Source organism: Janthinobacterium woesei (assembly GCF_051380875.1).
Lineage (GTDB): Bacteria > Pseudomonadota > Gammaproteobacteria > Burkholderiales > Burkholderiaceae_D > Janthinobacterium.
In genome coordinates this window covers 57,313-113,999 of the sequence record NZ_JBNYXW010000009.1, presented here as the reverse complement: position 1 = coordinate 113,999, position 56,687 = coordinate 57,313, and the positions used below count along the sequence as shown (strand labels likewise).

The following is a 56,687-nucleotide window of genomic DNA, read 5'->3' as shown; positions in this document are numbered from 1 at the left end:
ATCGAAGCTGGCCACGCCGTCATCGAGGCTGTAGCCGATGGCGCCGCAGCGCAGCGTGCCCCACAGGGGCAGGCCGCCCGATTTTTGCGTCGCATGCACGCTGCCACCCTCACCCACGGGACCGATGGCCAGCAAGGTGGGCGCCACGGGCGGGCCGAATTCCGCGTCGATGCCGAAATGGCCGCAATCGAGCAGCACGCGGTAGCGCTGCTGGGGCTGGGCTTCGATGGCTATTTTTTGCGACAGAAAACGGAAACGGCTGCTGGCACCCGCATGCGCGGCCACCGACGCGCAGAGGCCTGGCACGCCATCCTGCGAAAAAGCGGCCACGATCTTGCCCTTGTGGCGGTCGAAGGCATAGGCGAAGGCGGTGCTGGTCCAGCCCAGGTCGACGATGGCCACGCCGCAGAACAACGTGGGCGTAGACAGGGCCACGTAATGCCAGCGCTTGTGGTGGAACAAGCGCCAGATGGCGCCGCGCGCGTGCGGCGGCGCCAGCGCGGCCCAGTCAAACGCGGCAAGCTGGCCAGAGTAGCGGCCAAAGCGGGGCATGCCGTCGGCATCGAGCAGTTCGGCGGGGGCCAGTGGCAGCGTCATGCGGCCCTCCTTGCGGCCAGGCCCGCATCCTGCAGGGCGCCTGCCAGCCGCGCGCCGAATGGCTCTGGCTGCGTTTGCGAAAGCTCAATCGCGGGACAGGCATGCCAGAGGGCCAGGCGCGTCACGGCGCCGGCCACGTCCTGCACCAGGCGCTCACTGAGGCGTACGCCCTCTTCCAGCGCCAGCGACTTGATCTCGAAGCGCCCTTGCGCGCGGTGCGCCTTGGCGTCCAGGCGCCCCACCAGCGCGCCGCGGCGCAAGATCGGCAAGGTGAAATAGCCATGGCGGCGCTTCTCGGCCGGCGTGTAGCATTCGAGCCGGTAGTCAAAGCCGAACAGCTCCAGCGCACGGCGCCGGTCCCAGACGACGGGGTCGAATGGCGACAAAATCGTCGTCAGGGTGGGCGCCAGCTTGCCATCAGCGGCGCTGCGCGCCAACTCCCCGTGGTCGGCATGCACATACACGCCATCGTCCCAGCCGGCGACCGTGCAGCGCAGCAGCGCGCCTTCGTCCACCAGCGCTTGCAGATCGCGTGCCAGGCTGGCGCGCGATTGCCTGGTGCGGAAATAATCGCTGATCCAGCTGGCCCGCGCCAGCCCCAGCGCCTTCACGCTGGCCAGCAGCAAACGGCGCCGCACCTGCGCTTCAGGCGGCAGCTGGCTGTCATCCCAGCTTGGCAGCACGCGTTCGGCCAGGTCGTAATAGCGCTGGAAATTGTGGCGTTTGGCGATCATCAGCACGCCCGATGTGAACAAGACTTCCAACGAACGCTTTTCCGGCTTCCAGCTCCACCAGCCACCCGACTTGCCGTCCGTGCGCTCAAAATCAAACGAGCGCGCGGCGCCGTTGGCGCGGATATGTTCGAGTACAAAGGCCACGGCCTGGCCCTGCTCGGCCATCCATTTCGCCGAGTATTTCCAGCCCATGGCAGCCGGATCGAGCATGCGGTGGCGGTACAGGCCATAGTCTTCGATGGGCACGAAGCTGGCCTCGTGCGCCCAGTACTCAAACAGCGCGCCATCAGACAGCAACTGCTCCAGCCACGCCTGCGGATAATCGCCCAGCCGGCTCCACAGCACCAGGTAGGGGCTGCGCGCCACCACGTGGATGGTGTCGATCTGCAGCACGCCCATCTGGCGGATGGCGGCCAGCACATCAGCCTTGACAGCTTTCTTGCGGCGTGCCTGCAACAAGCCCTGCGCGGCCAGGTGCAGCGCGCGGGCGGCCGCCATGGAAAGCGCCAGCGTCGGCGTCGGCGTCGGCGTCGGCAGGGATAACGGTGTGGCGGACAGTGTCGGCAAGGTCGGTTCTTCCTTAAGCAAGGGGAGTAACGCGTGGTTGACAGGCATCTCAGGAAGATACCGCATTCTCAGCGTGCTCCGCGTATTTTATCCCCTGAATTTTATTCATGCCGTCACGCATTTTCATTCGTTTTCAATCCTATTGCGCACCAGGACCGTACAAAAAAAGGCGCTACAGGTTTCTATCATTACAACTGCATCGGACCACTTGACATGCCTCATGCGCTTCTATAACTTAGATGAAATATTGCCTTATGGCAATTAAATACCTCCCCCAGTCTTTCTCAAGTGTACCTACATTCTGTCCTTGCGGCCATCCTGCGGCAAGGTCATTCAGTGACTGTAAAACACGCGCAGCGCCGGTGACCGGGTAGGTCGATTTGACGGGTCTTACATTAATCAAGAATAACAAGGAAGATATCATGCGTAAAACCCTGCTGCGGCAGCGGCCGCAACGGTCCAGTTTGTCCCGCTTGTCAAGACAATGCCTGCCGCTGGCCCTGGCCCTCGCCCTGTCGGCATGTGGCGGTGGTGGCGACAACGCTGCCACGCCCGCCACGGCGCAGAGCCTGCTGGCGGAAAGCTCCGCTGAAAGCGCGCTCACGCCCGTCGCCGCCACGGCCAGCTCGGCGGAACGGGGCGACCTGTCGGCCAGCGCGGCCATCGACCGCAACGACAGCACGCGCTGGGGCAGCGGCTTTACCGACAATGAATACCTGACGCTCGATTTCGGCACCTCGCAAACCATCACGCGCGTGCACATCGCCTGGGAAAACGCACACGCCAGCGCCTACCTGCTGCAGGTATCGGACGACAATACGCACTGGACCACCATCCAGAGCGTCGACAACAGCACGGGCGGCATCGAAGACATCACGGGCTTTTCGGCACAGGGCCGCTACCTGCGCATGCAGGGCGTGAAGCGCTCGGGCCAGTATGGCTATTCCATCCTTGAAATCCAGGCTTTTTCGGGCACGCCCGTCCTGCCACCCATGACGCCGCCCGTCACCGAACCGCCTCCCGTCACGAGCGACCCGGGCCAGCCCGGCGTGGCCATCAAGCCCGTGGCCGCCACCTCGTCGCCCGTGGAAAACCCCGGCATGTCGGCCGCCATGGCGATCGACGGCAAGACGGGTACGCGCTGGGCCAGCACGTTCGACGACGGCGCCTGGATCCAGTTCGACTTCGGCGCGAAAACGCCCGTCGGCTACATGAAGCTGCTGTGGGAAAACGCGTATGGCAAGCAGTACGCGCTGCAAGTGTCCGATGATGGCCAGAACTGGTCGCAAGTGCGCTACGTGAGCAATGGCAACGGCGGCAGCGAGGAATTCTTCAACCTGGGCGTGAATGCCCGCTACATCCGCCTGCAGGGCGTGGCACGCGCCACGCAATATGGCTATTCGCTGCTGGAAGTGGAATTCAAGGCACCGGGCAGCGACAACAGTTTGCCCGCAAGCACCACCTCGGCGCTGAAATTTCCCGCCAACGGTACCGGCTGGACACCCTTGCCCGCAGCCGCGCAGCCGCTGGAAACGCTGCAATTCACGCTCGCCGACGGCACCCTGGTGACGCGCTTCGGCGCACGCGGCCTGGCGCGCCACGGCCGCGAACGGGGCGAAGACTGGAATGAAATCGGCTATGGCCCGAACGAAACGGTCGATCCCGTCACGGGCCTGCCGCTCGACAAGGGGCCCGGCAACTACCTGACCTTCGTGCCGCAATACTTCAAGAACCGCACCTGGGGCGTGGAAATCATCGACAACAGCCGCGTGCGCGGCGTGCTCAAGCCCACCCTGATCGTCAACCAGTACACCACCGTGGACTTCCTCTCCGGCGGCGTGGCCTTCTTCCGCGGCTTCGACCGCCCTGGCGTGACGGGCTATGGCTGGATGGCGCCCGGCGAACTGGTCGACAGCAACGTGCCCGTCTGCAAGCCGCTGGCCTACCCCGCCAACGACCGCCTGACGAACGCGAATGGCATCAATGGCGCCTGCACTCTGCTGATCAAGGACTACCCGGGCCACGCCGGCCTCGATGCCAGCGGCATGCCGAACGGCAGCAACGTCCAGGCGCGGGCGCTGGTGACGGGCGACATCATCGAAGTGTCACCGTCCATGTTTAGCACCAAAGAGGCCATGCTGGCCAAAGGCGACGATGGCGGCATCCGCTACTACTCGTATGAATGGACCTACGTGGTGGGCGCGGGCCTGCGGCCATGGTATGGCGTGCAGCCGCGCCTCAATTCCGTGCCGCTGCCGGAAGAAACGCTCTCGGGCGGCCTCGGCTCCGTGTCCTATAACTACTCGGACAATGCCCTGTTCATGTTCCAGCAGCCGCACAACAACATCGGCATGCAAAACATGCAGCGCTTCGTCGAAGGACGGCGCCTGGTGCACACCAACTTTACCACGGGCGAGCACAACGAAGGCGGCAACGACCGCTACGCCCCGGCCGTCAAGCTGCAGGGCCAGCGCTATGCCCAATCGGCCTGCATCGCCTGCCACGTCAACAATGGCCGCAGCCCCGCGCCCGTGGCGCTGAACCAGCGCCTCGACAGCATGGCCGTGCGCGTGGCCAGCCTCGATGCGGCCGGACAGCAGGTGCCGCACCCGCAATACGGCACGGCCATCCAGATGAATGCCGTGTCGTCTTCCGGCGTGCCGCAAAACTGGGGTAACGGCGTCAACGTGGGCGGCTTCGAGACGCGCAAGACCAGCCTGGCAGATGGCACGGTGGTCGAATTGCGCAAGCCTGCCCTCGCCTTCGAAGGCCCCGTGCCGGCCATCGTCTCGCTGCGCGCAGCGCCGCCGATGATCGGCACGGGCTTGCTGGAAGCCGTGCCGGAGGCCGACATCCTGGCGCGCGCCCGCTCCACGCCGGACGCCGATGGCGTCAAGGGCCAGCCCAACTATGTGTACGACCCCGAAACGGGCGCCGTGCGCCTGGGCCGCTTCGGCTGGAAAGCGTCGAAGGCAACCCTGCGCCACCAGGCGGCCGAGGCGCTGCTGCTGGACATGGCAGTCACCTCTCCCGTGTACCGCAACCGCGCCTGCATGGCCGGACCGGTAGCCTGTGCGGCGGGCGGCGCGCAGGCCGGCATCTCGGAAGCGGACCTGCAGTCGATCACGCAGTACCTGGCGCTGGTAGCCGTGCCGGCGCAGCGCAGCATCGCCAGCGGATTCCCGAAAGGCGTAGCGCCGCTCGACGAGCTCAAGGTTGACGCACCGCAAATCAACGCGGGCGCGAAGCTGTTTCAGGGCATGCGCTGCGCTGCCTGCCACACGGCGGAGATGAAGACGGGTTCCGGCCACCTGTTTGCAGAACTGCGCGAGCAGACCATCCGCCCCTACACCGACTTGCTGCTGCATGACATGGGCCCCGAACTGGCCGACAAATTCAGCGAAGGCCAGGCGCAAGGCAGCATGTGGCGTACCGCCCCGCTGTGGGGCATCGGCTACACGGAAAAAGTCATGGGCAATAACGGCAAGGCCGGCTACCTGCATGATGGCCGCGCGCGCAGCCTGACGGAAGCGATTTTGTGGCACGGCGGCGAGGCCACGCGTGCCCGCCAGCGTTTCGAAAACCTGTCGAAGACGGACCGCGAAGCGCTGCTGGCCTTTTTGAAGTCGCTGTAGGCGCGTAGCTTCACCGCTGGCGGTGCTACCGTGGAAAAAACACGGTCACCGCCAGTCCCCGGCCCTGCAGGCCGGCGCCGAGGACAATCTGCGCGCCGTGCCGTTCGGCGATGCGGCGCACGATGGACAGTCCCAGTCCGCTGCCGGGCAAATGGGCGCAATCGAGACGCACGAGGCGCACAAAACGCTCGAACACGCGTTCGCGCATCTCCTCGGCTATTCCCGGGCCAGTATCGGCCACACGCACGAAACTGCGGCCATCTTCCCGGCCGCAGCCGACCACGATAGTTCCACCAGCAGGGGTGTAGCGCAGCGCATTCTCGACCAGATTGCGCAGCAACATATGCATGCTGTCCGCATGCAGGGCGCACGGCGCCGGCGCAATGTCCAGGCCCAGCGTGAGTTGATACTGCCGGCTCCATTGCTGCCACTGCACCGCCTGTTCCGCCAGCAGCGGCGCCAGGTCGCCCGGCGCCAGCGCGGTATCTGCCTGCGCCTGCGGATCGAGCTGGGCCAGCGCCAGCAACTGCTTGACCAGGCGGGTGGCGCGCTCCACGCTGGCACTGAGCGCGGCGATGAATTCCTCGCGCTCGGCCCCGCTGCGGGCGCGCTGCAGCACTTGCAGATTGGTCTTGATGGCGGCCAGCGGCGTGCGCAGTTCGTGCGCCGCATCGGCCGTGAAGCGCTGCTCGTTGTCCCGGCTATGCCGCACGCGCCCGAACAGGCGGTTAATTTCCAGCAGCAGCGGATGCAGCTCGGTGGGCGCGCCATGCAGATTGACATCAAACAGCTCATTCGGCGTGCGCGCCGAGACTTCCTCTGCGGACGCTTGCAGCACGCGAAACACGCGATGGATGCTCCACCAGATAGCCGCCGTCGCCAGCGCCACCAGCAACAGGCCAAACAGCGCGATGCGGTAAAAGAAACCGCGGCTGATATCGTCGCGGTGGCTGGTCGGCTCGGCCACCAGCAACTGCAAGCTGCGCGCCTCGTCCCACAGCGAATACAAACGCCAGCGCTGGCCGCCGATCGTGGTCCAGGACAGGCCGTCGGGCGCGCTGCGCGACAAGGCGATATCGGAGGCGGCGTCATTGCGGTACAGCACGCGCTGCTGCGCGTCGCGCACCTTGAACAGCAAATAATGGTGGGGATTCGGATGGCCGCGCAGGGGCAAGTCGATCGGCCCCGTCAAGCCGTGTTCGCGCACGTCCTTTTCCACCAGCGACAGCAGCAAATGCCCCGTCTCGATCAGCGACTGGTCGAACAGCTCCTGGCTTTCGCGGCGCGCTTCGACATACACGATGGCAGCGCTGCCCATCCACAAGGCCAGGGTCAGGCCCAGCAGCACCGTCAGCAAGGTGCGCCGCAGCGACCAGGTTTTCATGGCAGGGCCGCGCATGGCGCCGCCAGGCAAGCGCCCGTTTTCAAGCCAACTTCGGTGACAACAAGGTGCATGGGGTGAGCCTGATGAAGAGTTTGCATGATGCCGTCAGCTTGTTAAGAATCTCTTAAGAACTTCTGCGCAAGATCCAGAGCGAAATATTTTTTGGGAAGTCATGCTCACAATTGTAAATGATTCTCATTTTCTCAATGATTCCCATTACCCAAAAACAGATCAATCATTACTCAACCATCAGGAGTTTGCATGTCCAACAGCACCCGCCGCACCCACCTGCCGCGCCCCACCACCCTGGCCCTGGCGCTGGCCGCCCTGTCTTGCCTGCCCGCCCACGCCCAAGTGGCCGCGCCGGTCAGCATGCCGGAAGTGGTCGTTTCCGCCTCCGGTTTCGAGCAGGATATCAGGCAGGCACCGGCCTCGATTACCGTGCTGACGCGTGAAGAGCTGTCAAAAGAGCGCTTCGGCAACCTGACCCAGGCGCTGGAAAGCGTGCAAGGCATCGACGTAGGCGCGGCGGGCGACAAGACGGGTGGCATGAACATCAGCATCCGCGGCATGCCCAGCGACTACACCCTGGTCCTGATCGACGGGCGCCGCCAGAACGCGGCCGGCAACGTCACGCCGAACGGCTTCGGCGGCACGCAGACGAGCTTCATGCCACCGCTGGCGGCCATCGAGCGCATCGAGATCATTCGTGGCCCCATGTCGACACTGTACGGTTCGGACGCCATGGGCGGCGTGATCAACATCATCACGCGCAAGGTCGGCAAGCAGTGGATGGGTTCGGTCTCGGCGGACTACACCTTGCAGGAAGAATCGGATTTCGGCGACGTCAAGGCCGGCCGCTTCTACTTGAGCGGCCCGATTGCCACCGACCTGCTGGGCTTGTCCCTGCGCGGCAGCAAGCAGCGCCGCGACGCGGCCGACATCGGCTACACCAACGCGGCCGGTACGCAAATGCCCACAAGCATGGGCGCCAACCCCGTGCGTGCGGACGTTGAAAACGTTGGCGCGCGCCTGGCCTTCACGCCAAACCGTTTCCATACCGTCATCCTGGACGCCGACGCCGGCCGCCAGACCTACGACAATTCGCGCGGCCAGCTGGGCGCCCAGACCGTGCAAGGCGGCTACGGCCCCGAGCAAAAATACAAGCGCGACCAGTGGACCTTGTCGCACACGGGCCGCTTCGGCTTCGGCACCCTCGACAGCAGCTACATGGTGAACCAGACGGCAACCCTGGGCCGCACGATCCCGCCGGGCACGCCAAGCGCGGTGGCCGGCAGCGCGCGCACCCTGGAAGTGGAAAGCCAAGTCTTTGACACCAAGCTGGTCTTGCCATTGGGGAAACACATGGCCACCATCGGCGCACAATGGTGGAAAGCCGAGATGACGGACGGCGTGGCGCCGACGACATTCGAATTCACGCAAAAAGCCCTGTTCGTCGAAGACGAATGGCATGTGCTGGACAACGTCGCGCTGACCATCGGCGCCCGTTATGACGATCACAGCATCTTTGGCGGCCAGACCAGCCCGCGCGCCTATGGCGTCTGGAATGCCACGCCGAGCTGGACCGTCAAAGGCGGCGTCAGCAAGGGCTACAGGACGCCGCGCGTGGAACAATTGTCGCCAGGCATCAACGGCTTCGGCGGCCAGGGCACCATTCCCCTCGTTGGCAGCCCGAATTTGAAGCCGGAAACGAGCACCACGACGGAAATCGGCGCGTATTTCGACAACCTGGCCGGCTGGACCGCCAGCGGCACCTTGTTCAACAATGCATTCAAGGACAAGATCACCACGGGCACCGGCCTGCTCAACTGCGACTACCGTCCGTCGCCGAACCGTCCCGGCTGCGTCAGCTTCGGCAACTGGCCCAATGTCGATGCGTTTGGCCAATCGATCAACGTCGATGAGGCCGTCACGCGCGGCGTCGAGCTGAACACGCGCTTGCCGCTGGGCAAGGCGATTTCGGCCAGCGCCAACTACACCTACACCGAAAGCGAACAGAAAAGCGGCAGCAATGCCGGCATGCCATTGAGCGACACGCCCAAGCACGCCGTCAACGCGCGCCTGTCGTGGGATATCTCGCCGCAATGGAACAGCTGGCTGCGCGGCGAGTACCGCAGCGAGCGCTTCCGTGATCCTGGCACTTCGGCCGCCACGCGCGCCGCCAAGGCTGCGCTGGGCGACTACAAGGGCTATACCATGTTGCACCTGGGCACTAGTTATCAGTTGAGCAAGCGCGTCACCCTGAATGCGGCCGTATACAACCTGCTCAACAAGGACTTCATCGACTACCAGCCCTACCGCGCATCGTCGGCCCCGGCATTGACCTACGCCAGCCGCTACGTCAACAGCCTCGACGGACGCCGTTTGTGGCTGTCGGCCACCGTCGATTTCTGATGAGATAAACGAGACGCATCGTCAATGCCAACGGGCTGCCTCACGCAGCCCGTTTTTTTCATCCTGCCGTTTCAGCCTTGTCGATGCAATAACCAATCGCATGCACGGTACGGATCAACTCCCGTCCCAGCTTCTTGCGCAGGTGGTGGATGTGCACCTGCACGGCATTGCTTTCCACCTCGCCACCCCAGCTGTACAGGTTTTTCTCCAGCTGTTCGCGGCTCAGTACGCGCCCGCCGTGTTCCAGCAGCAATTGCAGGATGCGGAACTCCTTCAAGGTGAGCGTCACGCTCTGCCCCCCTTTCGTCACTTGCCGGTCGGCAATATCGAGCACCAGGTCGCCATGCACCAGGTTTTCGCGCACGCGCCCCGCAGCGCGCCGGCAGGCGCTGCGGATGCGCGCAGCCAGCTCATCGAGGTCAAACGGCTTGACGATGAAGTCGTCGGCGCCCGCGTCGAGGCCGGCGATGCGCTCGCCCACCTTGTCGCGCGCCGTGACGATCAGCACGGCGCCGCCATAGCCGTTGTCGCGCAAACCGCCCAGCGCGTCCATGCCGTCTTCGCCGGGCAAGCCCAGGTCGAGCAAGATGCAGGCATAGTCGTGCAGCCGTACGGCCGTGTGGGCGTGTTCGGCCGACATGACCCAGTCCACCGCATAGCCGGCTTGTTCCAGGCCAATCTGGGTGGCGCGGCCCAGTTGCGGGTCGTCTTCGGTCAGCAAGATGCGCATGGGTGGGGAGCCGGCTGGCCCGCTCAGTCCTTCTTCTTGATCAGGCCAGCCAGCGCGGCGAACGGGTTATGCGTGGCGGGTGCCAGATCGGCCGACAGCAGGCCGGCGCCGCGGTCCGCTTCCAGGTAGCGCGAGTGCTCATTGTCGTGGCAATACAGGCACAGCAGCTCCCAGTTGCTGCCGTCCGGCGGATTGTTGTCGTGGTTATGGTCACGGTGATGCACCGTCAGTTGCTGCACGTTGGCACGCGTAAATTCGCGCGTGCAGCGCCCGCACACCCACGGGTACATTTTCAGCGAGCGCTCGCGGTAGCCGCTCTCGCGCTGGTCGGCGGCGCGGCGCGCTTCGGCCACGATCTTGTCCAGTCTTGCCGCGTCGGGCTTTTTACTCTGCATGACAACTTTCGATAGGGGAAGAAGAAGTGTCCATTTTAATGAGGATGGCGGCGCAATTGTACTTTTTCTGCCACGTCCCTTGCCCACGCCGCCGCCACTTCGCCTTTTATTGACATGCGCAGTACCACAGGTGCTTGATTTATCGCAAAATAAGATCAGCGACAAACCGCGAACAGACGGCGGGGCGACGGCAACTGGCTCAGCGCAGGGCGGCCGATTTCGGCTACCATGCGCGCCACGCCACCCTCCCCGCGGCCGCCCCCCCTTTTTCCATGACCCTTGCCTGTAAGCGCCCGTGATAGCGACAACGAAACCCCTGCAACGCCTTGCCCGCAACATCTACCGCATCAGCCTGGTGCCCCTGTTCGCGCTGCTATTGTTGATCGTGATGTGGGGCGCCGTCATTTATCAGGTTGGCCAGGAGCAGGCCAACGCCATGCGCGACGCCGTGGCTGGCAGCCAGTCGCTGGCGCGCACCCTGGCCGACCATACCAGCTTCATCCTGCGCCAGACCGACCACGCGACGCAATTGTTCAAGCTCAAATATGAGGGATCGGATGGCGGCCTGCGCCTGAATGAATTCACGCGCCGCCAGGGGCTGCTCGACAGCGTGCTGCCGTCAAAGCTGGAACTGCCGATCGCCCTGCTCGACGCGCATGGCAAGGTGATCGACAGCGCCAACGCGTATCTGCCGGAAAAACTGGCGCACCAGGCGCTCTTCCGGGCGCTGGCCGCCAACCCGGCCGACACGGCCCTGGTCGATACGCCCATGCTCGATGCCGGCAGCAAGCACTGGACCATTCGCCTGGCGCGCCGCCTGAACGATGCTCAGGGCCGCTTCGCCGGCGCCATCATTATCCTGATCAACCCCAGCTATTTCGTCGACGATTACGACCGCCTGGACCTCGATGAACATGGCGCGCTGATGCTGGTGGCCCCCGACATCGGCCTGACAGTGGGGCGCATCGGCGAGCAACTGATCATCAGCGACCGCATCGACTTCCGCATGCCCGGCCCGCACCGGCATGCGCCCGAAGAACTGGTGATCGAACCACCCATCGATGCCATCGCGCGCATCTACAGCTACCGCGAGCTGCCGCGCTACCCGCTGCTGGCCGTGGTGGGCGTGAGCCGTGCCGTCGCCCTGGCCCGCTTCGAGCATCGCCGCCATCTGTATTTCGGCGCGCTGATCGCTGCCAGCCTGCTGATCGCCGGCTTTACGGCGCTGCTGACGCGCCAGAGCGCCCGATTGCGCCGCAGCATCCGCCAGGCCAAGGAAACGCAAGCCTTGCTGCGCGCGGCGCACCAGGGCAGCCTGGATGCCGTGCTGCTGCTGAAAGCCTGGCGTTCCGCGCCGGGCAAGCCGGTGGAAGACTTCATCTTTGCCGACATCAACGAGCGGGCCGCCGACATGCTGGGCAAGCCCCGCTCGGAACTGCTGGGCAAGCGCGCGCTGCCGCTGGTGCCGCTGCTGCCCGGCGAGCGCTTTTTCAAGCGTTTCATGCTGGTGATGGAAACGGGCCAGCCGCTGGAAGGTGAATTCGAACTGAGCCAGGCCTCGGGCGGCACGCGCTGGCTGCGCCACCAAGTGGTGCCGATCACCGACGGCGTGGCCGTCACCTCGCGCGACATCAGCGTGCGCAAACACGACGAACTGGCGCTGCAGGATAACCGCAGCTTCCTGCAGTCGCTGATCGAGAACTTGCCGGTGCTGGTCTACGTCAAGAGCGCGCGCCCCGACAATTTTGGCCAGATGGAGGTGTGGAACAAGGCCGCCGAAGACATCACCGGTTACCTGGCCGCCGACGTCATCGGCAAGACTGACTGCGTAGCGTTCCCGCCCGACTTCGGCCTGCACGACGCCGACGACGACCGCGCCATCCTGGCCCAGCGCGGCGTCATCGAGCATACTGACAAGCCGCTGCGTCTGCGTGACGGCAGCCTGCGCTACCTGCACGCCGTATCCGTGCCCGTCTTCGACGAGCGCCAGCAGGTCGAGCATATCCTGTGTATCGCCGAGGATATCTCGCGGCGCCGCCAGCAGGAACTGGAATTGCGCCAGAAACAGGCCGAATTGGCTGCCGTCACCGACGCCTCGCCACTGGGACTGGTGCGCCTGGACCGCCAGCGCCGCTGCACCTATGCCAACCGCACCTTCGAAGCGATCACGGGCCTGCCGCGCGCGGCCGCGCTGGGCGCCGGCTGGACCAGCGCGCTGCACCCGGACGATTATCCGCTGATGCACGCGGCGCTGGAGCAGCTCACGCGCAGCCATGCGCCGTTCCAGTCCACCCTGCGCTGCCTGCACCGCGACGGCAAGCTGGTATGGGTTTCCGTGAAGATCGCCCCCATCCTCGTCGACGGCCTGGTCGAAGGCTATGTGGGCAGCCTGGATGACATCACTACCTTGCGCGAATCGGAAGTGGCGCTGCTGGAAAGTGAAGCGCGCCTGCGCACCATCGCCGACACCGTGCCGGCCATGATTGCCTACATCGACGCCGACCAGGTGTACCGATTCCTGAACCTCGCCTACGAACGCGACTTCGGCCTGACGGGCCGGCATGCACTGGGCCTGAGCGTGCGCGACACCATGAACGAGGCACGCTACCGCGCGGTCGCGCCATATATCGAGCGCGTGCTGGCTGGCGAAACGCTGAGCTTCGAGGAAGAAGATGTAAAAGAAGGCATCGAGCGCTGCATGGAAGTGATCTACATCCCGCAAATAGGCGAAGACAAGCTGCAAGTGGCGGGCTTTCACGTGATGCGCCAGGATATCACCGCGCAAAATCGCGAAAAACAGCGCCTGCTGAAACTGGCCCAGGTCGACGCGCTGACGGGCTTGTCGAACCGCGCCGGCTTCCAGCAAAGACTCAGCGACGCCATGCATGCCAGCCGCCAGCAACAGCATTTGATGGCCGTCATGTACCTGGACATCGACCGTTTCAAGTCCGTCAACGACACGCATGGCCATGGCACGGGCGACGCCCTGCTGCGCGCCTTCGCCCAGCGCCTGACGCAGACCATGCGCGCCACCGACGTTGTCGCCCGCCTGGGCGGCGACGAGTTCACCATCATCATGGAACAGATCACCAAGCCAGACGACGCCGCCGTGCTGGCCGAAAAAATCGTCAGCGCCATGCAGCAGCCGTTCGAACTCGATGGCATCAGCGTGCGCATTTCCGCCAGCATCGGCCTGGCCTTCTACCGCGACGAAGACATTTCCCCCGCCGTGCTGCTGCAGCGCGCCGACATGCTCTTGTATCAAGCCAAGCAGGATGGCAAGAATACCTATCGCGCTGGCGTATTGACTACTTGATATAGCCCCTGGCGTATGGCGCCATTCCTGCTATATTGGCGCCTGTCTTCCCTACCATTGCCCCACCATGCGCCTGCTGCACACCTCCGACTGGCATCTGGGCCAGACCCTGCATAACTATGAGCGGGGCTATGAACACCAGCGCTTCCTCGACTGGCTGCTCGCCACCCTCGTGGCCGAACAGGTGGACGTGCTACTGGTGGCGGGCGATGTGTTCGACAACGCCAATCCATCGGCCGCCTCGCAAAAGCAGCTATATGTCTTCTTGCAGCAGGCGCGCGCGCGCCTGCCCGCGCTGCAACTGGTGATCATCGCCGGCAACCACGATTCGGCCGGCCGCCTGGAAGCGCCCGGCCCCCTGCTGGCCGCGCATGGCACGCACGTCATCGGCCATTTGCTGCGCGACGAGGCGGGCCATATCGACCTGGAACGCCTGCTGCTGCCGCTCACCGGCAGCGACGGGCAAGTGCAGGCCTGGTGCCTGGCCGTACCCTTCCTGCGGCCCGGCGACGTGCCGAAACTGCCCGCCGGCGATCCCCAGGACGCCTACCTGGGCGGCATCGCCCTGCTGTACCGCCAACTGACGGACCTGGCGCTGGCGCGCCGCCAGCCTGGCCAGGCCATCATCGCCATGGGCCACTGCCACATGGTGGGCGGCGAAATGTCGAACGACTCCGAACGGCGCATCGTCATCGGCGGCACGGAGATGCTGCCGTCGGGGATCTTTGATGCGGCCATCGCGTATGCGGCGCTGGGCCACCTGCACAAGGCGCAGGCCGTGGGCGGCCACGAGCATATCCGCTACTGCGGCAGCCCGATTCCCCTGTCGTTTGCCGAAGTGAACTACTGCCACCAGGTGCTGTGCCTCGACATCGATGGCGAAGCTTTGCAAGCTGTGCGCGCCATCGACGTGCCGCGCGCCGTGCCCCTGCTGCGCGTGCCGCCGCAACCAGCAGCGATCGACGAAGTGCTGGCGCAGCTGGCCGCCCTCGACGTGCCCGCTGCACCGACTGAAGCGCAGCCCTTCCTGGAAGTGCGCGTGCGCCTGGACGCGCCCGAACCGGGCCTGCGCACGCGCATCGAGACGGCGCTCGACGGCAAGCCCGTGCGCCTGGCCAAAATTGAAACGTCGAGCGCCGCACGCAGCAGCGCGCCGGAAAACATGACCCTCGATCAATTGAGCCAGCTGCAGCCCGACGACATCTTCCGCCGCCTGTACCAGCAAAAATACGCCAGGGAAGCGCCGCCCGAGCTCCTCTCGGCCCTGGCCGAACTGCTGTTGCCCGGCGCCTGACTGCTTTTTGAAAAACCATGAAAATCCTGAAAATCAGCGGTAAAAACCTGGCCTCGCTGGCCGGCGAATTTGAAGTCGACTTCGAACAGGAGCCGCTGGCGTCAAGCGGCCTGTTTGCCATCAGCGGCCCCACGGGCGCGGGCAAGAGCACCCTGCTCGACGCACTGTGCCTGGCCCTGTACGACGCCACGCCGCGCCTGTTGAAAGTGCTGGGACGGGGCAGCGCCCTGCCCGACGTGGGCAAGGAAACCGTCAACGCCCAGGATACGCGCACCCTGCTGCGCCGCGGCACGCCGGATGGTTACGCACAAGTCGATTTCGTCGGCAACGATGGTGCGAGCTACCGCGCGCGCTGGAGCGTGCGCCGCTCGCGCACCAGGGCCGAGGGCGCGCTGCAGGCCACCGCCATGAGCTTGCACCAGCTGCCCGCGCTGCAGCCCATCGGCGGCACCAAGACGGAAGTCAAGGAAGCAATCGAAAAGCGCATCGGCCTGTCGTTCGACCAGTTCACGCGTGCGGTGCTGCTGGCGCAGAACGAATTTTCCACCTTCCTCAAGACGGAAGACAATGAACGGGGCGAATTGCTGGAAACGCTGACGGGCAGCAGCATGTATACGGATATCTCCGTGCGCGCCTTCGAGCGGGCGAAGAAGGAAAAGCAGATCCTCGAACGCCTGGGCGAAAAGCTGGCCGACCAGCGCCCCCTGTCGCCGGAAGAACGGGCCGAAACGGAAGCGCTGGGCATTGCTGCCGAGGCTACCCTGCACAACATCGAGCTGCGCAAGGCCGTGCTGGAACAGCAGCAACGCTGGCACCAGGAGGCGCACAAGCTGCACATCCAGGTGGCGGCGGCGCAAGAGGCGCTGGGCAGCGCAGCGCTTGAGCGCGCGGCTGCCGAAGAGCGCCGCGCGGCGCTGGCACAGTGGGAATTGCTGCAGCCGGCGCACGCCCTGCAGGGCGACGTGACGCGCCTGGCAGCCGACATCGCCGCCACCGGCCCGGCGCTCGAAGCTTCGCGCCTGCATGCCGCGCAAGCCATCGCTGGCGAGACCCAGCAGGCGGCCGCCGTGCAGCAGGCGGCAGCCGCATTGCAGCAGCAGGAAGCGGCGCAGCGCGACGCCACCCCCCTGCTCGATCAGGCCAAGGCGCTCGACGCCGGCATTCAGGCGCACCTGCCTGCGCATCGCCAGGCAAAAGAGGCGGCGCTGGCAGCCGACCTGGCCAACGAGACGGCGCGCAGCGCCCTGCACGCGCTGCAGCAGCGCCAGCAAGCCTTGCACGCGGAGCAGGAAACGGCTCGCCAGTGGCTGGAATCGCAGCGGCACTGGCAGGCGCTGGCCGAATCCTGGCAGTTGTGGGACCAGTTGTTTGCCCAGGCTGGCCAGGCTGCCGCGCAAGCCGATGCTGCCGACGCCAGCGTGGCCCAATCGGCGCAGCTGGTGCGCCAGGCTGGCGAGGCGGCGCGCGCGGCGCAGGAGGCGCTGGCCACCGCCGACGCTACCCTGACGGCGCGCGATACGCAGCGGCGCGAGGCGACGGCCGCCGTGCAAGCCATCGATAGCCAGGGCCTGCAAGAACAGCGCGGCCAGCTGGAAGCGCATGCGCGCATCCTGGCGAGCGCCGAAAAAACCTGGGGCGAACTGGCGCGCCAGCAGCAGGCGCTGGCGCACTGGCAAGCCAAAGCGGTGCAGCTGGCGCAGGCCGCGCAGGCGGAAAGCGCCGCGCTGGCGGCGGAAACGGCCCACACGGCGCTGTTCGAGGCCGGCCTGGCGCAGGCGGAAGCATCGCTAAAAGGTGCCGAGGCGGCGTGCGCAGCCAGCGTGGAGCAACTGCGCGCCAATTTGCAGGACGATCAGCCGTGCCCCGTCTGCGGTGCGCTGGAACACCCGTACAGCCACGCCGACCATGCATTGCAGGCGATGCTGGCCAGCTTGCAGGATCAGGTACAAGCTTGCCGCGCGCAATCGCACGGTAATGTGGAGCGGCTGGCCGCGCACAAGGCGGCGCTGGCCGCGTATGCGCGCGAACAGGCGCAAACGGCGGCGGAACTGGTAGCCCTGCCGTCCGCCATCGCCGCCCTGGACGCGCAATGGCAGCCGCATGCCGCCATCCTGCAATTGCCCTCCGGCGAGCAGCGCACGGACTGGTTCACGCAGCAACTGGCCGCCAATGCGGCGCTCTTGCAGGCAATGGCGCAGCAGGAAACCGCGCTACGCGAGGCCGGCGCACGGCGTGACCAGGCGCAATCGGCGCATGAACTGGCGAGTGCCGGGCACGCGCGCTGGACGGCAGCCGTCTTTGACGCCCAGGCGCGGCTGGCGCAGTTGCAATCGCAGCAGGCGGCCCACGCCGACAAGGGCGAAACGGCGCGCGCCGCGCTCGATGATTTGCTGGCGCAGCTCGATGGTGCGTTTGCCGACACGGAAGGCGCCGAAGGCTGGAAAGACAGCTGGCGCGCCGGCCCGGCCGCCTTCCGCGCAGCGCGCCAGGTGGAAAGCGGGCAATGGCTGAAACAGCACGAGACGCAAGCGGGCCGCAGCCATGCGCTGGCGACGCTGGCGGCGCAGCTGGAAGCGGCCAACGCTGCGGCGCAGAAGGCGCAACAGCAGGCGCACACGGCGCACGCGGCATTTGCCACTCTCGACGCGCGCCTGACAACGCTGCAAACGCAGCGCACGGCGTTATGGGATGGCCAGGCCGTAGCGGATGTGGAACGCACGCTGGCGGCCAATATCGCAGCGGCAAAAGAGCGCCTGGCGCAGCAGCAGGCGGCCGCCCAGACTGCCAGCCAGGAGCGCGCCCGGCTCGATGAAGCCTGCGCACAGCTCTCGCAGCGCCTGGCCGCCCTGCAGCAGCAAGACATCACGGCAGCGGCCGCGCTGCAGGACTGGCTGCGCCAGTTCCAGCTTGCCCATCCCGGGCACGCGCCCGCCACTGCCGAAGATTTGCGCGCGCGCCTGGCCATCCCGCTCGACGCCATGCGCGCCGAACGGGCCGCCCTGCAACTAATCGAGGATCGCCATACGGCCGCCGTTTCCGTGCTGGCCGAGCGCCAGCAACAGCTTGCGCTACACCTGGAACAGCCGCCGGCCGATCTGGAAACGGACCTGGCCGCGCTACAGGCAGCGCTGGAATCGTTGGGCGCCGAGCGCCAGGCAGCCAACCAGGAAGCGACGCGCCTGCGGCTCGCCATCTTTCATGACGACGCCAAACGCCACAGCGCGCAGGCGATGCTGGCGCAGATCGAGGAACAGGCCAGCATCGAACGGCGCTGGGCCAGCCTGAATGACTTGATCGGTTCGGCCGACGGCAAGAAATTTCGCAACTACGCCCAGCAATTCACCCTCGAAGTGCTGCTCGGCTATGCCAACGCGCACCTGAACCACCTGGCGCGCCGCTACCAGCTCGAACGCATCGACAACCCGAACAATCCTTCGCTGGGCCTGATGGTGCGCGACCAGGACATGGGCGGCGAGCTGCGCTCCGTGCACTCGCTGTCGGGCGGCGAATCGTTCCTCGTCTCGCTGGCCCTGGCACTGGGCTTGGCCTCGCTGTCATCGAACCGCGTGCGCGTGGAGTCGCTGTTCATCGATGAAGGCTTCGGCAGCCTGGATACGGAAACCCTGCGCGTGGCCATGGACGCGCTCGACGGCTTGCAAGCCATGGGCCGCAAGGTGGGCGTGATCTCGCATGTGCAGGAAATGACGGAGCGCATCGCCACCAGGATACTCGTGCAGCCCGGTTCCGGCGGCAAGAGCGTGGTGACGGTGCGCTAACGGGTGGCTGGCTCCCGGCCCAGCGTGAGCAGATCCCAGCCCAGTTCGCGGCGGATTTGCTCGGGGTCGGGCGGCGGCCGGCGCTGCGCCAATTCCGCCTTCAACCATTTCCTGACCAATTCCTTGCCAGGCTGTGCCCGCTGTTCCTTGTCACGCTTGTCCATGGTGCTACCTCTTCGATGAATGCCAGACGGCCTTCGTAGTGTCTCAACGTAGTAGACGAGATTCAGTTGACTTCGGCGTGGCGCAGTTGCAACAACGTGTAACGATGGGCGCAGTGGGTTAAAATCGCGGCCTTCGCGTAGACACCGCCTACGCCCCGCAACAGTTCAAGGAAACCCATGAAAGCCGCCCGCAGCCTCACCTTCAAGTGCGAAAAATGTCACAAATCCGTGCAGGTCTACCTGCAAAAAGTCTCCGCCTGCTCGCATATCCAGCCCTACCAGGGCATTTGCGCGTGCGGCGAACTCAAGCGCCACGCCACGGGCCAGGCCGATGCCGTCAAGTCCTACCTGGCGTCGGCCGACGGTAGCTGGTCGCATCATCATTAATTGAATGGCGGGAATGGCCGCCCATCGCGCCATACCGCCCCGAGCGCCTGATACCCGGTCGGGCAGCGACGTATAATAGAAGACGGCCTGCGCAGGCGACCATGCCGCGCGCCCACCTTCTTTCGATTGCATCCCATGTCCGACACTTCTACAAATACCGCCCATCCGCAGATCCACTGGAGCGAAAACGGCGCCGAACAGTGCGCCCGCTGGCGCTCGGAAAGCGGCATGCCGCCACCGAAACGCGTCGTCATCGCCGACGACCGCACGACGGCCGATCAGGCCTACCGCCTGGCCTGCGAAGGCACGGCCATGCTCTGGCGCGGCGACTTCCAGAACGCGCGCCAGCTGCTGCAAGCGCTGGCGCGGCGCGCCGACCACAAGAATGACAAGCCCAGCAAAAAGGCCAACGCCGCCAAGCTGGCCAAACCTGAACCTTCCGCCACGGAAGCGTTCCACCTGCACCGCCAGGCCCAGTCGCAGCGCGCCCGTACGCTGGCCATGCTGCTGCTGCCATTCGATGCCGACTACACGATCCCGCTGCGCCGCGCGCCGGACGTGAAACTGGCCTGCAACGAAGCGTATGGCCGTGGCGAAGAACCGTTCGTCGCTTCCTTGCGCGAGCTGCTGGGCCTGATCGGCGCGCATGAATGGCGCCGCACGGGCGTGGAACTGCCGGCCCTGGGCCAGCGCATCCACCCGCATTACGGCGTGTTCGCGCCGATCCGCAGCGAATATGTGGGCCTGGTGGCCGACGCGCCCCTGCCCGCGCGCGCCAGCCTGGCCTTCGATATCGGCACCGGCACGGGCGTGCTGGCCGCCGTGCTGGCGCAGCGCGGCGTCAAGCGCATCATCGCCACCGACCAGGACCCGCGCGCCCTGTCCTGCGCGCGCGAAAACCTGGCCCGCCTCGATGTGCTCGACAAGGTCGACGTCGTGCAGGCCGACCTGTTCCCCGCTGGCCGCGCGCCGCTGGTGGTGTGCAATCCACCGTGGCTGCCGGCGCGTCCCAGCTCGCCCATCGAATATGCCGTCTACGACCCGGACAGCCGCATGCTGCGCGGCTTCCTCGCCGGCCTGGCCGACCACCTGGAACCGGCCGGCGAAGGCTGGCTGATCCTGTCCGACCTGGCCGAGCACCTGGGCCTGCGCCCGCGTGCGCAATTGCTGGAATGGATCACGCAAGCGGGCTTGAAGGTCGTTGACCGCCTGGACGTGAAACCCACGCACCCGCGCGCACAGGACGCCAGCGACAGCCTGCACGCGGCCCGCTCAAAGGAAGTCACCTCGCTGTGGCGCCTGGCGGCAGCCTGATGCAGGGTTTGCTGCAAGCCCATTGCGCATTGCAGCAAACCGCGCTATAATTCGTCTGCGGGGTGGAGCAGTCTGGCAGCTCGTCGGGCTCATAACCCGAAGGTCACAGGTTCAAATCCTGTCCCCGCAACCAATACATAAAAGCCGCTGATTCTTGAAAAAGAGTCAGCGGCTTTTTCTATTGCGGCGCAACACACTCAAGCCCTGCCCAAGACCTGCATGCAAGCTAAATGCCATCCGCCATTACGCAACGCCACAAACTAGTATATAATTCTCCTGCGGGGTGGAGCAGTCTGGCAGCTCGTCGGGCTCATAACCCGAAGGTCACAGGTTCAAATCCTGTCCCCGCAACCAATACATAAAAACCGCTGATTCCTGCAAGGGACTCAGCGGTTTTTTCATTCCAGGCCACCCAGCGCAATTACACTGCGCCGGTCGCCCTGATCTGCCTGGCTGCGGCATGCAAACTGGCTGCCACGCGTTCCAGCTTGTCGGCCCCTGCCGTTTCGGTCAAGGCGGCAAACGCGCTGATATGAAAAGTGGCCACCATCGCCGGGGACACCTCCAACTCCAGCGCAGCCTTGCTCAACTCGGTCGACGCCTCGAGATAAGGGGCACTGCCCGCTTCGAACGCCTGCTTCGTTTCGAGCAATTCCTGCCCACCCTCCGCCCTGGCCAGGCAATCATCGACCTTTTGCTGGAAGGCCGGCAGCGTATCGCGCACCGGGCCCGGTTCAGGCGCTGGCTCGGGCGCCGGCTCCACTGGCGCAGGCGCCGCCTCGGCAGCTTCCTTGCTGCCATTAGTGGCCATGTCGCGCAAGGTGAGCCAGCGTTCGACGGCCAGAAAATCGGCAAATGGCTCTGCCACCTTCGGATTCATCAGCCAGACTTCGCCCGTGCGCCAGTCTATCCTGGCGCCGCGTTCATTTCTCGCCAACAAAATATCCTTGCCGCCGCCCACGTTTGACACGCGGCCGATGTCGAGCCAGTTCATCAATTCCGCCTGGCGCGACATCGCGTTCACCCGATGAAAGTAGCCCAACCATAAAAATCTGGCGATCAGGATAACCAGGGCACCGCCAACCATCCACATCATTTTTCGCTCCGCACCACATCGACAGCACACATTTTCTCACATGAAAGCTTACCCATAGGAAACTTCAAGTCTCTTGGCCTGAAGATGGCAATTCGCCACCTTGGCGCCAGTCGCATTTCCACAACGCCCATCGACGCCAGCAAGCCGTTCTGACGCCAGGAAAGACGTCATGGGGGCGGCAGGCGAATATTTCACAGCAAGCAAGGGCCGGTGATACAATTTTCCCGCTTCACGGGCAGCCGCCATTGCCCGTGCCCACAGAGACACCCAAGGAGAATGTGTGAAGGACCTCGCCCCCGCCCTGCCAGCCAATCCGGCCGACCAACCCGCCAATCCCTCGCGCCGGCGTATTTTCCAGGCTGCTTCCGCAGTCGGCCTGGCCGCCAGCCTGCCGGCGCTGGCCGACGCCGCGCCAGCCAAAAAGACCATCGCCAAGGGTTCGCTCGACGCGAAACTCAAGGCGCATGTCAAGAACGTGGTGGTGATCTACCTGGAAAACCGCAGCTTCAACAACCTGTTCGCCAACTTCCCCGGCACCAGCGCGCCCCTGTCCGCCGTCACGGCTGAACAGGCGCAGCAGATGGACCGCGACGGCAAGGTGCTGGCCACTCTGCCGAAAATCTGGGGCGGCCTGGTGCCGAACCAGCAGAATATCGGCGGCACCGACTACCTGATCAAGGAAGAGCAGATTTCGGGTCTGCCAAATGCGCCCTACAAATTGAGCGACGCGGCCGGCAAGCCGCTGCCCGAGAGCATCATCACGCGCGACCTGGTGCACCGCTTCTATAACAACCAGATGCAGATCAACGGCGGCAAGAACGACGGCTTTGCCGCGTGGGCCGACAGCGGCGGCCTGGTCATGGGCCATTACGGCGAAACGTCGAAAAACCTGAACCTGTGGCAGATCGCCGAACAGTACACCCTGTGCGACAACTTCTTCATGGCGGCCTTCGGCGGCTCCTACATGAACCACCAGTTCCTCGTCACGGGCCGCGCCAACGAATACTTCAACGCGCTTGACACGGCAGCGAAGAAAAAGATCGCCGTGCTGGCCGACGGCCCGCAAGGCGTGCGCCTGGCCATTTCGCCCGAGTGCCCGGCCTCGGCGCTGGACGGCAAGCCGAAATACGTCAACGACGGCGCCATCACGCCGGACGGCTACGTGGTCAACACCATGGCGCCGCCGTATCAACCAAGCTACATCCGTCCCGCCTACGATGGCGACCCGCTGCACGCCGACCCGGCCGACGCCAACACCCTGCCGCCGCAAACCTACGACACCATCGGCGACCTGCTGTCGCGCAAAGGCGTCAGCTGGGCGTGGTATGGCGGCGGCTGGCAAGCGGCGCTCGAGCACAAGGGCGGCGGCAGCAAGCCGAATTTCCAGTTCCACCACCAGCCGCTGAACTACTTCAAGCAGTTCGCCCCGGGAACGGCAGCGCGCGCCGAGCACTTGCGCGATGGCGGTACGGGCGACAGCCCGATTTCGAACAAATTTCTCGCCGCTGCGGTGGCGGGCAAGCTGCCGGCCGTGACCTTCTACAAGCCGCAAGGTAATTTGAATCTGCACGCCGGCTACTCGGATATCGAGTCGGGCGACCAGCACGTGGCCAACATCATTCAGCACTTGAAGGAGTCGCCGCAGTGGAAAGACATGATCGTGGTGATCACGTTTGACGAAAACGGCGGCTGGTGGGATCACGTGGCGCCCCCCAAGGGCGACCGCTGGGGTCCGGGCACGCGCATTCCCGCCATCATCGTCTCGCCGTACGCGAAGAAAGGCGCGGTCGACAACAACTACTACGACACGACCTCGATCCTGCGCCTGATCACGCGCCTGCACGACCTGCCGCTGCTCGAAGGCTTGAAAGGGCGCAACGACGCGTTTGCGGCGCGCGGCGCGCTGCCGCCCGGCGACCTGACGGGCGCCCTGAGCTTCCGCTGACAGAACAACGGCGCCTCCCACAATGCGGCACGCGTGTGATACACTGCGTGCCGCACTTAAATCCGCAGGACAAGTTTTCCTGACGGTTGTTACAACAATGAGCCCGACTCCAGTAGCCGGGCTTTTGTTTTGTGGACGAAGCGTACAGAGTATTCACATAGCGGACAGTTTTTGCCCGCTCCCCGGCGCCGTTTTTTTTGCTGCCGGGGGCCAGAGGTTCAGAAATGAGAGACAAAAAAGACAACGCCACTATCGACTTGCCCGGTTTCGGCCCGCCGCCGGCCCTGCCCGAGCAGGATGCCGGGCAGGACCCCGCACATACGCGCCGCGTGCGCGTGCGCAAGGTAGCTTTGAAGCAGGTGCAGCTTGAATTGCTGGAGCCGACCGATGCCACGGGCTTGCCCGTCTGGACGCGCGACGCCGGACTCGATCTGAGCGGCTTGCCCATCTGGGCGCCCGATAATTAACACCCCACGCCGGCGGCCGTTTGCCGCCAGCTCCACACCACCATCCGCACAAGGGCGTAGAACGCCTGTAGACTGTGCCCATTCACCCGCTTTTTACCCGGTCCCGCCCTCTATGAACACCACCTCTGCCACCACTGACACTTCCTTCGCCAGCCTGCCGCTGACACCTGCCTTCCTGGCCAACCTTGATACGCTCGGCTACCACGAGATGACCACCATCCAGGCGCAAAGCCTGCCGGCGGTGCTCGATGGCCGCGACCTGATCGCCCAGGCCAAGACGGGCAGCGGCAAGACGGCTGCCTTCGGCATCGGCATCCTGCACAAGCTCAATCCGGCCTGGTTTGCCGTACAAGGCCTGGTGCTGTGCCCCACGCGCGAGCTGGCCGACCAGGTGGCCAATGAACTGCGCCGCCTGGCCCGCGCGGCTGGCAACATCAAGATCCTGACGCTGACGGGCGGCGCGCCGATGCGCCCGCAAATCGCTTCGCTGGAGCACGGCGCCCACATCGTCGTCGGCACGCCGGGCCGCATGCGCGACCATCTGGGCCGCGGCACCATCAATCTGAGCCATGTGCAAACGCTGGTGCTCGATGAAGCCGACCGCATGACGGACATGGGCTTTTACGAGGAAATCGCCGGCATCGTCAGCGCCTGCCCGGCGCGCCGCCAAACCTTGCTGTTCTCGGCCACGTACCCGGAAGATATTCGCCGCGCCACCGCCTCCTTCCTCGTCAATCCGCTGGAAGTGACGGTCGAAGCGCAGCACAACAACGACAAGATCGAGCAGCGTTTCTATGAAATCGGCTTCGACGAGCGCAATGGCGCCGTCGGCAAGCTGCTGAAACACTTCAAGCCGGAATCGACCCTGGCCTTCTGCAACACCAAGGTGCATTGCCGCGAGCTGGCCGAAGAACTGCGCCAGCAAGGCTTTTCCGCGCTGGCCCTGTACGGCGAGCTGGAACAGCGCGAGCGCGATGAAATCCTGGTGCTGTTCGCCAACCGCAGCTGCTCCGTGCTGGTGGCCACCGACGTCGCCGCGCGCGGCCTGGATATTTCCGACCTGGGCGCCGTGATCAACGTCGACGTGTCGAAAGACACGGAAGTACACATCCACCGCATCGGCCGCACGGGCCGCGGCAGCAAGAAGGGCCTGGCCCTGTCGCTGTGCGCGCCGAACGAGAAAAAATGGGTCAAGCTGATCGAGCAGTACCAGAATAGCGCCGCCGAATGGCACGACATGAAGGAACTGCCTGAAGACGACGGGATTGAGGCGCTGCCGGCACCAATGGTCACCCTGTGCATCATGGGCGGCAAGAAAGACAAGCTGCGTCCGGGCGACTTGCTGGGCGCGCTGACGGGCGACGCCGGCCTCACCAAGGAGCAAGTGGGCAAGATCAACGTGTTCGAATTCATGACCTATGTGGCCATTGATCGCACGGTGGCCGAGGCGGCCTTCAAGCGCCTGAGCAACGGCAACCCGCTGGGCCGCGACTTTGGCAACATCAAGGGCCGCAGTTTCAAGATGCGCTTTATCGAAGCCTGATGCTGATGCCGATGCCGTTGCAGATCGGATGACGTTGCGCTAATCCAAACTGCGTGCCCTCGGCCCCTGCGCCGTATCGTCAATCTCAAAACCCGCTCCACGCACCAAGCCGCGCAAGGTATCGGCGTCGCCCCAGCGACGTTCCTTGCGGGCGGCTTCGCGCTGCGCCATCCAGGCCAGCACTGCGTCGGGCAGCACCTCCACCACGGGGAACCACTCGCCCAACCGCAAACCCAGCGCAGCATCGAAGCGCAGCATCGTCGTCTTCTTGACGCCATCGGGCAGAGCGCTTTTCAGCAGCTCCCAGGCCTCGGCCAGCGCGCGCGGGTAGTTCAGGTCATCGTTGATCTGTGCCGCAAAGCGCGCCAGCCAGGCGGTATCGGCATCGCCTTCCGCTTCGCCCAGCCCGTGCACCGTGCTGCGCAGGCGCGCCAGGCCGCTGGCGGCAGCACGCAAGGCCTCGTCCGTAAAATTGAGGCTGCTGCGGTAATGGGCGCCCAGGCATAGGTAGCGGTAGGCCAGCGGATCTATGCCCTGCTCCACCAGGCTATGCAGGCGCAAGAAATCACCCGAAGATTTTGACATCTTCGCCTCCTGCGTCTTCAAAAAGGCACCATGCAGCCAGAAATTGGCCAGGCGCGTGCCGTGGCGCGCCTGCGTCTGCGCAATCTCGTTGCTGTGGTGGACGGCCACGTGGTCTTCGCCACCGCAATGGATGTCGAAGTAGGCGCCGAGGTGCTTTTCCGCCATGGCCGAGCACTCGATATGCCAACCGGGGAAACCCAGGCCCCAGGGACTGTCCCACTCCATCTGCCGCTGTCCGGGCACGCCACTCAATTTCCATAGCGCGAAGTCGCAGGGATCGCGCTTGTCGCCCAGCGCCACCCTTTTCCCCGCCTGCAGGCCGTCACGTTTCAAGCGCGCCAGTTTTCCGTAACCGTCCTGGCGCGTGGTGTCGAAATAAATGCCGTCACCCGTGCGGTAGGTATAGCCCTTCGCTTCCAGGTCGCCGATGAAGGCAATCTGTTCGGCAATATGCTCGGTGGCGCGGCACCAGACGGTGGGCGGCAGGATATTGAGCTGGTGCAAATCGCTTTCAAAGGCGCGCGTAAATTCGGCCGCGATGTCCCAGGCCGACTTGCCGCTGCGCCGGCTCCTCGCTTCGACCTTGTCGTCGCCACTGTCCGCGTCCGACGTCAGATGGCCCACGTCCGTGATATTCATCACGTGGCGCACCTGCAAGCCATTGAACTCCAGCGCGCGGCGCAAGCCGTCGACGAACAGATAGGTGCGCAGGTTGCCAATATGCGCGTAATCGTAGACGGTGGGGCCGCAGGCGTACAGGCCCGCCTTGCCTGCGGCGATGGGTGCAAACGGGCGCAGGCTGCGGCTATACGTATCGTACAAATGGAGTGTCATGCTGGTCCTTCTGGAGCGCCGCGGAAAAAGAAAATGGCCACAGGTTTTTCAACACTGTGGCCATCGGAATGAGGAATGAAAACTTATCGGCGCAAGGCCGCATCCTCTCGGGGCCAGGCGCACGGACACAGCGCAGCAGCGGCGCCGGATGTAAATACTGGAAGGAGGATGGAAGTGATCATGGGGAGAATATCGCATGCGCTTTGGCGAGCCGTCAAGCCCGCCGGTGCGCCTGGCTTACTTTTTCGACTGCTCGATATGCGGCAGCAACACCGTCAGGATGCCCAGCAGTGGCAGATACGAGCATATCTTGTAGACGTAGGCGATACCCGACACATCGGCCAGGTGGCCCATGGCGGCGGCCGCGATGCCGGACACGCCGAACATCAGGCCAAAGAAAATCCCCGCGATCATGCCAACTTTTCCCGGCACCAGTTCTTGCGCAAAGACAACGATGGCGGAAAAAGCCGACGAAATCACGAAACCGATGATCACCGTCAATACGGCCGTCCAGAACAGGTCGACATACGGCAGCAGCAAGGTAAAAGGCGCCGCGCCCAGGATGGAAATCCAGATCACGCGCTTGCGGCCGATGCGGTCGCCAATCGGGCCGCCCATGAAGGTGCCGGCCGCCACGGCAGCGAGGAAGAGGAATAAATACAGCTGCGCCAAACCGATCGACAGGTGGAATTTGTCGATCAGGTAAAACGTGTAATAGCTCGACAGGCTGGCCATGTAGATGTATTTGGAAAACACCAGCAAGGCCAGCACGCCCAGTGCTTTCAACACCTTGTTGCGCGACAAGTTCGGCCCGTGGCCGCCCGCCTTCGGCTTGAAACTGGCCAGGTGGCCGCTATACCAGCGGCTGACGCTGTAGAGTACGCCGATGGCCAGCACTGCCAACAGACTGAACCAGGCAATATTGCCCTGGCCACGGCCGACGATGACGACGGCCGCCAACAGCGGCCCCAGGGCGGAGCCGACATTGCCGCCCACCTGGAACAGCGACTGGGCAAAGCCGTAGCGCCCGCCCGACGCCATGCGTGCCACGCGCGAGGCTTCCGGGTGGAAGGTCGAGGAACCGACGCCGATCAGGCCCGCAGCGATCAGCAGGGTCGGGAAGGTCGAGACGACGGACAGCATCAGCACGCCGGCGAGGGTAAAGCACATGCCGATCGGCAACAAGAACGGCAGCGGACGGCGGTCCGTGTACAAGCCGATCCACGGCTGCAACAGCGAAGCGGTGCACTGGAACGTCAGGGTTATAAGGCCGACCTGGGTAAAACTGAGTGAAAACTCGGCTTTCAGCATCGGATAAATCGACGGCAGCAATGCCTGGATCAAGTCATTGAGCAAATGCACGAAGGCGACGGCGCCCAGGATGTGCATGGCCAGACCAGATTGTTGTTGGGAATGATGAATCGAGGGTGCTGCCGGTGTGGGCGTGGCCAATGGGGCCGCAGGTGTGATGGTGGTGTGCATGGTTCATCCGCAATGATCGGGCCGGACAGGCGGTCCCGCAAAGAAAGCAGTATAGTATGGGCACTGAACTGCCAACTTCCAATAATCGTCGCGTAAGTGACAACTCGGTGACGAACTCAGCAACCAGCACATGCATAGCAACCATCCTGCCCTGGCCGACCCGGACGGCATGCCCTTCAGCCGCAGCACCAATGCGCATGACTACCAGCACGTGCCGCGCCCCGTGACGGCCATGTCCAAGCAATATCAGGCGGGCAACATCACACCGCCGCACAGCCATGTCCGCGCCCAATTGCTGTATGCCACAGAGGGCGTGATGCGCGTCACCACCGAGCATGGGGTGTGGATGCTGCCGCCCCGGCGCGCCCTGCTCATCCCCGTGGGCATCCTGCATGAAGTGCACATCCTGAGCGAACTGAGCATGCGCACCGTGTACATTGAAGCCGGGGTCGCCGCCATTTTCGGTCTCGATTGCAAGGTGCTGGAAGTGAGCCGGCTGCTGCGCGAACTGATCCTGGCCTTGCTGGCCGAGCCCGTCGAATATGCGCTGGCCGGACGCGGCGACTGGCTGGCACATTTGATCCTGTCGGAACTGACGGGCGCCGATACCGTGCCCATCGCCATCCCCTGGCCACGCGACCGGCGCCTAGTGGCGGTCTGCTCGGCCATCATGGACGCGCCCGGCAGCCGGCGCAGCATCGAAGACTGGGCCCACGATGTGGGCGCCAGCGCGCGCACCCTGATCCGTTTGTTCCCGAAGGAAACCGGCTTGCATTACCGGCAATGGCTGCAGCAAGTCCACCTGGCCGAAGCATTTTGCCGCCTGGACCGGGGCGAAGGCGTGGCCGCCATCGCTTATGCGCTCGGCTACGCCAGCCCCAGCGCCTTCAGCGCCATGTTCCGCCGCATTCTGGGGCGCACGCCGCAGCACTACCTGAGCGAATGGCGCGCCGCCGAGTAAACGGCGGCCCGCAGGCCAGATAATTTTTATCGCACCGGCCGGCGCATGTATTTTTCAGGCGCATCCAATGGGGCGAAGCCAAAACGGGCGTACAGGGCGTGCGCATCCGCTGTGCCCAGCAATCAGTTCTTGCTCAGCATGTCGGCTTCGGCGATGCTGGGATCGCCGAAGTAGACCGTACGCGCGCCGCCCTTGCCATCGCTGCCGACATACACGCCAGTCATGCGGCGGTCGGCCGGATCGTACAGGATGGTGTAGTGGTGGCCGCAATTGTGCGGTTCGCAGACGCTGCTCAGCAGGCGCGCCTTGCCGTCGATCTCGACGGGCTTGAATGGCGTCGTCACGCCGTTCGGCACCCAGCGCTGCCGCTTCAGGCCGGCCTTTTTGAGCGCCACGTTGAAGGCGCTGCGAAAGGCGTAGTCAGCCTGGTAGACTTCGGGGAAATACGGGCAAGTCGAATTGCCGTCACAACTTTGCGCCTGCTCAATGAGCGACAAGCTGGGCCTGCGCGCCTGGGCCGGCATGGTGGAAAGCATCACGGCGGCACTCATGCACAGCAATAAACGCAGGGGCATGACATCTCCTAAAAGCAACAAAATGAAGTGAACAGCAGGGCGCAATGGCATGCCTGTCCTGGTGCTGCATCAAGGCGAACAGCGGATGCCCACCTGGCCGTTGACCTTGCCTTCTGGCCAATCCGTCTCGCGCCAGCGGTACACCCCGGGCGCGACGATGATCAGTTGCCATTCCACCAGTTTGCCATGCGCATTCTGGCGGGTTTCATTGTCATAGCGCAACGTCAGGCTGCGTTCCGTTTCTGCCACCACCGTCGCGGCAAAGCGGTTGGTTTCGCCCAGCTTGCTTTTCCAGATTCGGTCATTGAAGATTGCCAAACGTGAATGATCATCAGACAGCTGCATGCGCGTAAAATGCCGCGCCTGATCGCAAACGCTGTTGGTATTGAAGCTATCAGACCAGCTGCCGGACAGGTGCGTGACATCAAAAGAAGTGGTCGCGGCAGTCACGGCCGCACTCAGCAGCAAAGTTGCAAGCATAAGATATCAAAAATGGCTAAAAGGAAAGAAAATGTCATTCTCGATGGCAATGCCGACGTGCGCCGGTGTAATGTCGCCTGCTCATATATGCGCTTTTGCCTGACATTGACGGCGCTGCATGGCACCTCCAGGGAACTTCAATGTGTCTAACGCAACAATGCGCTAGCCATAGCATAGCAGCCCTTGCAACTCAATTGTTGTTAAAGGTAATTATTTTTTAAGCAAAAAAACGCTGCCCGAAGGCAGCGTTTCTTGATGATCAACAACTGGGGCAAGCCAGTCCGGCGTTTGCCGGGCCTTGCGTGCAGCGCAGTGTGGCGATCTTTTAGTTGCGTACGACACGCTTGTATTCGTTGGTACGGGTGTCGATTTCGATGACGTCGTCTTGCGCAACGAACAACGGCACTTGCACGATGTGGCGGTGTGCGTCGATGGCGTTTTCGATCTTGGCTTCTTTCAGGACGTTGCCCGACGTGTTGCCCTTGACTGCAGGCTCCGAGTACACCACTTGACGGGCGATGGTCGTAGGCAGTTCAACGGAGATGGCTTTGCCGTCGTAGAAAATGGCTTCGCATTCCATGCCATCCTTCAGGTAATGCAGTGCATCGCCCAGGTTTTCTTCTTCGATTTCATACTGGTTGTACTCGGTGTCCATGAAAACGAACAGCGGGTCAGCGAAGTACGAGTAGGTCACTGGCTTTTTGTCCAGAACAACAACGTCGAACTTGTCGTCGCCGCGGAACACGTTTTCCATCGGAGTGTTCGTCAGAAGATTTTTCATCTTCCATTTGTAGGTGAAGCCCGTGCGGCTCGAACCGTTGACATCAGAACGCAACACGATCATTGGTTTGCTGTCGACCATGATGATATTGCCAACACGAATTTCTTTTGCGGGTTTCATAGGAATGTACGTAAAAAGTGGGTTGCATGAAGACCATCTGCCGCCTGGGTGCCATCAGCGCCGCAAGCTTGCGTTTGATCGGTTAAAAATACGTTAGAAATAACCGGGCATTTTACCTTAATTTTTGGCAAGCGCCTATCTCGTCTCGCTGGCAAACGCCAGCAAGTTACTTGCCAGATCGCCATGCGCATGCATCTGCTGCCGCCAATCCTGCGCGCGCGCGCTGATTCGGCGCATATCGGCTTGCAATGCGGGCCACAGCGCCGTCCAGGGCAAGGCGTCCGCATCGGCACCATTCCAGGCCAGCGCCGCCTGCAGCAGGCTATCAATCACGCCATCCGCGTCAAACGCATAGCGCTGCAGAAAGGCACGCAGCTTGACGTGATGCAAGTTTTCATCCTGCAAATAAATATGCCAGAGGAATGGCTTACCCGCCCACTGTGCGCGCACGAATGAATCCTCGCCGCGCACCAGGTTTATGTCGCAGGCCCATAGCAGGCGGTCGTAATCGTCTTGCGGCACGAAAGGCAGCACCCGCAAGGTGAGCGCACCGCGCGTGCGCGATGCACCTGCCACCGCTGCATCATCGCCGATAAATCCTTGAACGGCATCGAACGCGACTCCTTCCGGCACCAAACATACCACCGGCTCACTAACCTGCTGCCAGGCGGCGAACAACTCGGCAACAGGGGCCGATGGATAGCAGAACAGCGACACTTTCAATGCAGAAACTTCTGCTGGCGTCACGCCGAATCGCCCCAGGAACGCCGCCATGGCAACTGCGTCGGCCTGGAAGGCCAACCGCTTCTCATCGAGCGCCGCCTCGCGCAGCAAGCCGCCCGTTTTACGCGTGAAACCCGGGAAGAAGAAATGCTTGGTCATGCCGTGGCGCGGCGATGGCAGCGCATGGCAACCCTCGACCCACTCTTCGGCCGTCAAACCCTCCAGGTTCAACCAGGCGGGGTGCGGCGCACATTGCGCCATGGCGGCAATGTAGCCGGGCGGAATGTCGCAGGCAAAAAACTCGATGACGATGTCGGCGATATCAGCGGGCGCGAACACGCCGTCCTGGTCGCGCCAGTGGCGCACCGTGACGCCGGACGCCTGCTGCACTTCGGCAGACACGTCGATGCCCGGGCAGATGCGCTTGAAACTGGGCAACTCATCCACCCACAAGGTGACAGCCACGCCGTGCTCGCCGTGCAACTGACGCGCCAGACGCCAGCAAATGCCGATATCGCCGTAGTTATCGACAACTTTGCAGAAGATAGCCAGAGATGGAGGGCGGTCGTTAGGTAGCGGCATGAGGTGAGCGTGAAAAGATGAGCAAAATTGATCGCCGGCCAATAACAAAAAAGCCGCGCTGTTACCAGGCGGCTTTTTGTTGGCTGATGCAGCCGGTCTGGCGTCCCCAAGGGGATTCGAACCCCTGTACTCACCGTGAAAGGGTGATGTCCTAGGCCTCTAGACGATGGGGACAGAAAATCTGTCCAGGATGCGCTGTTCTGCATCCCGACCTTGTTTTACTACTTGCGAATCTGGCGTCCCCAAGGGGATTCGAACCCCTGTACTCACCGTGAAAGGGTGATGTCCTAGGCCTCTAGACGATGGGGACAGAAATCTGTCCTGAATGCCCGACTGCGCATCCTGACCCGGCACTACAGCAATGTTGCAGAAACAAAAAAAGCCTGACTTGTCAGGCCCATTCAGCACTGCAGCATTACTTTGCAACTAAAAATCCTGGCGTCCCCAAGGGGATTCGAACCCCTGTACTCACCGTGAAAGGGTGATGTCCTAGGCCTCTAGACGATGGGGACCTGTGCTGGCTTTACTCTCAGCGGACTCTTCGCTGAAGGCCTTGCTTAGCCCCTCAAAAAAGCGTGCGCGAAGTTTAACACGAAGCGATTCACGAAATCAACTGCTACCCCTCTTATTTTCCATCTTATTTCACCGCCCCGCCCCATGACACTGCTGGCGACGGCAAGTTACCGCAATAGCTGACAGACCGGGGCACCCATCCATCCACCGAGGCGCCAACGACGCCGCGACGCTCGCCCGCTATCGCAAATTTCCGCAGTGCCGATGCAGCTGGCAGCAGCCAAGCCGCCGCCCAGACACCCAGGCGACACCTTACAGAGGCCGCTCCAGCCCTTGCTCATGCCCATGCTCATGCTCATGCGCGTGACAATTTGCGCTCTTTCCTGTGTTTCATTGACGCATACTGACCCAGTTGCAAAATGACCAAAAAACAGCACAAGCACTGAGCCGCACAAATACGCTTGCCCTGATAAATATTAAGCAAGGTAACTCCATGGAAAAGAAAATTGCTGCCGAATTAATGCAAGAAGCACTTAAGCTAAGTGCTCAGCTGAACGTGATCATTCACAAGATCCAGGAAATAACACCTGAGTCCGACCGCAAAGCGTTTGACACGCACATGGGACCAATGATGGCAGCATGTGACGAGCATCTTTTTCGCCCCATATTAAGACACTATCCAGACCTGGAGCCGCACGGGTAACGAGGCGTCGACACGACACAGAAATGGAAGGTGGAAGGTGCGCTAAAAGCCAGCTTTTTTAATGCCTGGCATGGGCAACCGCCTCGTCAACAGCTTTGCAGCGATAGGCGCTTGACTCTTGCAAGCCGCGCAAGCGCGCCAGGAGCTTAACCACACTCCCAGAGCGATATGGCGAATAATTCGTGGACGTAAAAAAAGTCGCTCAAAGGCGACTTTAATTTATATCGTGATTTCTGCGCTATTGGTGGAGGTTGGCGGGAGCTAACCGCTGACCTCTTGCATGCCATGCAAGCGCGCTAACAGCTCAGCCAAACCTCCCTAGGGAGAAGAAACCATTAGCGCAACAAAAAAAGCCGCCCAAGGCGACTTTAATTTATCTCGTGATTTCTGCGCTGTTGGTGGAGGTAAGCGGGATCGAACCGCTGACCTCTTGCATGCCATGCAAGCGCTCTCCCAGCTGAGCTATACCCCCCGGGCGCAGAAACACTGCTACTTCTTTACTACAAACACCAGACTGAACTGGCGTCCCCAAGGGGATTCGAACCCCTGTACTCACCGTGAAAGGGTGATGTCCTAGGCCTCTAGACGATGGGGACCTGGAAACTACAGTTTGCTACTTTACTTCTGCACTGTTGGTGGAGGTAAGCGGGATCGAACCGCTGACCTCTTGCATGCCATGCAAGCGCTCTCCCAGCTGAGCTATACCCCCCGGGCGCAGAAATAATAAAAGCCGCACTTGGCGACTTTTGTTCCACTACTTGCTTTCCATTCAGAACCAGTTTTCACCGAGCTGAACTTACAACAATCAGTACAAACAACTGCCACTACTTTAACACAAAACCTGGCGTCCCCAAGGGGATTCGAACCCCTGTACTCACCGTGAAAGGGTGATGTCCTAGGCCTCTAGACGATGGGGACCGCGGAACTTCCGTGCTACAACTGCACCACTTCAACGACTAACAAAACCTGACTGCGATCTTGTTGCTGGTGGAGGTAAGCGGGATCGAACCGCTGACCTCTTGCATGCCATGCAAGCGCTCTCCCAGCTGAGCTATACCCCCGTTGGTGCAGAAACAAGAGTATAGCAAAGAAGTTTCACTCTGCAAATACCCTTTTGCGGCGATACGCAACTTTTCATAGGGGGAATCTTCTGCACCCTATTTACCAAGCTATTCAGCGTTGATGATTACAGCCACTTTGCCAGGCGCGCCAGCACGCTCTCGCGGCCGAAAACCACCACCACCTGATCGATGGCAGGCGTCTGCAACTGGCCCGTCAAGATCAAACGCAAAGGCATGGCCAGCAGCGGCATCTTGATGGTGTTCGCCGCCAGCACTTCCTTGATCATGGCGGCGACGGCTTCCTTGCTCCACTCCACCGTGGCGATGCGCTCGGCGAATTGCGCCAGCACAGGCTTGATCGCGTCCGTGATGTGCTGCTCGACCAAGGCCGCTTCCGGTTGCGGCTCGCGGAAGAACAGCATCGAGGCGGCCGCCAGTTCATTGACCGTGTTGGCGCGCTCTTTCATCATGCCCAGCACCAGCGCCAAGTCCGGCGCGCCTTCGAAGACGGCGCCCGCCTCCAGCATTTGCGCTCTGGCCAGGTCAGCCAGGCGGGTGTTGTCGGCCTGCTTGATGTACTGGTTATTGAGCCACTTGAGCTTTTCCAGGTCGAACTGCGCGGCCGACTTGGTCAGGTGGTCGAGGTTGAACCACTCGCAGAACTGCTCCACCGAAAACACTTCATCGTCGCCGTGACTCCAGCCCAGGCGCGCCAGGTAGTTCAGCATCGACTCCGGCAGGAAGCCCTGCGCCGGGTAATCCATGACGCTGACGGCATCGCGGCGCTTGGACATCTTCTGGCCATCCGAACCGAGGATCATCGGCAGGTGGCCGTACAGCGGCAGCGGTGCGCCGATGGCGCGCAGGATGTTGATCTGGCGCGGCGTATTGTTGACGTGATCATCGCCGCGCAGCACGTGCGTGATACCCATGTCCCAGTCATCGACGGCGACGCAGAAGTTATACGTCGGCGTACCGTCCGGACGGGCGATCACCAGGTCATCGAGCTCGCGGTTCGAAATCGTGATGGCGCCCTTGACGACGTCAATCCAGGTGACGTCGCCATCGAGCGGATTCTTGAAGCGCACGACGGGCTTGCGCTCGGCGGGGATGGCCGGCAGGGTCTTGCCCGGCTCCGGACGCCAGGTGCCGTCGTAGCGTGGCTTCTCGCCGGCGGCGCGCATGCGCTCGCGCATCGCTTCGACTTCATCTGGCGAGGAGTAGCAATGGTAGGCAGTACCAACAGCGAGCATCTGCGCCACGACTTCGCGGTAGCGGCCCATGCGGGCCATCTGATAAAACGGGCCTTCGTCGTGGTCCAGGCCCAGCCATTGCATGCCTTCGATGATGGCTTGCACGGCTTCCGGCGTCGATCGTTCCACATCCGTGTCTTCGATGCGCAGCACGAAGGTGCCGCCGAAGTGACGGGCAAAAGCCCAGCTGTACAAAGCGGTGCGGGCGCCGCCCAGGTGAAGATAGCCGGTCGGGCTGGGAGCAAAACGGGTACGGACGGGAGTGGCGGAAGCTGTGGTCATCGAAGTAATCAGGCTTAAATTAAGAAAACACCATTTTACTACCTAAGCAAACCCCCAAGGCAAACCCCGGCCCTTGAAGGGTTTGCTTTTACAATACCTGCAAGCGCCGTTTTACCTCGTCCGCCTGCGCATGCAGTGCGCGCTCGAACAGGGCCACCAGCTGCGACAGGGGGCGATGCAAAGGCCTGACCAGATTCACGGTAAACGGCAGCGACACGCTGAAACGCCGGATCTGCAAGCCCTGCCCCGCAAAATCGAGGGCCGTGAGCGGGTTGACGATAGCCAGCCCGACGCCTTCGCGCACCATGGCACACACGGAGGCGGCGCTGTGCGTATCGAGCGCCATGCGCCGCTCCACGCCTGCTTGCGCAAAAATGGCATCGATCTGCTGCCGGTACGGGTCGACGGCGGCCAGGCTGATGAAAGGCTGGCCCACAAAATCGACCGGCTCCAGCACGGCTTTCGCCGCCAGCCGATGGCCATCGGGCAGCACGCACACCTCATCGACCGACATCAGCACGTCAAACACGGTGCCCGGCGGCGCACTGCCCACTTCCGTCAGCCCGATGTCATGGCGCTGCGCCGACAGCCACTCTTCGAGCAGCGGCGACTCCTGCGGCGTGATGCTGATGCTCACGTTGGGAAAGTCGGCGACAAACAATTTACAGGCCTGCGGCAGCAGCGACTGCGAAAACACAGGCAGGCAGGCGATCGACAGCTGCCCCTGGTCGAACTGGCGCAAGGCGGTGGCCGTGCTGACGATGCGCTCCAGGCCAAAATAGGCGCGCTGCACTTCTTCGAACAGCTGCAGCGCCTGGGCCGTCGGGCGCAGCCGCCCCCGCTCACGCTCGAACAGGGTCAAACCCGTCAAGTGCTCCAGGCGCGCCAGCTCGCGGCTGACGGTGGGCTGCGAAGTGTGCAGCATGGCGGCGGCGGCCGTCACGCTGCCCGTCGTCATGATGGCGCGAAAGACTTCGATATGGCGCAATGAGATAGTCATGGTATATCATAAATGAATAAGGTCAGCTTAAATGGATATTTTATGTTTGCTGCATAAACGCCGATGATGAGGCCATTCCATCCCTCTCACGAAAGCACACGATGAAACCCGTCCCCGACCAGACCCTCGCCCAACTCGCCCAGCAGTACGGCACGCCATTATGGGTCTACGACGCGGCCACCATCCGCGCACGCATCGCCCAGCTGGCGCAGTTTGACACCGTGCGCTTCGCGCAAAAAGCCAATTCCAACCTGCATTTGCTCACCCTGATGCGCGAAGCGGGCGTGCACGTGGACGCCGTCTCGCTGGGCGAGATCGAGCGCGCGCTGCAAGCAGGCTTTACGCCAGCGCAAACGAATGGCGCCGCCGGCCTGGTATTTACCTGCGACCTGTTCGACCGCGCCACCCTGGCGCGCGTGGTGGATGCGAAGATCGAAGTCAATTGCGGTTCTGTCGACATGCTGCGCCAGCTGGGTCCTGTCTCGCCGGGCCACCGCGTCTGGCTGCGCATCAATCCGGGCTTTGGCCATGGCCACAGCAACAAGACCAATACGGGCGGCGAAAACAGCAAGCACGGTATCTGGCACGAAGAACTGCAAGAGGCATTGGCCGTCATCCGCGCACACGGCCTGCACCTGGTGGGCCTGCACATGCATATCGGTTCGGGCGTCGACTACAGCCACCTGGAAACCGTCTGCGGCACCATGGTCGACTTGGTCAAGAACATGGGCCACGACATCGAAGCCTTTTCCACGGGCGGCGGCTTGTCCGTGCCCTATCGCGATGGCGAGCAGCCCGTCGACACGGACCACTACTTCCAGCTGTGGGATGCTGCGCGCAAGCAGATCGAGGCGCACCTGGGCCACCCGGTGCACATGGAAATCGAACCGGGCCGCTTCCTGGTGGCCGATTCCGGCCTGCTGGTGGCCGAAGTGCGCGCCACCAAGCAAATGGGCGGCAACCATTTCACCTTGCTCGACACGGGATTCAGTGAACTGATGCGTCCCGCCATGTACGGCAGCTACCACGCCATGTCGGTCATCGCGCACGATGGCCGTGCACTGGAGGTGCAGCGCGCCACCGTGGTCGGCGGCCCACTGTGCGAGTCGGGCGATGTGTTCACCCAGCGCGACGGCGGCGTGGTGGAAACGCGTTTGCTACCCGAAGCGCAGGTGGGCGACTTTGTGGTCTTCGAGGGTGCGGGTGCGTATGGCGCGTCGATGTCGTCGAACTACAATAGCCGTCCGCATGCGGCGGAATATCTGGTCGATGCAGACCAATCGCGCCTGATCCGCCGCCGCCAGACGGTGGCCGAACTGATCGCGCTGGAACAGTTCTAAGCAGTTTCAAATACGCGCCCGCGTGCGGGCATGCGCATCTGCTAACATCGGGGCAACTCGATGAAAGCCTGCCATGCCCGCCACCACCCTCACCTGCCGCCGCATCGCCATGGCGCTGCGGCCCCTGCTACTGTCCGCCCTCCTCGCCGGCTGCGCCGCGCTACCCTCGCTGGAGGGCCGCATCGCCTCGACCGTCATCACCGAGACAAAGCACACCCAGCTGGGCGAAGCCCTCGCGCCGTTGGCAGCGCAGCATCCCGGCGTCTCCGGCATCTATCCGCTGGCCGATGGCCGCGATGCGTTTGCCGCACGCGCGCTGCTGGCAGCAGCCGCCCAGCGCAGCCTGGACGTGCAGTACTACATCTGGCATAAAGACATCACCGGCACACTGCTGTTCGACGCCCTGCGCCAGGCAGCCGAACGGGGCGTGCGCGTGCGCCTGCTGCTCGACGATAACAACACCTCGGGCCTGGACCAGACCTTGGCGATGCTGGGCAAGCAAAAAAATATCGACATCCGCTTGTTCAATCCCCTCGTGCCCCGTTCGCCGCGCGCGCTGGCTTTCATGACTGATTTCTCGCGCGTCAACCGGCGCATGCACAACAAATCCTTCACGGCCGATAACCAGGCCACCATCGTTGGTGGACGCAATGTGGGCGACGAATACTTTGGCGCAGCAGGCGAAGTGCTATTTTCCGATCTCGACGTCTTGGCCATCGGCCCCGTCGTCGACGACGTCTCCCAGCAATTCGACCGCTACTGGAACAGCGCCTCGGCCTACCCGGCGCAGCTGCTGCTGACCAAACCCGTCGCCGGCGACGCAGCCACCATCGCCGCCGAAGCGGACCGCATCGACGACACCAAGGCCGCCGAGGAATACATGCAGGCCTTGCGCACCTCGCCCTTCGTCAGGCAAATGATGGAACGCACCCTGCCGTTCGAATGGGCAAAAACACGCATGGTCAGTGACGACCCGGCCAAGGTGCTGGACAAGGCCAGGCCTGGCACGGGCGTGGCGGAAAACCTGAAAAACCTGCTGGGCGTGCCGAAAAAAGAGGTGGACCTGATTTCGCCGTATTTCGTGCCCGGCAAAGCGGGCACCAAGGCCTTTGCCGACCTGGCGCACAAGGGCGTGGGCGTGCGCATCCTGACGAATGCGCTCGAAGCGACCGACGTGGCGGCCGTGCATGCGGGCTATGCGAAGTGGCGCAAGCCGCTGCTCGAAGCAGGCGTACTGCTATATGAATCGCGCCGCTCGTGGGAAGTAGGCGACGCGCGCGAACAGCCTGGCCGCTTCGGCAGTTCCGCATCGAGCCTGCATGCAAAGACGTTTTCCGTCGACGATCAGCGCATCTTCGTCGGCTCGTTCAATTTCGACCCACGCTCCATCGAGTTGAACACGGAGATGGGGCTCGTCATCGACAGCCCGGCGCTGGCCAGCCAGCTAGGCCAGGCTATGCGCAGCACGATACCGCAGCGCGCCTACCAGGTCTTGCTGGCGCCCGACGGTTCTCTCTACTGGATCGCCCGCAATGCCAATGGCACGATCACGCGCTACGACACGGAACCGGGCACCAGCGTCTGGCAGCGCATGGGCGTGGCGATCCTGTCGGTGCTGCCGATAGACTGGCTGCTGTAAGCCTGAACAATATTAGCGCACCGCTTCCGTCAGCACGCGCCCTTCCGAGGCCGATGGCTGGCGCACGCGCAGCAGGTGGGCCAGTGTCGGCGCGATGTCGACCACTTCCGCGTACTGGCCATAGGCACCCGGCTTGATCCAGCGCGGCCCAAACACCATCAGCGGCACGTTGGTGTCATACGTGTATGGCGAGCCGTGCGAGGTGCCGCCGATGCCCTTGCCAAAATACCAGGCCGGTTTCGTCACCAGCATCAGGTCGCCCGACAACTGGCGGTTCCAGGCGCGGCGCATCAGCGTGTCCATGCGCGTGGCCACCGCCCCTGTTTCCATCTGCGTGCGCGTGTAGACCTGCGCCAAGCCGTCCTGCTGCAGCAGGAAGCGCGCCGCAGCGTCTTCCAGGGCGGTACGCTCGATGCCGCTCTTTTCCGCCAGCGCGTAATCGAGGTAGATGTTGGGCAGCGACGACGTCGTCACCAGCTTGTCGATGCCCAGGCTTGCCGCCAGGTGCTGGCTCAAAGCATCGACCAGTTTTGCGCCATCGATGCGCTTGGCGGAGATACCGCGCGCCTGCGTAAATTCCGGCACATTGGCAAAACCATGGTCGGCCGTCAGCACCACCAGCACCTTATCCATGCCGACTTTTTTATCCAGATCGGCAAAGAAGCTGGCCAGCATGCGGTCCAGGCGCTGCAGATGGTCGTGCGACATCTTGCTTTCCGGGCCGTAGGCGTGATTCACGTAATCGTGCGCGGACAGGCTCACGCCCAGGATGTCGGGCACGCCGGCCGGGTTGCGGCCTAGCTGCTCGCCATCGATGGCGGCGCGGGCAAATTCCAGCGTCAGTTCATCGAGAAAGGGACCGGACTTCAAACGGCTGTAGTACTCGCCATCGAGCTTGCCGCTGTCGCTGTAGTAGGCGAACGGGAAGGTATTGCGCGTGCCCGGCTTGGCCGGCACGATGTCGTCGCGCGCGTCGCTGGCGTAGGCGGCATCCATCAGCAGCGGCGTCCAGCTCTTGCCGTAGTAGCGGTCCTGCGGCTTGGCCGCCTGGTAGCGCTGCACCCATTGCGGATGCTGCTGCATATAGTAGGTGCTGCTGGCGAAGTTGCCCGTCTTTTCCATGTACATGTAGGCCGTGCCCGTTTTACCTGCCAGCAAGATGGCGCCGCGGTCCTTGCCGGAGACGGTGATGACCTTGGCCTTGTCGCCCGTGGCATAGCGAAGTTCATCGCCCAGGGTGCTCACGCGCAGCTTGGTCGGCGCCGTGCCGTCGTCGGGCTGCGTTTCTTCGCCAATGTAGTGGAAATTGCCATCTTCGGTGCAGTACACGGACTTTTTCGTGACCGGGTCGATCCAGTTATTGCCGATCACGCCATGCTGGTAGGGATAGGCGCCCGACAGCACAGCCGAGTGGCCGATAGCCGTCACCGTGATGCCATGCGCCTGGTGCGCATCGCTGAACCACGCGCCCTGCTCGAGCAGCCGGCGGAAACCGCCCTGGCCGAACTGGTCGCGGTAGCGCGTCACCTGTTCCTGCGGCAAGCCATCGACGACCAGCACCACCACCAGCTTCGGCTGCGCCACGCCAGCAGGAATAGCAGGAGCGGCCTTGGCCGCATGCGCCTGGCACGCCGCCACGCTCGACACCAGCAACAGCGCATGCGCCAGGTGCCGGGAAAGGGAGAAATTGTTCGTCATATCCGCTCATCAAAAGTTAGGCCACCGCGCAGCATACGCAGACTATATGACGCAATGATGACAAGAAGCGAGCCAGTCTTACATCCAAAGAAAAGTTCCTCTCGCATTGCTCTTCTGCCAAGCTAAACAACGACAAACTGCTCGACACAGGCAATGCCAGAGCAGGAAAACAGATGAAACAAGCAATCGGCACAGGCATGGGCATCGCCACAGGCACCACCACGCATCTGGCCAAAAAAGACGGGCTGAAAAAAACAGTGCCGGGGGCCATCGCTGGCGCCCGGCACTGTGCCTGGAAAATCTGCTTTACATCACACACGGACTGCATGAAGCCAGCATGAAGCCATATGCCTGCTTGCAATGGCGCCAAGCAGCTGCCAAGATCAAGCGCTAGTCGTTCTTAATGACGATGCTGGGGAACTTGCTCGTCATGTCCTTCGCCTTTTCTGCCACTTTAATCGCGATGGTGCGGGCGATCTGCTTGTAGATCGCGGCGACGGGGCCGTCCGGCTCGGCGACCACGGTAGGCGTGCCCGAATCCGTTTGCTGGCGGATGGCCATGGTCAGCGGCAAGGCGCCGAGGAATTCCACGCCAAAGTCCGCGCACATCTTCGCGCCGCCGCCGGCGCCGAAGATTTCTTCCGCATGGCCGCAGTTCGAGCAGATATGCGTGCTCATATTTTCCACCACGCCGAGGATAGGAATGCCGACTTTCTCGAACATTTTCAAGCCCTTGCGCGCGTCCAGCAGCGCGATGTCCTGCGGCGTAGTGACAATCACGGCGCCCGTGACCGGCACTTTTTGCGACAGGGTCAGTTGAATATCACCCGTACCTGGCGGCATGTCGACGATCAGGTAGTCGAGGTCGCGCCAATTGGTCTGGTCCAGCAACTGCTGCAGCGCTTGCGTGACCATCGGGCCGCGCCACACCATCGGCTCGTCCGGATCGATCATGAAGCCGATCGACGACACTTGCAGGCCGTGGTTCTCCATCGGCTCCATGCTTTTGCCGTCGAGCGTCTTCGGCTGACCGCTGATGCCCAGCATCATCGGCTGCGACGGGCCATAAATATCGGCGTCCAGCATGCCCACCGTGGCGCCTTCGGCAGCCAGGGCCAGGGCCAGGTTGACGGCCGTGGTCGATTTGCCCACGCCGCCCTTGCCGGATGCGACGGCGATGATGTTTTTCACGTTGCTCATCGGCTTCAAGCCGCGCTGCACCGTGTGCGAAATGATTTTCGAGGACACGCCGACGCTGACGTTGCCCACGCCTGGCAGCACGCGCAGCGCGGCCAGCACAGACTTGCGGATCAGGTCGATCTGGCTTTTCGCCGGATAGCCCAGTTCGATGTCGAGCGAAATGTCAGCGCCATCGACCTTCAGATTCTTGACGGTTTTACTGGAAACGAAATCTTTATGTGTATTGGGATCAATAACCTGCGCCAGTACGGCTTTAACGTCTTCTACTGTGATGCTCATGACAATCTCCGTATGTACCTACATATGCAATACGCGCAGTCTAGCGTAAAAATGCCTGCCGCGATGGTGACAAAAGCGCCACTTGCCGGTGCCGCATCTGCTCATATTGCGTTTCCGCTGTTAAAATGCCCTATTATCCATCCCAAAAGTGCATCAATCATGACTCGCAAGCTGTTCGTCACCACTGCCCTGCCTTACGCAAACGCCGCTTTTCACATTGGCCATATCATGGAATACATCCAGGCCGATATCTGGGTCCGGTTCCAGCGAATGCAACGTGATGGCGCAGCCGGACGTGAAGTGCACTTTGTGGGCGCCGACGATACGCATGGCACACCCATCATGATCGCCGCCGAAAAGGAAGGTATCACGCCGCAGCAATTCGTCGCCAATATCGCCGCCGGCCGCGCCCAGTACCTGGACGGTTTCCATATCGCCTTTGATAACTGGTATTCGACCGATTCCCCGGAAAACGTCGACATGTCGCAATCGATCTACCGCAAACTGCGCGATACGGGCCTGATCGTCACGAAAACCGTCGACCGCTTCTTCGACCCGGTCAAGGGCATGTTCCTGGCGGACCGCAACATCAAGGGCGAATGCCCGAAATGCGGCGCCAAGAACCAGTACGGCGACAACTGCGAAGTGTGCGGTGCCGCCTACCAGCCAACTGACCTGGTCAATCCATTCTCGGTGTTTACCAACGCGACGCCCGTGATGAAGCCGTCGGAACAGTATTTCTTCAAGCTGTCCGACCCGCGCTGCTTCACATTCCTCAAGGATTGGCTCAACACGCCGGGCCGCTTGCAGCCGGAAATGGTCAACAAGGTCAGCGAATGGCTGGGCGAGGCGGGCGAAAAGCTGGCTGACTGGGATATCTCGCGCGACGCACCGTATTTTGGCATCCCGATTCCCGATGCGCCGGGCAAGTTCTTCTATGTGTGGATGGACGCGCCGGTCGGCTACCTGGCCAGCCTGAAAAACTATTGCGACAAGAAAGGCATTGATTTCGACGCCTTGCTGAATGATCCTGCCACGGAACAAATTCACTTCATCGGCAAGGACATCGTCTCGTTCCACCTGCTGTTCTGGCCAGCCATGCTGAAATTTGCCAGCCACCCGGTGATCGACAAACTGAAAGTCAATGTGCACGGCTTCCTGACGGTCAACAACGAAAAAATGTCGAAGTCGCGCGGCACCGGCATCTCGCCGCTGCGCTACCTGGACCTGGGCATGAACCCGGAATGGCTGCGCTACTACATCGCCTTCAAGCTCAATTCGAAAGTGGAAGACCTGGACTTCAACGGCGACGACTTCGTGGCCCGCGTGAACAGCGACCTGATCGGCAAGTATGTGAATATCGCCAGCCGCTGCGCCGGCTTCATCGCCAAGCGTTTCGACGGCAAACTGGCGCCAGTCCTGTCGGACAGCGCGCAAAGCTGGATCAACCGTGCCCTCACGCATGATGTCAATGGCGTCGTCGTCGAGCGCCAGGCCAGCATCGCCCAGCACTTTGAAAACCGCGAATTCGGCAAGGCCTTGCGCGAAATCATGGAAATCGCCGACATCACCAACCAGTATGTCGACGAAAACAAGCCGTGGATCCTGGCCAAGGACGCGGACAAGACGGCAGAACTGCATGACGTGTGTACCACGGCACTGATCTTGTTCCGCCAACTGACGATTTTGCTGTCGCCGGTATTGCCGGGCGTGGCAAAGAACGTGGCCTCGTTCCTCAACGACGCGCAATTTAGCTGGGCCGACACGCAGGTGTTCGGCGACGCCGTCTCGAACAGCATGCTGGGCCGCACCATCGGCGCCTACAGCCACCTGATGACGCGCATGGATGCGAAAATGATCGAAGCGCTGTTTGACGCGCCGCAAGCGGCCGCAGCAGCCATTGTGGCGCCAGCCGCCGACGCCGCGAATGACGCCGCCGCCCCAGCGGCAGCGGCTATCGAAGACCTGGCACCGGAGATCAAGATCGACGATTTCCTCAAGGTCGACCTGCGCATCGCCAAAATCGTCAACTGCGAACTGGTCGATGGCTCCGATAAACTGCTGCGCCTGACGCTCGACGCGGGCGAAGGCCGCTTGCGCAATGTGTTTTCGGGCATCCGCTCGGCCTACCAGCCGGAAGAGCTGATCGGCAAGCTGACGGTGCTGGTGGCCAACCTGGCGCCGCGCAAGATGAAGTTCGGCATTTCCGAAGGCATGGTCATGGCAGCGTCAAGCGCCGACGAGAAAGCGAATCCTGGCATCTACATCCTGAACCCGTGGCCAGGCGCCGAACCTGGCATGCGCATCCGCTAAGCCCCCACAAGGACCGATGATGAATATCGTGGTGCGCGAAGCAAATATTGCCGATGCACAACTAATTGCCGAGCTGACCCGCGCTGCGTGGGCCGGCAAGGTTGCCGCTTCATCGAGCGGGCACCACGAAACGGCGCAGCAGGTGGAAGCACAGCTGCGCCACGGCGGCGGTTTCCTGCTGCTGATCGACGATGTGCCAGCCGGCTCGCTGCGCTGGATGCCGCTCGACAGCGACCCCGCCATCTGGAAGATTTCGCGCATGGGCGTGCTGCCCGCGTATCGGGGCAGCCACGTCTCGCAGCATTTGCTCGAAGCCATCATTCATCACGGCCTGTCGTGCCAGGCCGAGGAATTGCGCCTGGCCGTGCGGCGCGACCAGCGCAAGCTGATCGATTTTTATGCGGCCTTCGAATTCGACCTGGCCGAGGAATTGGAATACTCGCACGCCAACCCCGCCGAACCGGCGCCGATGGTGATGCGGCGCCTGCTGCGTTATTGATTTTTAGCACTTTCGCCCCTGGCTTGCCCATACAACAACCCGCCAGCGCACCCGGCGCGGTAAAATACGGCCGGCTGACCTTACTTAAAGATACTCAGAAGAGAATATGAAACTGCCTGCAAAACACAACAACTACGTCTCCGACCACACCTTGTTCATCGCCGAACTCAAAGCCAAGAATCCTGGCATGGAAGCGGGCCAGCAAGCGGGCCGCGCCCTGCTGTGGGACAAGCCGCCCGTCAGCATGGATGAGCAGGAACGCCAGCTGTCATCGGCCATCAAGCAACAGGCTTACGTTTACCAGAACAAGAACTAAGACCTGGAACCGGCACGATGTTGCCTGAAGAGTCTGCAGTCACGCCGGAAGCCGACGCTACTGGCATAGACGCAGTCATGGCGTCGCCCGAACCCGTCGCTAGCGGCGACGGCAGCGGCGACCCTGCAGCATCGACACCGGCGACCAAGGACGCGGCGCCCGCCGCCGACCCGCTGGGCATTGCCCGCCTGTATGGCGAGCCCATGCTGCGCATGCCGACGGACTTGTACATTCCGCCGGACGCGCTGGAAATCTTCCTCGAAGCCTTCGAAGGTCCGCTCGACTTGCTGCTCTACCTGATCCGCAAGCAAAACTTCAACATTCTCGATATCCCGATGGCGCAGGTGACCCTGCAATATCTGAAATATGTCGACCAGATCCGCGTGCGCAACCTGGAACTGGCCGCCGAGTATCTGTTGATGGCGGCCATGTTGATCGAGATCAAATCGCGCATGCTTTTGCCGTCACGCAAAAGCGACGTCGAGGAAGATGGCGGCGATCCGCGGGCCGCACTGGTGCGGCGCCTGCTCGAGTACGAACAGATCAAGCTGGCCGCCTACGACCTGAACACCATTCCCCAGTTCGAGCGCGATTTCGTGCGCACGCAAATCTTCATCGAGCAAAGCCTGACGCCCACCTGGCCCGACGTCGAGCCGGTGGACTTGCAGCAGGCGTGGCTCGATGTGCTCAAGCGCGCCAAGCTGACCCAGCATCACCGCATCAGCCGCCAGGAACTTTCCGTGCGCGAGCACATGTCGAGCATCCTGCGCCATTTGCAGACGTCGCGCTTCGTCGAATTTGGCGATCTGTTCGACATTGCCGGCGGCGTGCCCGTGGTCGTGGTCAACTTCGTGGCCCTGTTGGAACTGGCCAAGGAAACCCTGATCGAAATCACGCAAGCCGAACCGTTTGCGCCCATCTACGTCCGGCTGGCCTATTCGCCCGCCTGACATCATCCCTCACTTTGTCACCGGCTAGCGAAACCGGGGTTTTAGCGAAAGCAATCAATGAAAATCATTTCCGACATCGAAGAACTGCGCGACCAGCTCAGCGGACAGCTGCGCACGGCGTTTGTGCCTACCATGGGCAATCTGCACGAAGGCCATCTGTCGCTGATGCGTCTGGCACGCAAGCATGGCGACCCCGTCGTCGCCTCGATCTTCGTCAACCGCCTGCAGTTCGGCCCGAACGAGGATTTTGAAAAATATCCGCGCACCATGGCAGCCGATATCGCCAAGCTGGAAAAAGAAGGCGTCTACGTGCTGTTCGCACCGACGGAAAAGGAACTCTACCCGGAGCCGCAGGAATACCGCGTACGCCCGCCCGATGACCTGGGCAATACTCTGGAGGGCGAATTTCGCCCCGGTTTCTTCGAAGGCGTGTGCACCGTCGTCACCAAGCTGTTCTCGTGCGTGGGCCCGCGTGTGGCCGTGTTCGGCAAGAAGGATTACCAGCAGTTGATGATCATCCGCAACATGGCGCGCCAGTTCGCGCTGCCGACGGAAATCATCGCTGCCGAAACCTACCGCGCCGACGATGGCCTGGCCTTGTCCTCGCGCAATATGTACCTGTCGGAAAGCGAACGCGCGGAAGCGCCGGAACTGTACAAGGGGCTCAATTTCGTGGCCGAAGAAGTGCGCAAGGGCAACCTGGCCGTGGATGAACTGGAACAGGCGGCGATGCAGCTGCTGAACGGCCGCGGCTGGAAGTGCGATTACATTGCCGTGCGCAAACGCGCCAACCTGCAAGCGCCGAGCGCCGCCGAGCTGGCCGCCGGCGAACCGCTGGTGGTGCTGGCCGCCACCAAGCTGGGGCAGACGCGCCTGATCGACAATCTGGAAATTTAAGCCACACCTCGCCGGGGCCATTCGGTCCCGTTTCCGGCTTCCTGCTTTCCTTATTTCTCCAGGCGCGCCAACCTGAGCTCGGCAAAGAGCGGCTTACCCATGCCGCGCGCCGCCTGCAGCATGTCATAGCTGGCCGCATCGAGCACGATTTCCTCTCCCGCCCACAGCTTGCGCTGATTTGCCGGCAGCTTCAGGCTGCGCAGCATGGCCCGTGCCTGGGCCGGGTCGGCTGCCAGCAAACGGATGGCGCGCGCATTGCGCTGCGCGCCCTTCAGCAGCGGCAGGCCGCCGTGCGCGCCACTCTGGCTCAGGCTGACATAGTCGCGCCCGCCCACGCGGTGCAGGTAGGCATGCCGGCCAGCGCCATCGGCTGCCGGTTGCGCGGCCGGCTCCTGCGCCTCGGACGGCAGCACCTCCACGATGGCAGGCGCAACAGTGGTTTGCTCAATGCTCACGCCGCAAGCTGCCAGCAAGGCCGTGCTCAAGGCGAAAAATAATACGGGTGCTCGGCGCATGCTGCGCTCCTTCTTGTCGGGGTCGGGGACAGAGGTGGAATAGTGCAGCGATCATGGGCCAAATTATTTGACGTGTAAAGTTAACTTACGGAAATATTTAATTCCGTTGCGCAATTGATGGAAATCAGTTGATCTGCCGCAATGGCTGCCCGTAATACTGCTCACCGTGCTGCACATGCATGCCGAAATCGTAGACCTGTTCGCACATGCTGGCAAAGTTGGCTGACGATTTACGCTCGTTCCACGCGGTGGCCTGAGGCAAAAGCAAAAGTAGATGACGAAAAAAAACGCTGCCAGTTTGCACTGGTAGCGTTTTTTCTTGATCCATATCAGCCGGGATCAGGCGCCGGCTTTTTCCAGCTTCTCGAAAATCTTGTTCAGCTTTTCATCGAGGGTCGCAGCCGTGAACGGCTTGACGACATAGCCGCTGGCGCCAGCTTGCGCGGCGGCGATGATATTCTCTTTCTTCGCCTCAGCGGTGACCATCAGCACGGGCAGCTTGGCCAGTGCCGGATCGGCGCGAATATGCTGCAGCATCGTCAGGCCATCCATGTTCGGCATGTTCCAGTCCGAGACGACGAAATCGTAGGATTCCGCGCGCAGCTTGGCCAGGCCCATCACGCCGTCTTCCGCCTCGTCGACGTTGGCATAACCCAGTTCCTTCAACAGATTCCGGACAATGCGGCGCATCGTCGAAAAATCGTCAACGACTAAAAATTTCATCTTTGGATCAGCCATGAATAACTCCGTTGTTTCTGTAGCGGTTTGTTAATAATATCGACATGAATGCCGACATTATGGTCGACACTACGGCAGCAAGTTATAGGATAGCATTTTCGTTGCTTTTAGGCGAAAAAACTTGCTTCCAGTCACGTAAAACGTGGCTTACACGCGCAAAGCACGCATGCCATGTGCCGCCAGGTGTCCCAGCACCATGCCAGGCAGCGCCGTCAGGGCGCCGACCTCATGCGTGGCTCCGATGGCGATCGCCTCGCGCGGCATGCCGAACACGACGCAACTGGCTTCATCCTGTGCAAAATTATACGCTCCTGCCGCCTTCATCTCCAGCATGCCTTGCGCGCCATCCTTGCCCATGCCGGTCAGGATCACGCCGACGGCATTCTTGCCGGCCGATTGCGCGGCCGAGCGGAACAGCACGTCCACCGACGGACGGTGGCGGTTGACCGGTTCGCCCTGGTCGATTTTCGTCATGTAGTTGGCGCCACTGCGCGTCAGGGTCAGGTGCGAATGGCCGGGCGCGATATACGCGTGGCCTGGCAGCACGCGCTCGCCGCCCGCCGCCTCCTGCACCGAGATCTTGCACAGCGAATCGAGGCGGCGCGCAAACGAGCGCGTAAATCCTTCAGGCATGTGCTGGGTGATCAGGATGCCGGGGCAATCGGACGGCATTTGCATGAGGAATTCGCGAATCGCCTCGGTACCGCCCGTGGAGGCGCCCACGATGATCAGCTTTTCGCTCGACGTCAAAGGACTGCGCAGGGCGGGCAGCGGTGCGGCCGTCTTGTCGCTGGCCGATGGCAGGGTGCGCGCGCGGATACGCGCCTTGGAGGCAGCGCGGATCTTGTCGGCGATCATGTCGGTGTACTCGCGCATGCCGCTCTGGATCGAAATCTTCGGCTTGGTGACGAAATCGACGGCGCCCAGTTCCAGCGCGCGCATGGTGATTTCCGAACCACGCTCGGTCAGGGAAGACACCATCAGCACCGGCATCGGGCGCAGGCGCATCAGCTTTTCCAGAAAGTCCAGGCCATCCATCTTCGGCATCTCGACGTCCAGGGTCAGCACATCGGGATTGGTTTGCTTGATCATCTCGCGCGCCACCAGCGGATCGGGCGCCGCGCCCACCACTTCCATGTCGGGCTGGCTGTTGACGATTTCCGTCATGACGCTGCGGATCAGCGCCGAATCATCCACGATCAATACTTTGATCTTCATATATTTTCCTTTGGGCCTGCCGGCCCATATTCTTGTTTAAAACAGCTCGATCTCGCCGCCAACCGGCGCCACTTTGAGACGGCTTGCGTAATCGAGTTCGCGGCGTACCAGCGTGTCGTTATGCGTCTGCATCAGCTTTTTCACCAGCACCTTGCCGCTGCGGGGGAAGAAATACACCTTGCGCGGATGGATGTCATTCAGGTCTTCGGCCACCACGCGCATTTTTTCCGCCTTCAGGTAATTGATGACGAAGGCCGCATTGCGTTCCCCCACATTGATCGCCGTGAAGCCGCGCAGCACGGCGCCGCCGCCGAACACTTTGGCTTCCATGTTTTCGCGCCGCGCGCCAGCTTTCAGCAGGTCGTTGATCAAGATCTCCATGGCATAAGTGCCATAGCGCATCGAGGCCGAGATCGGGCTGTTTGGATCGCTGCCGCCATCGGGCAGCATGAAGTGATTCATGCCGCCCAGGCCAGTCACGCGATCGCGGATGCAGGCCGATACGCAGGAGCCCAGCACGGTGACGATCAACATGTCCTTGTTGGTGAAATAATACTCACCGGGCAGGATCTTGGCGGCATCACAATTGAACGTCCTGTCGTAATAGACGTTAGTGGCAAATTGCTCTTTGGTTTGCAGGCTCATATTTCACTCTCATGTACGATGCAGCGATGCCTTGGGTGCATTGCCCCGCGGCTGGTCGAGCTCATAGACTGTTTTACCGCGCAGCTTCAATGAATCCGACACGTACAGAAAATTCTCCGAATGGCCGGCGAACAGCAGGGCATCGGGTTTCATCAACGGCACAAAGCGCGTCAGGATCTTGCGCTGGGTCGCCTTGTCAAAATAAATCATCACGTTACGGCAGAAGATGACGTCAAACTGTCCTGCCAGGGGCCAACTGTCGGCCAGCAGGTTGAGCGGCTTGAAGGTGATCAACTGGCGCAGTTCCGGGCGCACCCGAACCTGCCCCTCGCGGTCACCCTTGCCGCGCAAGAAGAAGCGCCGCGCGCGGTCGGCCGGCATCTTGTCGAGCCGGTCCAGGTTGTAGACGCCATTGGCGGCCGTGGCCAGCACATTCGTGTCGATATCCGTGGCGATGATGGTCACCGGTGGGCTCAAGGTATTGAACGCCTCGCACACCGTCATGGCGATCGAATACGGCTCCTCGCCGGTGGAACTGGCCGAGCACCAGATGGTGATCGGCCCGCTGCGTTTTTTCACATGCTCGGCCAGCAGCGGGAAGTGATGCGCCTCGCGGAAGAACGACGTCAGATTGGTCGTCAACGCATTCGTAAACGCTTCCCACTCGTCACCCATGCGGCCCGCTTCCAGGTCGTCCAGATAGCGGACGAACGAGGAAATGCCGGTCGCGCGCAGGCGCCGCGCCAGGCGGCTGTACACCATTTCCTGCTTGCTCTCGGCCAGCGCGATGCCGGCCCGCTTGTAAATCATGGTACGGACCCGCTCGAAGTCCTTGCCGGTGAAGTCAAACTCCTTGACCGAATCCGTTTTAGTTTGCGGCATTTGTTTTTACCTCTCTATGACTACTCTGAACAATGCCTTTGCAATGATACCTAGCGGGACCGGGTTGGCGTCAGAACTCTTCCCAATCGTCGCCGCCGGCTGCCGCCCGCTTTTTTGCCGGTGGTGGTGCAACGGCTTTTGCCGCCTGCGCCACCGGCTTGCTGCTTGCCGCCTTCAGGGCCGGACGTGGCACCCTTGCCGGCCCTGGCGCTGCGGCCTGCACCGGGCTCTCGCCGCCGAGCTTGAAGATGCTGACGGCGTCGGCCAGTTTCTGCGCTTGGTCCTGCATGCTTTCGGCGGCCGCTGCCGCTTCTTCGACCAGCGCCGCGTTCTGCTGCGTCATCTGGTCCATCTGCGCGATGGCCTGGTTGACCTCTTCGATGCCATGGCTCTGCTCCTGCGTCGCCGCCGTGATCTCGCCCATGATGTCAGCCACCTGCCGGATCGACGTGACGATCAGGCCCATGGTCTGCCCCGCCTCGTCCACCAGGCGGCTGCCCGCCTCGACCTTGTCCACCGAGTCGCCGATCAGGCTCTTGATCTCTTTCGCTGCGCCAGCGGACCTTTGGGCCAGATTACGCACTTCTGACGCCACCACCGCAAAGCCGCGTCCCTGCTCGCCCGCGCGCGCCGCCTCGACGGCCGCATTCAGGGCCAGGATATTCGTCTGGAAGGCGATACCATCGATGACACCGATAATATCGACGATCTTGCGCGAACTGTCCTTGATCGAACCCATGGTATCGACCACTTGCGCCACCACGCTGCCACCCTGCTCCGCCACCGACGATGCAGACACGGCCAATTGATTGGCCTGGCGCGCATTGTCCGCGTTCTGCTTCACGGTCGACGTCAATTCTTCCATCGACGACGCCGTCTCTTCCAGCGAACTGGCCTGCGTTTCCGTGCGCGCCGACAGATCGGCATTGCCGCTGGCGATCTCGCGCGAGGCTACGGTAATCGTCTCCGTCCCGTGGCGCACGTCGCTGACGGTCTTCACCAGGCTCTCGTTCATATCCTTGAGCGCCTGCTGCAGCGCGCTCGTTTCATCCTTGCCTTCAACCACCACGTGCGAGGTCAGTTCGCCCGCCGCCACTTTCTGCGCCACGGCCAGCGCGCCCGACAACGGCAGCGTGATCGAACGCGTGATGAACACCGCACACCAGGCGCCCAGCACCACGGCCACGCCACCTAATGCGAACAGAACAAGCATTAGTTGCCGGTCGTCGGCCAGCGAACCGGCCATGAAGCGTTGCTGGCTGGCCTGCTGCAGCTGCTGCAGTTGGTTGATGTCGGCCAGCATCTTGCGGCTCAAGGGATCGATGCGGTTGGCAATCACCTTGGCGCCGCCCTCGCTGTTAAACGCCAGCACCTGCCCCATTGCTTCCTTGAAGGCGCTGGCAACTTCGCTGTCGGCGCTGGAGATACTGGCCAGCAGTGTCTTTTCGCCATCGGACAGGCCCATGCTTGCCAGCTTGTCGCGTGCGCCTACGTACTGCTTGCGGTGCTCGCGCACCTTGCTTTCTTCGATCTGCATCAGGCCAACGTCGCCCTGCAAGCCGATATTGCGCATCGCGATACCCATTTCCAGCATCCCGCTTTTCATGGTCGATGCCTGCGTATTCTTTTCGCTGGCCAGTTCCAGCCCAGACAGCAGCTGGGCCTTGTTCCGGTAATTCAATGCATTGGCCGACACCACCACTACCACCAGGATGAGCAAAATGCTGCCAAAGCCACCCCCTAAACGCGTGCCGATCTTAAAATTGCGCAAACCCATTGCAGTCTCCCCATATGTTTGATGACGGTGCGCGCGATAGCCGCACCGTGCCCTGGCCTGGCCTCTATGGACCTTGCGACCTGCCGGCGCGCCTCTGACCGCGCCGGTTCATGCAGATGCTGTAGCGATTCTTGTTGCTGGTGCTATGCCTGGCCCTACGCCGCCAGCTTGTCGATCAGACCCATCTCGCTGCTCGACATCAGCTTGTCGATATCGACCAGGATCAGCATGCGCTCGTCGATGGTGCCCAGGCCAATCATGTAGTCGGTCGAGAAGGCCGTGCCCATTTCCGGCGCCGGCTTGACCTGCTCCGGGCTGAGGGTGGTCACGTCCGACACGCTGTCAACCACCATGCCGACAATACGTCCGCCAATGTTCAGGATGATCACCACCGTAAACTGGTCATACACGGGCGTGCCCAGGTTGAACTTGATACGCATGTCGACCACGGGAATGATGATGCCGCGCAGGTTGATCACGCCCTTGATGAATTCAGGCGCGTTGGCGATGCGGGTCACCACTTCGTAGCCGCGGATTTCCTGGACCTTCAGAATATCGATGCCGTACTCTTCCGAGCCCAGGGTAAAGGCCAGGAATTCACGGCCGGCGATGTCCTTGCCGTCGCCCGGTTTGCTGCCGGATGTTTGTTGAGTATCTGACATGGTGTGTTTTCCTATCGTTTATCTATCGGTATTACGAAAAAATGGACTCGTCAGCCAGCTGACGAGATGAGCGGATCAGGGCTGCGACGTCGAGAATCAGCGACACGCCGCCATCGCCCAGGATGGTGGCGCCGGAAATGCCCACCACCTTGCGATAATTCGATTCGAGGTTCTTCACCACGACTTGCTGCTGTCCGACCAGGTCATCGACGAACAGCGCCGCCTTGCGTCCTTCCGTCTCGAGGATCACGCAGATGCCTTCCGATGGACTGGTAAAACGGGGGGCGATATCGAACATCTGGTACAGCGGGATCAATGGCAGGTATTCGCCGCGCACCTTGACTACCTGGCCGCGGCCAGCGATGTCCTTGATGTCTTCAACGGCCGGCTGCAGCGATTCGATGACAAAGCCCAGCGGTAAAATATACACTTCGTCGCCGACGCGGATCGACATGCCATCCAGGATGGCCAGGGTCAGCGGCAGCGAGATGGAAATCGTCGTGCCGAAGCCTTTTGCCGAGCGGATGTCGACCACGCCGCCCATGGCGCTGATATTACGCTTGACGACATCCATGCCCACGCCACGGCCCGACACGTCGGTGACTGCTTCGGCGGTGGAAAAGCCCGGCGCGAAGATCAGCTGCCACACTTCGGCGTCGCTCATCGTCTCGGACACGTCCAGGCCCTGCTGCAGTGCCTTGGCCAGGATACGCTCGCGGTTCAGGCCAGCGCCGTCATCGGACACTTCAATGATGATGTTGCCGCCCTGGTGGCTGGCCGAGAGGAACAGGCGGCCCGCCTCGGTTTTGCCGGCGGCGACGCGGGCGGCCGGCATTTCCACGCCATGGTCGATGCTGTTGCGCACCAGATGGGTGAGCGGATCGACGATGCGCTCGATGAGGCCCTTGTCGAGCTCCGTAGCTGCGCCATTGGTGATGAAATCGACTTTTTTTCCCAGCTTGGTGGCCAGGTCGCGCACCATGCGCGGGAAGCGCGAGAAGACGAAATCCATCGGCATCATGCGGATCGACATCACTGCTTCCTGCAAGTCGCGCGTGTTGCGCGTCAAATGGCTCACGCTGTCGAGCAGCTTTTCATGCAGCATCGGGTCAAGCGCACCGGCCCGCTGCTCGATCATCGCCTGCGTGATCACCAGCTCGCCCACCAGGTTGATCAACTGGTCGACTTTTTCAATCGAAACGCGGATCGACGACGATTCGGCGCCCGCCTTGTCGCCCTCTTTCTTGGCCGGTTTCTTGTCCGGCTCCACTTCGGCCACGGCCGTCACCGACGCTGGCGCGGCGGTGGCAGAAACTGCGGTGCCGGCCTTGGCCGCATCCGCGCGTATCTGTTCCAGGGGCTGGAAGAAGCCATAGCCGCGCTGGGCGTCGCTCTGCACACCGGCTGCAGCGCGAATTTCCTCAA

General features: G+C 62.4%; 48 protein-coding genes and 11 tRNA genes (2 of these 59 only partly in view). 24 read left to right on the top strand and 35 right to left on the bottom strand.

Annotated features, from left to right (window positions below):
• Positions 1-597 carry the 5' portion of a DUF2804 domain-containing protein gene (locus tag ACQ4W6_RS12180; protein ID WP_436567449.1) on the bottom strand. The gene continues 396 nt to the left of window position 1, outside the view, so 597 of the gene's 993 nt are visible here — the first part of the coding sequence; it begins with the start codon at positions 595-597; its stop codon lies off the left edge, out of view.
• A complete protein-coding gene (locus ACQ4W6_RS12175; protein ID WP_436567448.1) occupies positions 594-1,829 on the bottom strand; it encodes a winged helix-turn-helix domain-containing protein in 1,236 nt (411 codons plus the stop codon). Before ACQ4W6_RS12175 ends, ACQ4W6_RS12180 begins: the two co-directional genes overlap by 4 nt.
• Here ACQ4W6_RS12175 and ACQ4W6_RS12170 point away from each other — a divergent pair.
• Together ACQ4W6_RS12170 and ACQ4W6_RS12165 are read left to right on the top strand one after the other, a co-directional pair.
• Positions 1,828-2,163: a hypothetical protein gene (locus ACQ4W6_RS12170; protein ID WP_436567447.1), complete on the top strand. Its 336-nt coding sequence runs from the start codon at positions 1,828-1,830 to the stop codon at positions 2,161-2,163. The two genes, ACQ4W6_RS12175 and ACQ4W6_RS12170, sit on opposite strands and share 2 nt — an antisense overlap.
• Positions 2,164-2,320: 157 nt before the next feature.
• A complete protein-coding gene (locus ACQ4W6_RS12165; RefSeq protein ID WP_436567446.1) occupies positions 2,321-5,533 on the top strand; it encodes a di-heme oxidoredictase family protein in 3,213 nt (1,070 codons plus the stop codon).
• Positions 5,534-5,558: 25 nt separating this feature from the next.
• Here ACQ4W6_RS12165 and ACQ4W6_RS12160 read toward each other — a convergent pair whose 3' ends face one another.
• On the bottom strand, positions 5,559-6,932 hold the full coding sequence (locus tag ACQ4W6_RS12160) for a sensor histidine kinase (RefSeq protein ID WP_436567445.1): 1,374 nt from the start codon (positions 6,930-6,932) through the stop codon (positions 5,559-5,561).
• A 246-nt stretch (positions 6,933-7,178) separates the two neighbouring features.
• Between ACQ4W6_RS12160 and ACQ4W6_RS12155 the strand changes: the two genes are divergently transcribed.
• Positions 7,179-9,332, top strand: coding sequence for a TonB-dependent receptor domain-containing protein (locus ACQ4W6_RS12155; RefSeq protein WP_436567444.1), 2,154 nt, complete (start codon positions 7,179-7,181; stop codon positions 9,330-9,332).
• A 58-nt stretch (positions 9,333-9,390) separates the two neighbouring features.
• Here ACQ4W6_RS12155 and ACQ4W6_RS12150 read toward each other — a convergent pair whose 3' ends face one another.
• Both ACQ4W6_RS12150 and ACQ4W6_RS12145 read right to left on the bottom strand, forming a co-directional pair.
• Positions 9,391-10,062 (bottom strand): response regulator, encoded by a 672-nt coding sequence (locus ACQ4W6_RS12150; protein ID WP_436567443.1) that lies wholly within the window; start codon positions 10,060-10,062, stop codon positions 9,391-9,393.
• A 23-nt stretch (positions 10,063-10,085) separates the two neighbouring features.
• Positions 10,086-10,457, bottom strand: a complete 372-nt coding sequence (locus ACQ4W6_RS12145) for a YajD family HNH nuclease (RefSeq protein ID WP_436567442.1) — start codon at positions 10,455-10,457, stop codon at positions 10,086-10,088.
• A gap of 295 nt (positions 10,458-10,752) precedes the next feature.
• Between ACQ4W6_RS12145 and ACQ4W6_RS12140 the strand changes: the two genes are divergently transcribed.
• From ACQ4W6_RS12140 to ACQ4W6_RS12130, 3 genes are all read left to right on the top strand, one after another.
• Positions 10,753-13,773: a PAS domain S-box protein gene (locus ACQ4W6_RS12140; protein WP_436567441.1), complete on the top strand. Its 3,021-nt coding sequence runs from the start codon at positions 10,753-10,755 to the stop codon at positions 13,771-13,773.
• 67 nt (positions 13,774-13,840) lie between these two features.
• On the top strand, positions 13,841-15,067 hold the full coding sequence (locus ACQ4W6_RS12135) for an exonuclease SbcCD subunit D C-terminal domain-containing protein (RefSeq protein WP_436567440.1): 1,227 nt from the start codon (positions 13,841-13,843) through the stop codon (positions 15,065-15,067).
• A gap of 17 nt (positions 15,068-15,084) precedes the next feature.
• Complete coding sequence (locus ACQ4W6_RS12130; RefSeq protein WP_436567439.1) at positions 15,085-18,843, top strand: AAA family ATPase; 3,759 nt, start codon at positions 15,085-15,087, stop codon at positions 18,841-18,843.
• On the opposite strand, the gene ACQ4W6_RS12125 is transcribed toward ACQ4W6_RS12130, so the two are convergent.
• Entirely contained in the window at positions 18,840-19,007 is a 168-nt protein-coding gene (locus tag ACQ4W6_RS12125; RefSeq protein WP_436567438.1) for a hypothetical protein, read from the bottom strand. The two genes, ACQ4W6_RS12130 and ACQ4W6_RS12125, sit on opposite strands and share 4 nt — an antisense overlap.
• A 177-nt stretch (positions 19,008-19,184) precedes the next feature.
• On the opposite strand from ACQ4W6_RS12125, the gene ACQ4W6_RS12120 reads away from it, so the two are divergent.
• The 4 genes from ACQ4W6_RS12120 to ACQ4W6_RS12105 all read left to right on the top strand — a co-directional run bounded on the left by ACQ4W6_RS12120 (position 19,185) and on the right by ACQ4W6_RS12105 (position 21,062).
• A complete protein-coding gene (locus ACQ4W6_RS12120) occupies positions 19,185-19,394 on the top strand; it encodes a hypothetical protein (RefSeq protein WP_436567437.1) in 210 nt (69 codons plus the stop codon).
• A gap of 135 nt (positions 19,395-19,529) precedes the next feature.
• Positions 19,530-20,708: a 50S ribosomal protein L11 methyltransferase gene (locus ACQ4W6_RS12115; protein ID WP_436567436.1), complete on the top strand. Its 1,179-nt coding sequence runs from the start codon at positions 19,530-19,532 to the stop codon at positions 20,706-20,708.
• 56 nt (positions 20,709-20,764) lie between these two features.
• Positions 20,765-20,841: transfer RNA gene (locus tag ACQ4W6_RS12110), tRNA-Met, on the top strand.
• 144 nt (positions 20,842-20,985) lie between these two features.
• Positions 20,986-21,062 (top strand) — tRNA-Met (locus ACQ4W6_RS12105).
• A 67-nt stretch (positions 21,063-21,129) separates the two neighbouring features.
• Here ACQ4W6_RS12105 and ACQ4W6_RS12100 read toward each other — a convergent pair.
• Complete coding sequence (locus ACQ4W6_RS12100) at positions 21,130-21,804, bottom strand: hypothetical protein (RefSeq protein WP_436567435.1); 675 nt, start codon at positions 21,802-21,804, stop codon at positions 21,130-21,132.
• A gap of 280 nt (positions 21,805-22,084) precedes the next feature.
• Between ACQ4W6_RS12100 and ACQ4W6_RS12095 the strand changes: the two genes are divergently transcribed.
• The 3 genes from ACQ4W6_RS12095 to dbpA all read left to right on the top strand — a co-directional run bounded on the left by ACQ4W6_RS12095 (position 22,085) and on the right by dbpA (position 25,759).
• On the top strand, positions 22,085-23,749 hold the full coding sequence (locus tag ACQ4W6_RS12095; RefSeq protein ID WP_436567434.1) for an acid phosphatase: 1,665 nt from the start codon (positions 22,085-22,087) through the stop codon (positions 23,747-23,749).
• 224 nt (positions 23,750-23,973) lie between these two features.
• On the top strand, positions 23,974-24,216 hold the full coding sequence (locus ACQ4W6_RS12090) for a hypothetical protein (protein WP_436567433.1): 243 nt from the start codon (positions 23,974-23,976) through the stop codon (positions 24,214-24,216).
• 112 nt (positions 24,217-24,328) lie between these two features.
• Complete coding sequence (gene dbpA, locus ACQ4W6_RS12085) at positions 24,329-25,759, top strand: ATP-dependent RNA helicase DbpA (protein WP_436567432.1); 1,431 nt, start codon at positions 24,329-24,331, stop codon at positions 25,757-25,759.
• Between the two features lie 39 nt (positions 25,760-25,798).
• Here dbpA and cysS read toward each other — a convergent pair whose 3' ends face one another.
• Together cysS and ACQ4W6_RS12075 are read right to left on the bottom strand one after the other, a co-directional pair.
• The gene (cysS, locus tag ACQ4W6_RS12080) at positions 25,799-27,178 is read right to left on the bottom strand and encodes a cysteine--tRNA ligase (protein WP_436567431.1); all 1,380 of its coding nucleotides are present in this window, start codon (positions 27,176-27,178) and stop codon (positions 25,799-25,801) included.
• A 237-nt stretch (positions 27,179-27,415) separates the two neighbouring features.
• Positions 27,416-28,660, bottom strand: a complete 1,245-nt coding sequence (locus ACQ4W6_RS12075; RefSeq protein WP_436567430.1) for an MFS transporter — start codon at positions 28,658-28,660, stop codon at positions 27,416-27,418.
• Positions 28,661-28,790: 130 nt separating this feature from the next.
• Between ACQ4W6_RS12075 and ACQ4W6_RS12070 the strand changes: the two genes are divergently transcribed.
• The gene (locus tag ACQ4W6_RS12070; protein ID WP_436567429.1) at positions 28,791-29,621 is read left to right on the top strand and encodes an AraC family transcriptional regulator; all 831 of its coding nucleotides are present in this window, start codon (positions 28,791-28,793) and stop codon (positions 29,619-29,621) included.
• 122 nt (positions 29,622-29,743) lie between these two features.
• Here the strand turns inward: ACQ4W6_RS12070 and ACQ4W6_RS12065 are convergent, their stop codons facing one another.
• Positions 29,744-30,196, bottom strand: a complete 453-nt coding sequence (locus tag ACQ4W6_RS12065; protein WP_436567428.1) for an Ivy family c-type lysozyme inhibitor — start codon at positions 30,194-30,196, stop codon at positions 29,744-29,746.
• A 69-nt stretch (positions 30,197-30,265) separates the two neighbouring features.
• On the bottom strand, positions 30,266-30,514 hold the full coding sequence (locus ACQ4W6_RS12060; protein ID WP_436567427.1) for a hypothetical protein: 249 nt from the start codon (positions 30,512-30,514) through the stop codon (positions 30,266-30,268).
• Positions 30,515-30,550: 36 nt separating this feature from the next.
• On the opposite strand from ACQ4W6_RS12060, the gene ACQ4W6_RS12055 reads away from it, so the two are divergent.
• A complete protein-coding gene (locus ACQ4W6_RS12055; protein WP_436567426.1) occupies positions 30,551-30,826 on the top strand; it encodes a hypothetical protein in 276 nt (91 codons plus the stop codon).
• Positions 30,827-31,001: 175 nt separating this feature from the next.
• Here ACQ4W6_RS12055 and ACQ4W6_RS12050 read toward each other — a convergent pair whose 3' ends face one another.
• From ACQ4W6_RS12050 to ACQ4W6_RS12030, 5 genes are all read right to left on the bottom strand, one after another.
• Positions 31,002-31,577 (bottom strand): elongation factor P, encoded by a 576-nt coding sequence (locus ACQ4W6_RS12050; RefSeq protein WP_100876390.1) that lies wholly within the window; start codon positions 31,575-31,577, stop codon positions 31,002-31,004.
• A 135-nt stretch (positions 31,578-31,712) separates the two neighbouring features.
• On the bottom strand, positions 31,713-32,882 hold the full coding sequence (earP, locus tag ACQ4W6_RS12045; RefSeq protein WP_436567425.1) for an elongation factor P maturation arginine rhamnosyltransferase EarP: 1,170 nt from the start codon (positions 32,880-32,882) through the stop codon (positions 31,713-31,715).
• A 98-nt stretch (positions 32,883-32,980) separates the two neighbouring features.
• A tRNA-Glu gene (locus ACQ4W6_RS12040) sits at positions 32,981-33,056 on the bottom strand.
• 60 nt (positions 33,057-33,116) lie between these two features.
• Positions 33,117-33,192 (bottom strand) — tRNA-Glu (locus tag ACQ4W6_RS12035).
• Positions 33,193-33,318: 126 nt separating this feature from the next.
• Positions 33,319-33,394, bottom strand: a tRNA-Glu gene (locus ACQ4W6_RS12030).
• Between the two features lie 494 nt (positions 33,395-33,888).
• Here ACQ4W6_RS12030 and ACQ4W6_RS12025 point away from each other — a divergent pair.
• A complete protein-coding gene (locus tag ACQ4W6_RS12025) occupies positions 33,889-34,098 on the top strand; it encodes a hypothetical protein (RefSeq protein WP_436567424.1) in 210 nt (69 codons plus the stop codon).
• A 242-nt stretch (positions 34,099-34,340) separates the two neighbouring features.
• Here the strand turns inward: ACQ4W6_RS12025 and ACQ4W6_RS12020 are convergent.
• From ACQ4W6_RS12020 to ACQ4W6_RS11985, 8 genes are all read right to left on the bottom strand, one after another.
• Positions 34,341-34,416, bottom strand: a tRNA-Ala gene (locus tag ACQ4W6_RS12020).
• A gap of 78 nt (positions 34,417-34,494) precedes the next feature.
• A tRNA-Ala gene (locus ACQ4W6_RS12015) sits at positions 34,495-34,570 on the bottom strand.
• Between the two features lie 48 nt (positions 34,571-34,618).
• Positions 34,619-34,694, bottom strand: a tRNA-Glu gene (locus tag ACQ4W6_RS12010).
• 37 nt (positions 34,695-34,731) lie between these two features.
• Positions 34,732-34,807 (bottom strand) — tRNA-Ala (locus ACQ4W6_RS12005).
• Between the two features lie 133 nt (positions 34,808-34,940).
• A tRNA-Glu gene (locus tag ACQ4W6_RS12000) sits at positions 34,941-35,016 on the bottom strand.
• 67 nt (positions 35,017-35,083) lie between these two features.
• Positions 35,084-35,159 (bottom strand) — tRNA-Ala (locus ACQ4W6_RS11995).
• Positions 35,160-35,284: 125 nt separating this feature from the next.
• Positions 35,285-36,694, bottom strand: coding sequence for a glutamate--tRNA ligase (gene gltX, locus ACQ4W6_RS11990; RefSeq protein ID WP_436567423.1), 1,410 nt, complete (start codon positions 36,692-36,694; stop codon positions 35,285-35,287).
• 88 nt (positions 36,695-36,782) lie between these two features.
• Positions 36,783-37,694 carry a LysR family transcriptional regulator gene (locus tag ACQ4W6_RS11985; protein ID WP_436567422.1) on the bottom strand — a complete coding sequence of 304 codons (912 nt, stop codon included), beginning with the start codon at positions 37,692-37,694 and terminating at the stop codon, positions 36,783-36,785.
• Between the two features lie 101 nt (positions 37,695-37,795).
• Between ACQ4W6_RS11985 and lysA the strand changes: the two genes are divergently transcribed.
• Together lysA and ACQ4W6_RS11975 are read left to right on the top strand one after the other, a co-directional pair.
• The gene (gene lysA, locus ACQ4W6_RS11980) at positions 37,796-39,034 is read left to right on the top strand and encodes a diaminopimelate decarboxylase (RefSeq protein ID WP_436567421.1); all 1,239 of its coding nucleotides are present in this window, start codon (positions 37,796-37,798) and stop codon (positions 39,032-39,034) included.
• Between the two features lie 73 nt (positions 39,035-39,107).
• A complete protein-coding gene (locus ACQ4W6_RS11975) occupies positions 39,108-40,673 on the top strand; it encodes a phospholipase D family protein (protein WP_436567420.1) in 1,566 nt (521 codons plus the stop codon).
• A 12-nt stretch (positions 40,674-40,685) separates the two neighbouring features.
• Here the strand turns inward: ACQ4W6_RS11975 and ACQ4W6_RS11970 are convergent, their stop codons facing one another.
• Positions 40,686-42,371, bottom strand: coding sequence for an alkaline phosphatase family protein (locus ACQ4W6_RS11970; protein WP_436567419.1), 1,686 nt, complete (start codon positions 42,369-42,371; stop codon positions 40,686-40,688).
• Positions 42,372-42,544: 173 nt separating this feature from the next.
• Between ACQ4W6_RS11970 and ACQ4W6_RS11965 the strand changes: the two genes are divergently transcribed.
• Positions 42,545-42,712, top strand: a complete 168-nt coding sequence (locus tag ACQ4W6_RS11965; RefSeq protein WP_436567418.1) for a hypothetical protein — start codon at positions 42,545-42,547, stop codon at positions 42,710-42,712.
• Positions 42,713-42,761: 49 nt separating this feature from the next.
• Here the strand turns inward: ACQ4W6_RS11965 and apbC are convergent, their stop codons facing one another.
• On the bottom strand, positions 42,762-43,850 hold the full coding sequence (apbC, locus tag ACQ4W6_RS11960; protein WP_436567417.1) for an iron-sulfur cluster carrier protein ApbC: 1,089 nt from the start codon (positions 43,848-43,850) through the stop codon (positions 42,762-42,764).
• A gap of 159 nt (positions 43,851-44,009) precedes the next feature.
• Between apbC and metG the strand changes: the two genes are divergently transcribed.
• From metG to panC, 5 genes are all read left to right on the top strand, one after another.
• Positions 44,010-46,163: a methionine--tRNA ligase gene (gene metG / locus ACQ4W6_RS11955; RefSeq protein ID WP_436567416.1), complete on the top strand. Its 2,154-nt coding sequence runs from the start codon at positions 44,010-44,012 to the stop codon at positions 46,161-46,163.
• Between the two features lie 19 nt (positions 46,164-46,182).
• Complete coding sequence (locus ACQ4W6_RS11950) at positions 46,183-46,662, top strand: GNAT family N-acetyltransferase (protein WP_436567567.1); 480 nt, start codon at positions 46,183-46,185, stop codon at positions 46,660-46,662.
• Between the two features lie 106 nt (positions 46,663-46,768).
• The gene (locus tag ACQ4W6_RS11945) at positions 46,769-46,978 is read left to right on the top strand and encodes a DUF3460 family protein (protein WP_436567415.1); all 210 of its coding nucleotides are present in this window, start codon (positions 46,769-46,771) and stop codon (positions 46,976-46,978) included.
• 17 nt (positions 46,979-46,995) lie between these two features.
• A complete protein-coding gene (locus tag ACQ4W6_RS11940; RefSeq protein WP_436567414.1) occupies positions 46,996-47,928 on the top strand; it encodes a segregation and condensation protein A in 933 nt (310 codons plus the stop codon).
• 57 nt (positions 47,929-47,985) lie between these two features.
• Complete coding sequence (gene panC / locus ACQ4W6_RS11935) at positions 47,986-48,825, top strand: pantoate--beta-alanine ligase (protein ID WP_436567413.1); 840 nt, start codon at positions 47,986-47,988, stop codon at positions 48,823-48,825.
• 50 nt (positions 48,826-48,875) lie between these two features.
• Here the strand turns inward: panC and ACQ4W6_RS11930 are convergent, their stop codons facing one another.
• From ACQ4W6_RS11930 to cheA, 9 genes are all read right to left on the bottom strand, one after another.
• Positions 48,876-49,340, bottom strand: coding sequence for a hypothetical protein (locus tag ACQ4W6_RS11930; RefSeq protein WP_436567412.1), 465 nt, complete (start codon positions 49,338-49,340; stop codon positions 48,876-48,878).
• Between the two features lie 124 nt (positions 49,341-49,464).
• The gene (locus ACQ4W6_RS11925; protein ID WP_436567411.1) at positions 49,465-49,668 is read right to left on the bottom strand and encodes a hypothetical protein; all 204 of its coding nucleotides are present in this window, start codon (positions 49,666-49,668) and stop codon (positions 49,465-49,467) included.
• Between the two features lie 11 nt (positions 49,669-49,679).
• Complete coding sequence (gene cheY, locus ACQ4W6_RS11920) at positions 49,680-50,078, bottom strand: chemotaxis response regulator CheY (RefSeq protein ID WP_010396677.1); 399 nt, start codon at positions 50,076-50,078, stop codon at positions 49,680-49,682.
• Between the two features lie 147 nt (positions 50,079-50,225).
• Positions 50,226-51,296, bottom strand: a complete 1,071-nt coding sequence (locus tag ACQ4W6_RS11915) for a protein-glutamate methylesterase/protein-glutamine glutaminase (protein ID WP_436567410.1) — start codon at positions 51,294-51,296, stop codon at positions 50,226-50,228.
• Between the two features lie 36 nt (positions 51,297-51,332).
• Positions 51,333-51,941, bottom strand: coding sequence for a chemoreceptor glutamine deamidase CheD (gene cheD / locus ACQ4W6_RS11910; RefSeq protein WP_436567409.1), 609 nt, complete (start codon positions 51,939-51,941; stop codon positions 51,333-51,335).
• A gap of 9 nt (positions 51,942-51,950) precedes the next feature.
• Positions 51,951-52,823, bottom strand: coding sequence for a CheR family methyltransferase (locus ACQ4W6_RS11905; RefSeq protein ID WP_436567408.1), 873 nt, complete (start codon positions 52,821-52,823; stop codon positions 51,951-51,953).
• Positions 52,824-52,893: 70 nt separating this feature from the next.
• Positions 52,894-54,600, bottom strand: a complete 1,707-nt coding sequence (locus ACQ4W6_RS11900; protein ID WP_436567407.1) for a methyl-accepting chemotaxis protein — start codon at positions 54,598-54,600, stop codon at positions 52,894-52,896.
• Between the two features lie 155 nt (positions 54,601-54,755).
• A complete protein-coding gene (locus tag ACQ4W6_RS11895) occupies positions 54,756-55,262 on the bottom strand; it encodes a chemotaxis protein CheW (protein WP_436567406.1) in 507 nt (168 codons plus the stop codon).
• Between the two features lie 31 nt (positions 55,263-55,293).
• On the bottom strand, positions 55,294-56,687 hold the 3' portion of the coding sequence (cheA, locus tag ACQ4W6_RS11890; RefSeq protein ID WP_436567405.1) for a chemotaxis protein CheA. Its footprint extends 823 nt past the window's final position; 1,394 of the gene's 2,217 nt are visible here — the last part of the coding sequence; its start codon lies beyond the right edge, outside the window; it ends in the stop codon at positions 55,294-55,296.

Coding starts and splice junctions, on each gene's coding strand:
- ACQ4W6_RS12170 (WP_436567447.1), top strand. CDS start 1,828: ATGGAAAGCGCCAGCGTCGGCGTCGGCGTCGGCGTCGGCAGGGATAAC.
- ACQ4W6_RS11930 (WP_436567412.1), bottom strand. CDS start 49,340: ATGCGCCGAGCACCCGTATTATTTTTCGCCTTGAGCACGGCCTTGCTG.
- ACQ4W6_RS12155 (WP_436567444.1), top strand. CDS start 7,179: ATGTCCAACAGCACCCGCCGCACCCACCTGCCGCGCCCCACCACCCTG.
- ACQ4W6_RS11940 (WP_436567414.1), top strand. CDS start 46,996: ATGTTGCCTGAAGAGTCTGCAGTCACGCCGGAAGCCGACGCTACTGGC.
- ACQ4W6_RS11915 (WP_436567410.1), bottom strand. CDS start 51,296: ATGAAGATCAAAGTATTGATCGTGGATGATTCGGCGCTGATCCGCAGC.
- metG (WP_436567416.1), top strand. CDS start 44,010: ATGACTCGCAAGCTGTTCGTCACCACTGCCCTGCCTTACGCAAACGCC.
- dbpA (WP_436567432.1), top strand. CDS start 24,329: ATGAACACCACCTCTGCCACCACTGACACTTCCTTCGCCAGCCTGCCG.
- gltX (WP_436567423.1), bottom strand. CDS start 36,694: ATGACCACAGCTTCCGCCACTCCCGTCCGTACCCGTTTTGCTCCCAGC.
- ACQ4W6_RS12070 (WP_436567429.1), top strand. CDS start 28,791: ATGCATAGCAACCATCCTGCCCTGGCCGACCCGGACGGCATGCCCTTC.
- cheD (WP_436567409.1), bottom strand. CDS start 51,941: ATGAGCCTGCAAACCAAAGAGCAATTTGCCACTAACGTCTATTACGAC.
- ACQ4W6_RS12025 (WP_436567424.1), top strand. CDS start 33,889: ATGGAAAAGAAAATTGCTGCCGAATTAATGCAAGAAGCACTTAAGCTA.
- ACQ4W6_RS11900 (WP_436567407.1), bottom strand. CDS start 54,600: ATGGGTTTGCGCAATTTTAAGATCGGCACGCGTTTAGGGGGTGGCTTT.
- ACQ4W6_RS12145 (WP_436567442.1), bottom strand. CDS start 10,457: ATGCAGAGTAAAAAGCCCGACGCGGCAAGACTGGACAAGATCGTGGCC.
- ACQ4W6_RS12165 (WP_436567446.1), top strand. CDS start 2,321: ATGCGTAAAACCCTGCTGCGGCAGCGGCCGCAACGGTCCAGTTTGTCC.
- ACQ4W6_RS12135 (WP_436567440.1), top strand. CDS start 13,841: ATGCGCCTGCTGCACACCTCCGACTGGCATCTGGGCCAGACCCTGCAT.
- ACQ4W6_RS12055 (WP_436567426.1), top strand. CDS start 30,551: ATGCCGCGCCTGATCGCAAACGCTGTTGGTATTGAAGCTATCAGACCA.
- apbC (WP_436567417.1), bottom strand. CDS start 43,850: ATGAGCATCACAGTAGAAGACGTTAAAGCCGTACTGGCGCAGGTTATT.
- ACQ4W6_RS12125 (WP_436567438.1), bottom strand. CDS start 19,007: ATGGACAAGCGTGACAAGGAACAGCGGGCACAGCCTGGCAAGGAATTG.
- ACQ4W6_RS12120 (WP_436567437.1), top strand. CDS start 19,185: ATGAAAGCCGCCCGCAGCCTCACCTTCAAGTGCGAAAAATGTCACAAA.
- ACQ4W6_RS12100 (WP_436567435.1), bottom strand. CDS start 21,804: ATGATGTGGATGGTTGGCGGTGCCCTGGTTATCCTGATCGCCAGATTT.
- ACQ4W6_RS11970 (WP_436567419.1), bottom strand. CDS start 42,371: ATGACGAACAATTTCTCCCTTTCCCGGCACCTGGCGCATGCGCTGTTG.
- earP (WP_436567425.1), bottom strand. CDS start 32,882: ATGCCGCTACCTAACGACCGCCCTCCATCTCTGGCTATCTTCTGCAAA.
- ACQ4W6_RS11950 (WP_436567567.1), top strand. CDS start 46,183: ATGAATATCGTGGTGCGCGAAGCAAATATTGCCGATGCACAACTAATT.
- ACQ4W6_RS12160 (WP_436567445.1), bottom strand. CDS start 6,932: ATGCGCGGCCCTGCCATGAAAACCTGGTCGCTGCGGCGCACCTTGCTG.
- ACQ4W6_RS11925 (WP_436567411.1), bottom strand. CDS start 49,668: ATGGATCAAGAAAAAACGCTACCAGTGCAAACTGGCAGCGTTTTTTTT.
- ACQ4W6_RS12050 (WP_100876390.1), bottom strand. CDS start 31,577: ATGAAACCCGCAAAAGAAATTCGTGTTGGCAATATCATCATGGTCGAC.
- panC (WP_436567413.1), top strand. CDS start 47,986: ATGAAAATCATTTCCGACATCGAAGAACTGCGCGACCAGCTCAGCGGA.
- ACQ4W6_RS11945 (WP_436567415.1), top strand. CDS start 46,769: ATGAAACTGCCTGCAAAACACAACAACTACGTCTCCGACCACACCTTG.
- ACQ4W6_RS11965 (WP_436567418.1), top strand. CDS start 42,545: ATGAAACAAGCAATCGGCACAGGCATGGGCATCGCCACAGGCACCACC.
- lysA (WP_436567421.1), top strand. CDS start 37,796: ATGAAACCCGTCCCCGACCAGACCCTCGCCCAACTCGCCCAGCAGTAC.
- ACQ4W6_RS12075 (WP_436567430.1), bottom strand. CDS start 28,660: ATGCACACCACCATCACACCTGCGGCCCCATTGGCCACGCCCACACCG.
- cheY (WP_010396677.1), bottom strand. CDS start 50,078: ATGGCTGATCCAAAGATGAAATTTTTAGTCGTTGACGATTTTTCGACG.
- ACQ4W6_RS11985 (WP_436567422.1), bottom strand. CDS start 37,694: ATGACTATCTCATTGCGCCATATCGAAGTCTTTCGCGCCATCATGACG.
- ACQ4W6_RS12065 (WP_436567428.1), bottom strand. CDS start 30,196: ATGCCCCTGCGTTTATTGCTGTGCATGAGTGCCGCCGTGATGCTTTCC.
- cysS (WP_436567431.1), bottom strand. CDS start 27,178: ATGACACTCCATTTGTACGATACGTATAGCCGCAGCCTGCGCCCGTTT.
- ACQ4W6_RS11895 (WP_436567406.1), bottom strand. CDS start 55,262: ATGTCAGATACTCAACAAACATCCGGCAGCAAACCGGGCGACGGCAAG.
- ACQ4W6_RS12175 (WP_436567448.1), bottom strand. CDS start 1,829: ATGGCGGCCGCCCGCGCGCTGCACCTGGCCGCGCAGGGCTTGTTGCAG.
- ACQ4W6_RS12090 (WP_436567433.1), top strand. CDS start 23,974: ATGAGAGACAAAAAAGACAACGCCACTATCGACTTGCCCGGTTTCGGC.
- ACQ4W6_RS12115 (WP_436567436.1), top strand. CDS start 19,530: ATGTCCGACACTTCTACAAATACCGCCCATCCGCAGATCCACTGGAGC.
- ACQ4W6_RS11975 (WP_436567420.1), top strand. CDS start 39,108: ATGCCCGCCACCACCCTCACCTGCCGCCGCATCGCCATGGCGCTGCGG.
- ACQ4W6_RS11905 (WP_436567408.1), bottom strand. CDS start 52,823: ATGCCGCAAACTAAAACGGATTCGGTCAAGGAGTTTGACTTCACCGGC.
- ACQ4W6_RS12150 (WP_436567443.1), bottom strand. CDS start 10,062: ATGCGCATCTTGCTGACCGAAGACGACCCGCAACTGGGCCGCGCCACC.
- ACQ4W6_RS12130 (WP_436567439.1), top strand. CDS start 15,085: ATGAAAATCCTGAAAATCAGCGGTAAAAACCTGGCCTCGCTGGCCGGC.